Source organism: Streptomyces sp. JW3 (assembly GCF_052216785.1).
Taxonomy (GTDB): domain Bacteria; phylum Actinomycetota; class Actinomycetes; order Streptomycetales; family Streptomycetaceae; genus Streptomyces.
The window spans coordinates 1-50,567 of sequence record NZ_JBQOUX010000035.1; the positions used below are offsets into that span (position 1 = coordinate 1).

The following is a 50,567-nucleotide window of genomic DNA, read 5'->3' on the forward strand; positions in this document are numbered from 1 at the left end:
CCGGGCCCGGGCCCGGGCCGTCGGCGGGGCCGGCCGGCCGGGGCACCCGCGGGTCGGTTCCCTGCGGAGCCGGCCAGGCGGGCCGCTGCTCCTGGCCGGGGGCCGGGCCCGGCTGCCGGGCGGGGTCGGCGCCCCAGGCCGCGGCGGGCTCGGGGCGGCTGCCGTGCTGGTGGGCCGCCCGCGCGGACGCCGCCGGGGCGGGCTCGTCGGCGGGGTCCTCGTCGAAGAAGTGCGGGCCGGTCTCCTCCACCGAGGGGCCGGCCGGCCGGCCGGCGGGCGGCGGGGCGAGCGGCTCGCCGTCCCCGGGCGCCGGGCGGCTGGTGCCCGGTACCCAGGCGGCACCGTTCCAGTACCGGACATATCCAGGAATGGACGGGTCCGGGTAATACCCTTCGCGGGGCCTGTCGTCGCCCTGGGCCGGGGTTGGGGCGCTCATGTCCGTCGTCCCGTATCTGCTCGGTGGTGATGTGGAGGACTCCAGTATGGAGGCTCCACATCTATCAGACGGGTGCGTCCCGCACCGCCGGTCCCGCCGTACCCACCCCTTTCCGAGCGACCTCGCGCACGGGCCGCACACGGGGCTTCACACCTGCGGCGAAGATTTTTCCGTGAACCCGCGTAACGCTCGCCGCCGTGTCCCCTCTCCCTCGTGCGGGCCGCTTCCCGGCCCGCGCCGCACGAGGAAGGACACCCACCGATGCGTCACACCGTCGTTGAGCGGGAACTGGAACTGAAGCTCGTCCTGTCGTCCGAGCACAGCATCCCGGTCGCCGCCCGGCTCGCCTACCGCACCGACGACCCCTACGCCGTCCACATCGGCTTCCACATCGACTCCGCGCACCCCGTGCACTGGGCGTTCGCCCGGGAACTGCTGGTGGAGGGGGTGTTCCGGCCGTGCGGACACGGGGACGTGCGGGTGTGGCCGGCCAAGTCCCAGGGGCGCAGCGTGGTGCTGATCGGGCTGAGCAGTCCGGACGGCGACGCGCTCCTTGAGGCGCCGGCCGGACAGGTGTCGGCGTGGCTGGAGCGGACCCTGGTGGCCTGCCCCCCGGGCAGTGAGGGCGGGCGGCTCGGCCTGGACGACGGTCTGGCCGACCTGCTCACCCGGTGAGGTCAGAAGAGCTTGCCGGGGTTGAGGATGCCGAGCGGGTCGAAGGTCTGTTTGATCGCGCGCTGCATCTCGACGCCCACCGGGCCGAGTTCGCGGGCGAGCCACTCCTTCTTCAGGACGCCGACGCCGTGTTCGCCGGTGATGGTGCCGCCGAGTTCCAGCCCGAGGGCCATGATCTCGTCGAAGGACTCGCGGGCCCGCCGGGACTCGTCGGGGTCGGCGGCGTCGAAGCAGACCGTGGGGTGGGTGTTGCCGTCACCGGCGTGGGCGCAGACGCCGATGGTGAGCCGGTACTTCGCGGCGATCCGCTCGACGCCGGCCAGCAGGTCGCCGAGCCGGGAGCGGGGCACGCACACGTCGTCGATCATCGTGGTGCCCTTGACCGCTTCCAGCGCGGTGAGGGAGAGCCGGCGGGCCTGCAGGAGCAGTTCGGACTCGGCGGCGTCGTCGGCGGGGACCACCTCGGTGGCCCCGGCCGCCTCGCACAGCGCGCCGACGGCGGCGAGGTCGGCGGCCGGGTCGGGCGTGTCGAAGGCGGCGAGGAGCAGCGCCTCGGTGGTCTCCGGCAGTCCCATCCGGGCCAGGTCGTTGACCGCCTTGACGGTCGTACGGTCCATCAGTTCGAGGAGGGAGGGGGTGTGCCCGCGCTCCATGATCGCGCACACGGCCTCGCAGGCGGCGGTGGCCGAGCCGAACTCGGCGGCCAGCACGAGCTGCGCGGGCGGCTTCGGCCGCAGGGCGAGCACCGCCTTGACGACGATGCCGAGGGAGCCCTCGGAGCCGACGAAGAGGCGGGTGAGGTCGTAGCCGGCGACGCCCTTGGCGGTGCGCCGGCCGGTCGACAGCAGCCGGCCGTCGGCGAGCACGACGTCGAGGCCGAGGACGTACTCGGCGGTCACCCCGTACTTGACGCAGCACAGGCCGCCGGAGGCGGTGCCGATGTTGCCGCCGATGGTGCACGTCTCCCAGCTGGAGGGGTCCGGCGGGTAGGCGAGGCCGTGTTCGCCGACCGCGCGGGACAGGGCGGCGTTGACGACGCCGGGTTCGACGACGGCGACCCGGTCGACCGGGCTGATCTCCAGGATGCGGTCCATCCGGGTCAGGGAGAGCACGATCCAGCCGTCGTGCGCGTTGGCGCCGCCGGACAGGCCGGTGCGGGCGCCCTGCGGGACCACCGGGACGCGCAGCTCGGTGGCGACCCGCAGGACGTGCTGGACCTCTGCGGCGGTGCGCGGCAGGACCACGACGGCGGGGGTGCCGGCCGGGCAGAAGCTGGCCATGTCGTGCGCGTAGGAGGCGGTGACGTCGGGGTCGGTGAGGACGGCGTCGGCGGGCAGCGCGCCGCGCAGCCGGCCGACGAGGTCGCCGGTCGCCGCGGCGACTTCGGCGGCTTCGGCGGCTTCGGCGGCTTCGTCGCGAGGCGCTTCGATACGGCTCATGATCCTCAGGGTGGCACCGGGGGCCATCGGTGTGAACCCCGTCGGCGCCGCCCTTCGCCTGCCCGGGTGGTGTCGCCGGGCGCCGCACAGTGAGCGGTATGACAATCCGACTTCAGCGGCGTCCAGGTGGGTGGCGGCGGTGGCTGGTCGCCTCGGTGGCCGGGTCCGCCGTACTCGGTGGCGTACTGGTGCTGCTGCCCGGCGGGCCCGGTCAGCTGTGGGCGCGGGGCCCGGCGGCGGCGCCCGCGCCGGGGCCTGCGGCGATGGCGCACGACGCGGTGGCCGCCGGGGTGCCGGCCGCGCTGCCCGAGCTGGCGGTGCTGATCGGCGACCGGGAGGCGCGGGTGCGGGCCCGGCCGCTGGAGGCGCGGTCGTGGGCGGTGCTCGGGGCCGCCTACGTCGAGCAGGGGCGGCGGACCGCCGACCCCGCGCACTTCCCGAAGGCGGAGCGGGCGCTGCGTACCGCACTGCGCCTGAAGGAGTCGCCCGCCGCCCTGGAGGGGCTGGCCGCGCTGGCGGTGGCGCGGCGGGACTTCCCCGGGGCGAAGCGGTGGGGGGAGGCGGCGCGGCGGCTGGCGCCGAAGAGGTGGACCACCGAGGCGGTGCTGATCGACGCGTACACCGGGCTCGGCGACCACCGGGCGGTGGGGCGGGCGCTGGACCGGCTGGTGGCGCTGCGGCCGGGGACGGCGGCGGTACGGGCCCGCAAGGCCGCCGTGTACCGGGACCGGGGCTGGCGGGAGGACGCGGCCGCGCAGCTCGCGGACGCGGTGGCGGCGGCCGGGACGCCGGCCGAGCGGGCGGCGTATCTGGAGCAGGCCGGGCGGCTGGCGTTCGAGCGGGGGGACCGGGCGGCGGCGCTGCGGTACTTCCAGGAGGCGCTGCGCACCGATCCCGACCAGCGGGCCGCGCAGGCCGGGCAGGGGCGCGCGCTGGCGGCGCTGGGACGGACCTCGCAGGCGCTCACGGCGTACCAGGCGGCGCTCGACCGGCAGCCGCGCCCCGAGGACGCGCTGGAGCTGGGGGAACTGTACGAGTCACTGGGGCTCGGGCAGGCCGCGCGGGTGCAGTACGACCTGCTGCGCGAGCGGGCGCGGGCCGCCGCCGCGAGCGGGGCGGACGCGGAACTGGTGCTGGGGCGGTTCGAGGCGGAGCACGGGGACGCGGCGGCCGCGGTGCGGCGGCTGCGCGCCGAGTGGCGGCGGCAGCCGTCCACCGCCGTGGCGGACGCGCTGGGGTGGGCGCTGTACCGGGCCGGGCGGGCCGGGGAGGCGCTGCCCTACGCGGTGCGGGCGACGGACAGGGAGCGTGGGGGCGGGGTGCGCAGTGCGGCGTATGTGTATCACCGGGGGGTGATCGAGGGGGAGTTGGAGCGGTACGGGGCCGCGCGGCGGCATCTTCAGGAGGCGGTGCGGATCAATCCGTGGTTCTCGCCGTTGGACGCGCCTCGCCTGCGGCGGGCCTTGGCGGAGTTGGGCGAGCCCTCCGTTGAGGGCCCGCCCTCGGGGTAGGGGCCGTGCGCGGTTCCCCGCGCCCCTGAAGGGCGTTACAGGTTCCCGCGTTTTTCCTGTTCCCGCTCGATCGCCTCGAACAGGGCCTTGAAGTTGCCCTTGCCGAAGCCCATCGAGCCGTGGCGTTCGATGATCTCGAAGAAGACGGTCGGGCGGTCCTGGACCGGCTTGGTGAAGATCTGGAGCAGGTAGCCGTCCTCGTCGCGGTCGACCAGGATCTTCAGCTCGCGCAGGGTGTCGACGGGGACCCGGGTCTCGCCGGCCCACTCGCCGAGGGTGTCGTAGTAGGAGTCGGGCGTGTCCAGGAACCGGACGCCGTTCTCCTTCATGGTGCGCACGGTGCGCACGATGTCGTCGGTGCCCAGCGCGATGTGCTGGACGCCCGCGCCGCCGTAGAACTCCAGGTACTCGTCGATCTGCGACTTCTTCTTGGCGACGGCGGGCTCGTTGATCGGGAACTTGACCTTGAGGGTGCCGTCGGCGACCACCTTGGACATCAGGGCGCTGTACTCGGTGGCGATGTCGTCGCCGACGAACTCCTTCATGTTGGTGAAGCCCATGACCCGGTGGTAGAAGCCGACCCATTCGTTCATCCGGCCCAGCTCGACGTTGCCGACGCAGTGGTCGACGGCCTGGAAGGTGCGGTGCGCGGGCGGCTCGACGATCGGGTCGGCGGTGACGTAGCCGGGGAGGTAGGGGCCGTCGTAGCCGGTGCGTTCGACCAGGGTGTGGCGGGTCTCGCCGTAGGTGGCGATGGCGGCGAGGACGACCGTGCCGTGCTCGTCCTTGGCCTCGTGCGGCTCGGCGAGCGAGCGGGCGCCGTGCTGGACGGCGTAGGCGTACGCGGCGCGCGCGTCCGGCACCTCGATGGCGAGGTCGATCACGCCGTCGCCGTGCTCGGCCACGTGCGCCGCGAGGAAGCGGCCGTGGTCGGTGGCCGGCTTGATGACGGAGGTGAACACGAACCGGGCGGAGCCGTTCTCCAGGACGTAGCTCGCGGTCTCGCGGCTGCCGTTCTCCGGTCCGGAGTAGGCGACCAGCTTCATGCCGAAGGCGGTGGAGTAGTAGTGCGCGGCCTGTTTGGCGTTGCCCACGGCGAAGACGACCGCGTCCATTCCCTTGACCGGGAAGGGGTCGGCCTGCCGGGCGGTGTCGGGAGTGTGGTGTGTGGTCTGCGTCATAGCCGCAGGGTCCCCCGGGTCCGCAAGGTGCGCAATAGTTCTAGTTTCGGGTGGGCAATCTGACCAGTGGTACGGCGGTCAGGGCCGGCTTTGTGTACAGGGTGACCAGGTGGGAGGCGGGCGGATGGGGATCGACGGTCTGGACGGGCGGATCATCGTGCTGCTGGCGCGGGAGCCGCGGATCGGGGTGCTGGAGATGTCCCGGCGGCTGGGGGTGGCCCGGGGCACGGTGCAGGCGCGGCTGGAGCGGCTTCAGTCGAACGGAGTCATCCGCGGGTTCGGACCGGAGGTGGACCCGGCGGCGCTCGGCTACCCGGTCACGGCGTTCGCCACGCTCCAGATCCGGCAGGGTCAAGGGACCGATGTGCGGGCGCACTTGGCGTCCGTGCCGGAGGTGCTGGAGCTGCACACCACCACCGGCGGCAACGACATGCTGTGCCGGCTGGTGGCCCGCTCGAACGCCGATCTCCAGCGGGTGATCGACCGGGTTGTCAGTTTTGATGGCATCGTCCGGGCCGCCACGGCGATCGTCATGGAGAATCCCGTCCCCCTGCGGGTCATCCCGCTGGTGGAGCAGGCGGCCGAGGACTCGGAGGCGACCTGAGCGAGGGGCGGTGAGCGGCGGTGAACTTCTGGGAGTTTTTGGGCAGCCGCCACCAGCAGCTGCTGGCGGACGCCGGGCAGCACGCCAGCGCCGTCTTCCAGTGCATGATCGTGGCGACCGTCCTGGGCGTTCTGATCGGGGTGGTCACCTACCGGAGCGAGTGGGCCGGAAATCTGGCGACACTGGCCACTTCGACCGTCTTGACCATTCCGTCACTGGCGATGATCGGTCTGCTCATTCCGATCGTCGGGCTCGGGGTGCCGCCGACGGTGACCGCGCTGACCCTGTACGGGCTGCTGCCGATCGTGCGCAACGCGATCGTCGGGCTGCGCGGCGTCGACCCGGCGCTGGTGGACGCCGCCAAGGGCATCGGCATGTCCCGGGTGGCCCGGCTGCTGCGGGTGGAGCTGCCGCTGGCCTGGCCGCCGATCCTGACCGGCATCCGGGTCTCCACCCAGATGCTGATGGGCATCGCGGCGATCGCCGCGTACGCCTCCGGCCCCGGGCTCGGCAATGAGATCTTCCGCGGGATCGCCTCGCTGGGCAGCAAGAACGCGCTCAACCAGGTGCTCGCGGGCACGCTCGGGATCATCGTCCTGGCGCTGCTGTTCGACGCCGCGTACGTCCTGCTCGGACGGCTGACCATTCCCAGGGGGATCCGTGCCTGAGACGACGACCGGGACCGACGACCGCGAGGCCCCCGCCGGGGGCGCCGCCATCGAGCTGGAGAACCTCACCAAGCGCTACCCGGGCAGTGCGCAGCCCGCCGTGGACAACGTCTCGATGGAGATCGGGGCGGGCGAGACGGTGGTCTTCGTCGGCCCCTCGGGGTGCGGGAAGTCCACCACCCTGAAGATGATCAACCGGCTGATCGAGCCGTCCGGCGGCCGGATCCGGATCAACGGCGAGGACGTCACCGACATCGACCCGGTGAAGCTGCGCCGCAAGGTCGGCTACGCGATCCAGTCCTCCGGCCTGTTCCCGCACATGACGGTCGCGCAGAACATCGCACTCGTACCGCGGATGACCGGCTGGCCGAAGGCCCGGATCAAGGACCGGGTGGAGGAGATGCTCGACCTGGTCGGGCTCGATCCCGGCGAGTTCCACGGCCGCTATCCCCGCCAACTGTCCGGCGGCCAGCAGCAGCGGGTCGGCGTGGCGCGGGCACTGGCCGCCGATCCGCCGGTGCTGCTGATGGACGAGCCGTTCGGCGCGGTCGACCCGATCACCCGCGACCACCTCCAGGACGAACTGATCCGGCTCCAGCACGAACTGCACAAGACGATCGTCTTCGTCACCCACGACTTCGACGAGGCGATCAAGGTGGGCGACCGGATCGCGGTGCTGCGCGAACAGTCGCACATCGCGCAGTTCGACACCCCGGAGGCCATCCTCACCAACCCCGCCGACGACTTCGTCTCCGGTTTCGTCGGCGCCGGCGCGGCGCTGAAGCGGCTCAACCTCACCCGGGTCCGGGACGTCGGCATCACCGACTACCCCACCGTCACCATCGACGACCCGCTCCAGCACATCTTCGACCGGCTGCGGGACAGCGGCAGCAACGAGATCCTGCTCCTGGACAAGCGGCGCCGCCCCTACAAGTGGCTGCGGCGCGGCGACCTGATGCGGGCCAAGGGGTCCCTGGCGCGGGCCGGGGCGCTGGTGCACGACACGGTGACGGCGGACGCGACGCTGCGGGACGCGCTGGAGGCGGTGCTCACCGACAACGCGGGGCGGGTCGCGGTCACCGGGCGGCGCGGCCAGTACGAGGGCGTCGTCGACATGGAGACGCTGATGAACTCCGTGCACGAGCTGCTGGAGGCGGACCGGCTGGACGCGCTGGAGCACCAGCACGACCTGGCGGAGGCGCGGGCCGAGCGCACCCACTCCGAGCAGGAGGGGTTCCAAGGAGGGGCGGGACCGGCCCGATGACTCCCTCCTCCCGCTTCCCCGGCTCCGGCGACCCCGGCGGCCCCGGCGACCCCGGCGGCCCCGGCGACCCCGGCGGCCCCGGCGACCCCGACGGCCCCGGCGACCCCGACGGCCCTGGCGGCCGCCTCGTCACCGACGACGACGCGACCGAGCTGGACACCGCCGCTCCCCCGCCGTCCCCGGCCGCCACCCGCCGCCGGGTCGGCTGGCGCAAGCTCACCTTCCTGCCCGCCGTACTGGTCTGCGTACTGCTGGCGACCTGGCTGTGGTTCCGGCAGGCCGACCTGGACGCGCTGAGCGAGAACGCCCTGTCCGACGGCCAGGTCACCAAGGCGCTGTGGCAGCACGTGCAGCTGACGGTGATCTCCACCTTCTTCGTCCTGATCATCGCCATCCCGCTGGGCGTCCTGCTCACCCGCCGCGTGTTCCGCAAGGCCACCCCGGTGGCCCTCGCCTTCGCCAACATGGGCCAGGCCACCCCGGCGATCGGCCTGCTGGCGCTGCTGGTGATCTGGCTCGGCATCGGCCGCCGGGCCGCCCTGATCGGCATCATCATCTACGCGATCCTGCCGGTGCTGTCGAACACCATCGCGGGCCTGAAGGCCAACGACCCCACCCTGCTGGAGTCGGCCCGCGGCATCGGCATGTCCCCCTTCGGCGTCCTCACCCGCGTCGAACTCCCGCTCGCCGTCCCGCTGATCCTGGCCGGCGTACGCACCGCCCTGGTGCTGAACGTCGGTACGGCGACGCTGGCGACCTTCGGCGGCGGGGGCGGCCTCGGCGTACTGATCACCACCGGCATCACCAGCCAGCGGATGCCGGTGCTGGTGCTGGGCTCGGTGCTGACCGTCGCCCTGGCCCTGCTGGTGGACTGGCTGGCCTCGCTGGCCGAACTGCTGCTGCGGCCCCGGGGTCTGGAGGCGGGCACATGAGACGACCCCTCGTCCTGCTGCTCGCCGGGGCGCTGCTGGCCGGCTGCGGCCTGACCAGCGGCTCCCCGATGGTGGACGACGTCCGGCCGGGCTCGATCGGCCGCGGCGAGCCGCTCAAGGGCGCCGATCTGACCGTCGTGTCGAAGGAGTTCACCGAGCAGCTGATCCTCGGCGCGATCATGGGCATCGCCTTCGAGGCGGCCGGCGCGGAGGTACTGGACCGCACCGGCATCCAGGGCTCCGTGGGCACCCGCGCGGCCGTCGAGAACGGCGACGCGGACGCCACCTACGAGTACACCGGCACCGCCTGGATCACGTACCTGGGCAACAGCGACCCGGTCGCCGACCCGCACCAGCAGTGGGAGGCGGTGCGGAAGGCGGACGCCAAGCAGGGCCTGACCTGGCTGCCGCCGGCGTCGATGAACAACACGTACGCGCTGGCCATGAACCGGGCCAACTACCGGAAGTACGGCACGAGGACGCTGTCCCAGGTGGCCGCGCTGGCGAAGTCCGACCCGGGGGCGGTGACGCTGTGCGTGGAGGGCGAGTTCGCCAACCGCGCGGACGGGCTGCCGGGGCTGAAGAAGGCGTACGGGATGAGCGTCCCGGCGGGGAACGTCACACAGATGGACACCGGCATCATCTACACCCAGACCGCGAAGGGCGCCTGCACCTACGGCGAGGTGTACACCACCGACGGGCGGATCAAGTCCATGGACCTGGTGGTGATGGAGGACGACCGGAAGTTCTTCCCGAACTACAACGCGGCGCCCATGGTCCGCACCGCCACCATGAAGAAGTGGCCGGCCATCGCCGGCGTACTCGACCCGGTGACCAAGGCGCTGACCAACTCGGTGGCGCGGGAGCTGAACGCCAAGGTCGACGTGGACGGCGAGGACCCGCACCAGGTGGCGCTGGACTGGATGGTGGCGAAGGGGTTCGTGAAGGAAGGGTAGATCAGCAGCTGGGGACGTCGCCGCCGGCGTCCAGGGCGTGCAGCGCGGCGACCGCGCCCTTCAGGGACGTCACCGGGATCAGCCGCAGCCCCTTCGGCAGCTCGGCCCCCGCGTCCGCGCACTCGTCCTTCGGGACCAGGAACACGGTGGCGCCGTCCCGCCGGGCGGCCTTCGTCTTCAGCGGTACGCCGCCGACGGCGCCGACCCGCCCCTCGGTCGTGATCGTGCCGGTGCCGGCGATCGTCCGGCCGCCGGTGAGGTCGGAGCCGTCCAGTTTGTCGACGATGCCGAGGGAGAACAGCAGCCCGGCGCTGGGGCCGCCCACGTCGGCCAGCTTCAGGGTGACGTCGACGTCGGCGGGGTCGAGGTCCAGGTAGCTCAGCGCGGCGGCGGTGGCGGAGTCCTGGGACTCCTTCATCTGCTTCTCGTTGTACTGCTCGATCTCCTGCTCGTCGTCGCCGCTCGGGTACACCGCGTCGCGCGGCATGACCGCCCGGTCGGTGGCGAACCAGTTGCCGAGGACATCGCCGAGGGAGACGCTGGTGTCCGGGCCGGTCGCCTCGATGGTCGTCATCCGCAGCTGGCCGGTGGTGTCGTGGACCGGCGCGCCGGAGATGGTGATCACCGGGGTGCCCTGGTTCTTCCCGAGCACGTCGGCCGTCATCCCGGGCTGCGCCACGGAGAACGGCAGCGGCGCGAACACCGCCGTGGTGAACAGCGCCACGACGGGCAGCGCGCAGACGGCCAGGGCCTTTGGACGCGTGAGACGAGAGAGCACGGAGTCAATCTAACGCGGCGGTGATCGGCGCCCGGCATCCGTGTCGGCGCAGCGCCAGCGCGACGTCGTCAGCGCAGCGCTCCGCGGCGACGTCAGCGCAGCGCTCCGCGGCGTCGTCAGCGCAGCGCCTCCGCGACCTCCCGGGCCGCGTCCATCACGCGCGGGCCCACCCGCTCCGGGACCACGTCCGAGAGCATGACCACACCGACGCTGCCCTCGACACCGGACACCCCGACCAGCGGCGCGGCGGCCCCGCACGCCCCGGCCTCCAGCTCGCTCGCGGTGAGCGTGTAGCCGAGGTCGGTGGCCGGCTGCTGCCGGGCGGCGAGGATCGCCTTGCCGGCGGCGCCGCGCTCCAGCGGATGCCGGAAGCCGGGCCGGTAGGCGACGTGGTAGTCGGTCCAGGTCGGTTCGACGACGGCCACGGCCAGCGCCTCCGCCCCGTCCACCAGCGTCAGGTGGGCGGTGGCCCCGATGTCCTCGGCCAGCGCGCGCAGCGCCGGCATCGCCGCCTCCCGGACCAGGGGGTGCACCTGGCGGCCCAGGCCCAGCACCCCGAGCCCGACCCGGGCCCGGCCGCCCAGGTCACGACGGACCAGGGCGTGCTGTTCCAGGGTGGCCAGCAACCGGTACACGACGGTACGGTTCACCCCGAGCCGGTGGGACAGCTCGGTGACGGTCAGCCCGTGGTCGGTGTCGGCGAGCAGCTTGAGGACACGCAGTCCCCTGTCGAGCGTCTGAGAGGTCTCCGCGGTCACGACGCCCACTCCTTTTGTGGTGAGGTCTGCGGCCCCTTCGCGGCGGATGCGTCACCGAGTCCCGTCGGCGACGCGCTTCAGAGGCCGCCGATCGGCCGGCGGCCCGGTGAGTCCGGGCCCGAGTCGCTTCACGGCTGCGCTCCGCGGCGGCGCTGCCACGGGGCGTGTGCGTAGCGTGACAGTAGCGAGCCGGTCCGCTCAGCGGAAGGTTCCGTCCAGAATCCGGGCACCCGCAGGTACGGACTACCGGCGTTTGTCCGCATACGTACGGCACATGTCCGGTGACCGGCCGGTCACTTCATGCGGGTCGCCCACTCCTGCACCTTGGCGATGCGCTGCCGCAACTGCCCGGCGGTGGCCTCGGCGCTCGGCGGACCGCCGCACACCCGGCGCAGTTCGGTGTGGATGACGCCGTGCGGCTTGCCGCTCTGATGGACGTACGCCCCGACCATCGTATTGAGCTGCTTGCGCAGCTCCATCATCTCCTTGTGGGAGACCACCGGCCGCCGCTCGGCGGGCAGTTCGAGCAGGTCGGCCTCCTCGTCCGGCTTCTTGCGGCTGTGCGCGATCTGCCGGGCCTGCCGCTTCTGGAGCAGCATCTGCACCTGGTCGGGTTCGAGGAGGCCGGGGATGCCGAGGTAGTCCTGCTCCTCCTCGCTGCCCGGGTGGGCCTGCATGCCGAACTCGGCGCCGTTGTACATGACCCGGTCGAAGACGGCCTCGGACTCCAGCGCCTCGAAGGAGAACTGCTCCTGCTCGCCGGTGTCCTCGTCCTGCTCCCGGTTGGCCTCGTCCATCTCCTGCTCGGACTCGGCGTACGGGTCCTCCTCGCCGTCCTTCTTGGGCTTGTCGAGGACGTGGTCCCGCTCGCGCTCCATCTCGTTGGCGAAGGTGAGCAGGTCGGGCACGGTCGGCAGGAACACGGACGCGGTCTCGCCGCGCCGCCGGGACCGCACGAAACGCCCGACGGCCTGGGCGAAGAACAGCGGCGTCGAGATGGTGGTGGCGTACACCCCGACCGCGAGCCGCGGCACGTCGACGCCCTCGGACACCATGCGGACGGCGACCATCCACCGGTCGGTGCCGCCGCTGAAGGTGTCGATGTTCTTGGAGGCCCCGGCGTCGTCGGACAGCACGACGGTCGCCTTGCTGCCGGTGATCTCCCGGATCAGCTTGGCGTAGGCGCGGGCGGAGTCCTGGTCGGCGGCGATGACGAGGGCCCCGGCGTCCGGAATGGCCTTGCGTACTTCGGTCAGCCGCTGGTCGGCGGCGCGCAGCACGGACGGCATCCACTCGCCGCGCGGATCGAGCGCGGTGCGCCAGGCCTGGCTGATCGCGTCCTTGGTCATCGGCTCCCCGAGCCGGGCCGCGATCTCGTCACCCGCCTTCGTCCGCCACCGCATGTTCCCGCTGTAGCTCATGAAGATCACGGGCCGCACGACCCCGTCGGCCAGCGCGGACCCGTACCCGTACGTGTAGTCGGCGGCGGACCGCCGGATCCCGTCGTTGCCCTCCTCGTACACGACGAAGGGGATCGGGTTGGTGTCGGACCGGAACGGCGTACCGGTGAGGGCGAGCCTGCGGGTGGCCGGCTCGAACGCCTCCAGACACGCCTCGCCCCAGGACTTCGAGTCACCGGCGTGGTGGATCTCGTCGAGGATGACGAGGGTCTTGCGCTGCTCGACGCGGTTGCGGTGCAGCATGGGCCGGACGCCGACACCGGCGTAGGTGATGGCGATGCCCTGGTAGTCCTTGCCGAGCGGCCCCGCGCTGTACTCGGGGTCGAGCTTGATCCCGATCCGGGCCGCCGCCTCCGCCCACTGCTTCTTCAGGTGCTCGGTCGGCGCGACGACGGTGACCTGCTGCACCACGTGGTGGTGCAGCAGCCAGGACGCCAGGGTCAGCGCGAAGGTCGTCTTGCCGGCGCCGGGGGTGGCGACCGCCAGGAAGTCGCGGGGCTGCTCCTGGAGGTACTTCTCCATCGCCCCCTGCTGCCAGGCCCGCAGCTTGCCGGCGGTACCCCAGGGGGCACGGCCGGGGAAGGCCGGCGACAGGTGGTGCGAGGCGCTGGAACTGGCGGTGGTAGTCACGGTCTCCGAAGGGGGGTCGGTCGGCTCGGCCACGTATGACAACCGGGCCACCCTACCGGCGCCCCGACCCCACGGATGCCCGCCCGGCGCCGGGTCACCTGCGGGTGGGACGGACGTCACACGCCCTGCTGGGGTACGGCAAGGAGGAGCGCCCTTCGCTGCCGGAGGGCCGCCTTGGCCGCCTGATCGCGGCGGGCGAGGCTGGGGGCCGGCGGATCACGGTGCGGTGCGGCGGACGGGGGGCGGGCGATGTCGACGCGGGAAAGGGCCACGACGGGGAACGCCGGAAAACCCGCGCCGCCGCCGAGCCCCGCCCGGCACCGGCTGACGGGTGCGGCGCTGATCGTGCTGTCCGTGGCGGCGGCCCTGGCCTGTGGCTACGTCTTCACCACCTGGCTGCCCGCCGACCGCGCCCGGTACCGGGAGTACCGCGCGGCCGAGGTCTGCCCCGACCGTACGGTGGTCCCGGCGGCGGAGGACTGCCTGCGCGAGCTGGCCTTCACCGTCGAGGACGCCGAGGACCGGCCCAAGCACAGGACGGCGACGCTGCGCGGGGCGGCGCCCTTCCGGCACGTGGAGGTGGCGTTCGGCGACTCGGAACCCGTGCTGGCGGACCTCGGCCGGGGCGACCGGGTCACCGCCACCGTCTGGCGCGGCGTGGTGGTGGCGGTCGCCGAGCGGGACGCCCGCCAGGAGTCCTCCGACGCGCCCCGCGCCGAACTCCAGATGCACGCCGCCTTCGGCACCTTCGCGGGGCTGGGCGCGGCACTGGCGCTGGCCTTCGGCACGGTACGGCTGGCCCGGCCCCGCCGCCTCGGCGTCCTGACCTGGCGGCCGTACGGGAAGTGGCTGCTGATCACGGCGGGGACGGCCTGCGCCGCCGTCGGTCTGATCTCCGTATGGACGGGGCTGCCGTGGCCGCTGGTGCCGGCGGTCTGCGGGGCGGTGGTGGCGGCCACCGCCGTGTTCCTCCGCCGGGACCTGCGACGCGGAAACTGAGGCCGCTCACCGCTCCGTCCGCAGCCGGGTGGCCACCCATGCCCCCACGCTGACTGACCGTGCTGCGGGCAGCGCCCAGGGGCTTGGCTCGCGCCGTCGTCCGCGAGGGCCTTGACGACGCGATCGGTCGGCAGGTCGTCGCGTGCCGCGATCACAAGGACGGTGTCCATCGGCCTCAGTCCTTCGCACCCTCGTCGAGGGGCGGTGGATTCTTCACGTTGCCGTCGGGGACGGTCGGACTGTGCGTCGCCAGGTACGGCAGCGGCCCGTCGTACAGGCCGACCGACATCTGTAGTTCCTCGTCGTAGAGGGTGGGCGGCTTGACGATCGCTCCGGTGGAATCAGGGATTCGGGCGAACCGCAGTGCCCACGGCCTGCTGCTCGCGGTGGTCGGCGATTCGGCGCTGTGCGGGGCGCGTCCGCCTTCCGGGGTGAGAGGGAACGCCTCGCGAACGTCCGCAATCGTCATCGGGTGTCCTGCCTTTCCCTGCGCGGTGCTTGCTGTGTCCTGATCGACGCGACCCTGACCCTGCGGTCGCCTGGGGCGGCGCCGGTGCAGAAAGCAAGTCGCGGCGGCCCGCATCGCCACCGGGGCCGGTGCCGGCCGACCGGTTTCGCGGTCAGTGGTGCTCACGGGCTCGCCTGCCGTCCGGCCCGGTGCCGAGGACACCGGCAAGGCGGATAGCCCTTGTCGAACGACACCGGACCAGTGAACTCCGGGACACTCACGACGCCTCGGTCCTCGGTGACCGCACCGTCCCTGTTCACCCGGTAGACGTGCAGGGTCATTTTCACCACAGGCTGTTCACGGGCTGTGACTTCCATCCTGTCTGCGCTCCTTCTCACGTCGAGCGTTGACCGTGGTCCGGTCCGGACGCACGGCCATCGAGACAGCACCTCGTGTCCTAGGTCAGACATTAGCGTGTCCTAGGACACGAAACTACAAGCCAAGCCCCTTTCACCCGTAGGGATTACCCATGTCCTAGTACAGTCTTCTGTGCCCTAGGACGTAGCGCAGGGAGGCACCATGACAGAGACCGAACACCCGTACATGCGCGTCGCCGAGCGCATCCGCCGCCGCATCCTGGACGGCAAGCTGAAAGAGGGCGAGAAGCTGCCAGCGCAAAGGGAGTTGGCCAAGACGGAGGGAGTCTCCGTCGCCACCCTCGGCAGAGCACTGGACCAGCTGCAGGTCGAGGGATACATCACCACCTCGCGCCGGGGAACGTTCGTCGCCAACGCACCCGAGGTGGCGCCGTCCGGCTACGACCGCATCACGCGGGTCCTGCGGACCGGATCAGTGCTGGCCGAGGGCGAAACGATGATTGTGACAGCCGCCGAGCTGATCAAACCTCCGCAATATGTGACCGAGTTGTTCGATCTGGCGGAGGGCGATCAGGTGGTGCGACGCCAGTGGCACACCGGTAAGGGCCAGCAGCGCACAGGGCTGTACGTGACCTGGTATCCAGCTCACTTCGCCGCTGCGGTCCCGGAGTTGCTGTCGACCTCGGCGAAGTCTTCACCGGGGTTGCTGCTCAAGATCCAGCAAGCGACAGGCCGACGCCCCGCAGCGGGACGGGACGACATCCACGGCAGGGACGCGGACGCTCGTGAGGCAGGTTTCCTGGGCCTGCGCATCGGCTCGCCCATCCTCGCGGGTGCGTCGCGGCTGTGGGACAACGAGGGGGTCATCGAGTACGCCGAGTGGTGCCTGCCGTACCGGCTGACGGTCGGATACGAGTACAGCTTCGACGCCACGGCCGACGCATCGCCGTGACGTGGACCGCGGCACGCGGACGATCGCTTGAGCCCGCTCCCCGCCACGGCCTCTGATGCCTGACAAGGCAGACCGGAAGGGCGGTACACCTCCGGTGGGCCGCCCTTCCGGTCGTCCGTCTCAGGTGGCTTGAACCGCAGAAGACTCAACGGTGACAAGGACGTCCGCACCGACGGTCCTCGCCACGCAGCGCGTGCGCACGGGACCGAGGGTGAGCGCCGAGGTGAGGAAGTCGTAGCGCGACATGGTCAGTCCTCCTGGCCGCTGATCTCGGTCTTGGCCACCGCCTCCTTGATGGCGTCCTGGACGGCGGCGACGACGGTGGCGGTGTCGACGTTCTCGCCGAGCATGCTGACGAGCTTGTCGATGGTGGCCTGGAGGGCGTTGATCGCGACCTCGGAGCGGCGGGCCACGATCTCGATGTTGCGGGCGGACGTCGCCAGCGAGATGTACGGGTTCGTCTTGGCGGTCGCGCTGTTGGGGTTGGCTATCACCCCGTCCAGCTTGAGTGTCTTCTCCGCCGTCGCGGCGGCGATCTTCTTGATCTCGGCCTCGGTGAGCGCCACGTCTTCCTCTTCTCCGGCCGCCCACGCGGCCATTGCGGCGCGGCTCGCGAACTGAGCCACGTTGGTGTCCAGAGGGCTGGAGGTGTACTGGTGAATCAGCCAGTCGGCTTGGATGGAGGGCCGGCCGGGCTTGCCGTTGTACTGCGCGATCCACAGGCCGTCGCCGGCGTAGCTGGTGGTGTCGCGGGTGGTCCAGTACGACTGCGAGCAGTACAGGAGGACCTTCCGGCCGCCGGCCTTGCCGCGCAGGTACTTGATCGCCTGGTCCTTCTCGGCGTTCGAGACGCCGGACTCCTCCCAGTCCACGGCCAGGAACTCGGCGGCGCGCGGGCCGGCCTGGGCGAGGAAGTAGTCCATCTGCGCCGTCATCGAGGAGGACGCGGACAGGTAGTGGTAGTGGCCCACCACTCGGCCGTTGTCCCGGGCACGGGCGGTCTGCGCCGCGTGTTTGGGGTTGACGTAGGACGTGCCCTCGGTCGCCTTCACGACCACGAAGTCGTGACCGCTCAGCGAGTAGGTGGAGCTCTGGTAGTTCGATACGTCGATGCCGCTGATCGTCATGCCGCTCCTCAAGCGGTGAGTCGGAACTGGTACACGTCGGTCTGCGAGCGCGGCGCCTGGTACGTGGACCGGCGCGTCCGGAACCAGCCGCCGTCGCCCCAGGACGTGCCCCAGCTGTTCGGCAGGGCGAGCACCGTCTGCTCCGGGCCGATGCGCTCGCCGACCCGGACGACACGCTCCAGGACGGCGCCACCCACCTCATGCCCACCAGCCTCAGAGGAATACTCCCAGCCGTCCGTGTCGATGAAGCCGGCCCGGTCGGGGTCGAAGAACGTCTCCGTGCGCACGCAAGCGACTGCGGCGGACAGCCCGGCCCCGACCCGTTCATGAACGGCGTATGGCAGTCGCGTTGCGGCCCCGGACGATCCCTTGAGCCCGCTCCCCCGCCCCGCCTACGGTCGGATCACGAACGACGCACACGGCCGTGTGCCCGAGTGGTTCAGGGACTCGCCTGCAAAGCGAGTTACGCGGGTTCGATCCCCGCCACGGCCTCTGGTGCCTGACAAGGCAGAACGGAAGGGCGGCACGCCTCGGGTGTGCCGCCCTTCCGGTCGTCGTCCCCGTACGCCGGAACAAGAGATTCCGATTTTGAGATGAAAGATTAGTACAACTCGGTGACGTCCTCGCGAGTCTCTCCCACATCCGGACCATGATCCGGCCCCTCGTGCTCGGAGAATCATGCGCAAGCATTACGCGGCGGTCGTCAGCGTCGTCGCTCCCCTGGTCGTCCTTGCCGCCGTGGCGCCCGCCGCCCACGCCGACACGACCGTGGGAGACACCCGCATCACATCCATCACCTTCGGCAAGGCGACCACCGGCGTCGGCGCCACGCTCGGGGCATCGGTCAGCGTCACGCTGACCGCCACGGACAACTCCGGGATCGACAGCGTCATCGGCCCCAAGCTGGTGGGCCCCGACGGGCTGATCATCCGGCCCACCCGCAACGAGTGCACCGCGCAGAGCGCGACCACCGTGCGATGCGTCTACAGTCTCCCGCTCTCGCCGGACGGCACGGACGCGCAGGACCTGCGGAACAGTTCGGCGGGCGCCTGGCGCTTCAAGGCCAAGGCCGTGGCCAACGACGGCGGCTCCCACCACCTGTCGCCGGGCGCACCGCTCAGCGTCAAGCGGCACGCCAAACTGGAGGCCGCCCAGGCCACGCCCGAGCCGGTCGACAAGGGCGGCAAGCTCACCGTCACGGGCTGGCTCCGGCGAGCCAACTGGGACACCAACGTCTGGGACGACTACGCGGGCAAGTCCGTGGCCCTCCAGTTCCGCAAGTCCGGCACCGACACCTTCAAGACCGTCAAGACGGTCACCACCGACAGCGCGGGCAAGCTGCGCACCAAGGTCACCGCGAACACCACCGGCACTTGGCGCTGGCGGTTCACCGCCAACACGATCGCCACGGGTGCGACGTCGCAGGGCGACCGGGTCGTGGTGCGCTAGAGCCCGTCTTCGAACGGATCTTGCCGAAGACTCGATGCCCTTGCGGGCGAGGCGGTGCCGGATCCCTCGGGAAACGAGCCATCGGCGCAGGTGGCGATCGTCGTAGCCCTTGTCGCCGTGCAGTTTGCCGGGTCGCCGGGGCCGGTTCGGTCGGCCGGGGTGTAGGGCGCGGCGAAGAAGTGCGGGCGTTCGGTGAACGAGCCGGGGTTCATGCAGGCGTCGGCGACGCCCAGTTCCTTGGCGGCCTCGCGGCGGATCGCGGCGGGCGGGTCGTCCGCGTCGAGCAGGCCCGCCGCCGCCTCGATCAGCATGCCGTCGGGGTGGTCGTCGACGTCCTGCGAGAAGATCGGCGCCGCCTCCCGGTTCCGCGTGCTGCCCTGGGCGGGCGTGAGCGGACTGATCACCGACGCGGGCTCCGGCGATCCGGTGATCGAGCGGCTCACCGCACTCGGCGTGTGGATCCTCACGGCCGGCTGACGCACGCCGCCCGGTGCCGGGCCCACAGGGTGAGGGTGAAGGCGGGGAGGTCCGGGGCCAGCGGGGTCAGGGTGCCGGTGGGGCGGTGCCAGGTCAGGACGGCGCCCGTGCCGGCGTCCAGGACGACCGCGGCGCCGTCGGCCAGAGCGCCCAGGCGGACGAGGCGGTCCGCACCGGTGGGGAAGGCGGCGGGGCGGTCGTCGTCCGCCGCCCACTCGGCCAGGGTCGGCAGGGGCATGTCGCCGTCCTGGGCCAGCCGGAACGGGAACGCCTCGTCGGGCAGGCCGGTCTCGCGCAGGAAGCGGCGGGTGGGCTCGTGGGTGAGGCAGGAGGGGAAGTCGACCTCCTCGAACCGGGACACCCGGCCGCGGCCGAACTCCCGGTCCAGGAAGCGGTACGGCAGGTCCGCGGCCGGCGCCGTACGGCGGCTCGTGGCCAGCAGCAGGCAGCCGATCAGCACCGACGTCTTCCACAGCAGCGACATCTCGTTCCCGGCCGGCACCCGCCGCCCGGCGCCGCGGGCCCAGGACGGGTCCGCCACCGACGTCGCGTCCCGCACCAGGGTCAGCAGGGACACCGCCGGCCGGTCGGCCGTGGTGTTCGTGGTGTTCGTGATCGTCGTATCGCTCGTCGCCCCGCGCATGGTGTCCCCCGGTATGTCCGTGTGCCCGTAGGCGGGGCCGGCCGTGCCGCCCGTCCCCACCGCTTCGCACACTACGCGGCACCACTGACAACGCCCCTGCGCGCGAACCCCGTTCACCGTTCACCGGGTAGGACGCACCGGCCGCCCCGCGCGTTGCTCCGGGATGGTCCCGGAAACGGTGAACACTTCGGGCCCGAGTGTCATCGTTTTCCGGACCGGGGGTCAGCCCTCGGTGACCACGGCCGCCTGCGGCCGGATCGGCAGCCGGTTCACCGAACGCCCGGTCGCCGCGCGCACCGCCGACGCGACCGCCGCCGGGGACGCCACCACCGGCACCGCGCTGACCGCCTTCGCGCCGAACGGCGCGACCACGTCCCGCTCCTCCACCAGCTTCACGATCCGGATGTCCGGGGTGTCCAGGGAGGTCGGCAGGGCGTAACCGGTCAGGTCGGGGTGGCGGATCAGACCGCGCGGGGTGCGGAGGTTCTCGGTCAGCGCGATGCCCACGCCCTGGGTGACGCCCGCCTCGATCCGGGTGGTCAGCTGGGCGGGGTTGAGGATCCGGCCGACGTCCTGGGCCACCGCCAGCTCCACCACCCGTACCGACCCCAGTTCGACGTCCACGTCCACCACCGCGCGGATCGCGCAGAACGACATGCCGACGAAGGCGTCGCCCTGCCCGGACTCGTTCAGCGGCTCGGTGGGGTGCGGCCGGCACTGGGCGGTGGCCCACAGCTCCTTGCCGTCCAGCGCCTCGGTGACCGTCGTGGACAGCACCCCGTCGTACGAGGTGATCTTGCCGTCGGTGATCTGCAACAGCTCGGTGGACATCCCGAACTTGTGGGCCAGGGGCTGCAACAACTGGGTACGAACCATCTTGGCCGCCCGTTCCACCGCACCCCCCGACACCCAGGTGTGCCGGCCCCGGCAGCCCGGACCGGCCGGCGGCTGGTCGGTGTCGACGGGCGCCACGTGCACCTCGTCGATGCCGAGCGTCTCCTGCACGATCTGCCGGGCCAGCGTGGCGAACCCCTGCCCGGTCTCGACGGCGGCGCACAGCACCGTCGCCACCCCGTTCTGCACCTTCACCGTCGCCGTGGAGACCTCGTCCGCGCCCTCCGCGCCCAGCATGTGCACCATGCCGATGCCGTAGCCCACGCCCCGGCGCACCGCGCCCGGTTCGCCCGCGCCCTCGGGGCCGCCGGGCAGCAGCCACTCGTCGGCGGGGGTGTCCTTGGGCAGCGCGGGGAGCGGGAAGTCGCGTACCGCCGTCAGCAGTTCCGCGACCGGCGCCGGGCAGGTCACGGTCTGGCCGGTGGGCAGCACATCACCGGTGGCCAGGACGTTGCGCAGGCGCACCTCGGCCGGGTCCAGGCCCAGCTTCTTGGCGATCTTGTCCATCTGCGCCTCGTACGCGGCGCACACCTGCATGGCGCCCTCGCCGCGCACATGCCCGGACGGCGGGTTGTTGGTACGCACCGCCCAGCCCTCGATGAACGCGTTCGGCACGACGTACGGGCCGCAGGCGAAGGCGACGGCGGCGGCCAGCGCCTCGGCGGAGGTGTCGGCGTAGGCGCCGGCGTCGAGCAGGATCTGCGCCTCGACCTTGACCAGCCGGCCCTCGGCGTCCGCGTGGTGGCGGTAGCGCAGCAGGGTGGGGTGGCGGTGCACGTGGCCGAGGAAGGACTCCTCGCGGGTGGCGGTCAGCTTCACCGGGCAGCCGGTCTTCAGCGCCAGCAGGCCGAGCGGCAGTTGGAAGCCCTGGTCCTCGCGGTCGGCGGTGGCGCCGGGCACGCCGGTGACGACGACCTTGACCTGCTCGGGGGGCAGTCCGAAAGCGGCGGCGGCCGTGTCCCGGTCGGTGTGCGGGTCGGTGGAGGCCAGGTACAGCTCCACGCCGCCGTCCGGGCGCGGCACGGCGAGGCCCGCCTCGGCGCCGATCGGGGCCGGGTCCTGCCGGCCGATGCGGTACAGGCCCTCGGCGACGACCTCGCCGGCCGCCTCCGGGTCGCCGTGGCGCAGCGGGATGTGCCGGATCAGGTTGCCGTCGGGGTGCAGCGGCTCCGCCTCGAACGCCTGCTCGGGGTCGGTGACCGGGTCCAGCACCTCGTACTCGACGATGACGGCCGCCGCCGCCATCCGCGCGGTGTCCGGGTGGTCGGCGGCGACGGCGGCGATGGGCTCGCCGTGGTGGCGTACGACCTCGGCGGCGAAGACCGGCCGGTCGGCTCTGCCCCGTCCGTGCAGCGCGGCGCCCGGCACGTCCTCGTGCGTGACGACCGCCCGTACGCCGGGCATCTCGCGCGCGTGGCTGGTGTCGACGGAGACGATGCGGGCGTGCGGGTGCGGGGAGCGCAGTACGGCCGCCCAGAGCAGGCCCTCGGCCCACAGATCGGCGGCGTAGGGGAAGGTGCCCTCGGTCTTGGCGCGGGCGTCGGCCGGGTGCAGGGAGGCGCCGAGGCCGTGCGCGAGGGGCTCGGGGGCGGGGGCGGTCTCCGTGGTCGCCGCGGCCTGGGCGGTGGCTGCCTCGTTGCTCACGCCTGGCCTCCGTCGTCCTGGCCGTGGGGGTGGTCGTGGGGGTGGTCGTGCGGTTCCCGGGGGTGCGGGCCGGACGATCCCTGGGGGTCGAACGCCGACGGGTTGACGCCGCCGGCGCCGGGACCGGCCTGGTGCGGGATCCGGGCCTCGGCGGCGTCCGCGTCCGCGTCCGCCTCGGCACTCGCCTCGCGCTCGGCGACGACCTCGTCGACGGCGCGCAGGAAGCCGCGGTAGCCGGAGCAGCGGCACAGGTTGCCGCAGAGCGCCTGGCGGGTCTCCAGTTCGGTCGGGGCGGGGTTGCCCTCCAGCAGGTCGTGCATGGTCATCGCCATGCCCGGCACGCAGAACCCGCACTGCACCGCCCCGCACCGGGCCAGCGCGCGCTGTACGTCGGAGGGCTGCCCGTCGGCGGCCAGGCCCTCGACGGTACGGACCTCGCTGCCCGCCGCGGTCACCGCCGGGACCAGGCAGGAGGCCACCAGCCGGCCGTCGACCTGCACGTTGCAGGCGCCGCACTCGCCCTGCGAGCAGCCGTCCTTGGCGCCCGCGAGGCCGAGCCGCTCGCGCAGCACGTAGAGCAGCGACTCGCCGATCCAGGCGTCGGTGACGGGCCGGTCGGTGCCGTTGACGCGCAGCACGTAGGAGGCGAGGGGGTGTTCCTCGTGGCGGGCGGCGGGATCGGCGCTATCGACGGGCTCCTCGGGGGCGGGGTCCTGCGGGCCGTGCTCGGACTCGGACTCGGGCGCAGTATCGGGCACGGGCGCGGACTCGGGCGCGGGTTCGGGTTCGGCTCCCGCCGTCGCCTCCGCTTCCGTCGCCGCCTCGGTCCCCGCTTCGGCCTCTGCGCCCGTACCCGCGTCGGCTTCGGTCTCCGCCTCGGTCGCGTCCTGCGCGTCGGGGTCGGTGGCCGGCTCCGGGGACGGGGCCTCGCGCACCGGGGCGACGGGCGCCACGGGCTCCTCGGCGGCCTCCGGTCCGGCCTGGGCCTCGTCGGCCGGGGCCGGCGCCTCGGGCGGGTCAGCGGGGCCCTCGGCGGCCTCCTGGGCTCCGTGGGCTCCCTGCGCCTCGTCGGTCACCGTCTCGTCGGCCACCGGCCCGGCGGCGGGCTCGCCGCCGGCCTCGGCCGCGGGCCGCAGGTACGGGCGTACGTCCGGGAACTCCTGCCCCTGCGGGTACGTCCGCTCCTCCGGGCCCGGCTGCTCCTGCGCGAACCGCCGCCCGTCCGAGTACCGCTGCTGCTCCTCCGCGTACCGCTGCTGCTCCTGATACCGCTGCTCGTCCGCGAACCCCTGCTCGTCCGGGAACGACCGCGGCTCCGCCGCCGGGCCACCGCCCTGAACCGTTTCCGCGCCGGCCTCCGGGGCGGCCTCCTGGACGCCCTGCGCGCCGTACTCGGAACCGAAGTCCGCGCGAGCGTCGGAACCGCCGTACTCCGGGCCGAAGTCCGTCTCCGGCTCCCCGGCCCGCGCGCCCCACGGCGCGCCCGCCGCCTGGGTCGCCCACGGAGCGGGCGCGCCGCCCGGGAGGGTGGCCGGCGGGGTGCCGCCCCACTGCTCGACCAGGGACGACGTGGTGAACTCGCCGGACTCGTCCGGCAGGTCGCCGCCGGCCACCGGGATGGACCACTGCCCGGTCACGTCGTGGCCGGGCGCGGGCCCGGCCGTCTCCTCGGCGACGGCCTCGCCGAAGTCCCACTGGCTGGTGGCGCCCGGCTGGTAGGCGAACCGGTCGTCCTGCCCCGGGTGCGGGTCGTGCCCCCCGTACGGGGCGCCGCCGCCGTACTGCCCGTGCCCGGCCGTCCCGTACGGGTCCTGCCGTGCCGCGCCGTACACCTGCGCCGGGTCCGGACTCCCGTACTGCTGGGCGGCGTCCGGGCCGCCGTACGACGGCTGCTGCCCCGGCTCCGGCGCCTGCCACTGCGTGCCGTCCACCGGTGCCGACGGCATCGGCCAGGTGCCGGTGCCGGCGGGGTCGGTGCCGGCGGCGGGGGCGACCGTGATCTGCGGGGGCACGAAGCCGTGGCCGGGCGCCGCCAGCGGACTGCCGACGGCGTCCAGGAGGGCGTCGATGCCGCCCTCGGGGAGCTGGACGAAGGCGGTGGCGCCGTCGTCGTAGTCACCCTGGGGCAGCGGGTCCCAGCGGCTGCCGCCGCCCTGTCCGCCGCCCTGGGGCGTGCCCTCTCCGTGCTGGTCGTCGGTCACGACAGCGCCCTCCCCAGTGCTCGTCGGGCCAGCGCGGCGACGGTGCGCCGCAGGTGCAGTACGGCGGGCGGAAGCTGCGGTACGGACCCGTCCTCGGCGGGCGCGGGGTCCGGGATGCAGGCCGCGGCGACGTACTCGCCGAAGGCGGCCAGCGCCTCCGGGACGATCGCGCGGTTGTTGTCCCAGTCGATGAGCTGCGCCACCCACTGCTCGGCCTCCAGCGGGCGCAGCGGCATCGGCGCTATGGCACCGACCGCGCACCGCACCCCGCGCCGGGCCGGGTCCAGGACCAGCGCCACGGACGCGACCGCGCGCCCGGGGCCGGTGCGGCCGGTGGCCTTGAGGAAGACCTGCGGGGCGTGCAGCAGCGGGACACGGACGTAGCCGATGAGTTCGCCGGCGCGGAGCATCTCCACGCCGGCCAGCAGGTGGGAGACCGGGATCTCGCGGCGGGCGCCGCCCTGGCCCGCGATGATCAGGGTCGCCTCCAGGGCGGCCAGTACGGGCAGCGCGTCGCCGGTCGGGGCGGCCGAGGCGACGTTGCCGCCCAGCGTGCCCGCGTTGCGGATCTGCGGCGGCCCGGCGGCGCGCGCGGCGGCGGCCAGGGCCGGGATGAGGGCGGCGAAGTCGGGGCGGCCCATGCGGGCGTGGGTGAGTCCGGCGCCGAGCAGCGCGTGGCCGTCCTGGTACTGCCAGCCGCGGATCTCGCTGATCCGGCCGAGGCCGACCAGGGCGGCGGGCCTGAGCTGGCCGGAGTTGACGGCGGCCATCAGGTCGGTGCCGCCCGCGACCGGCACGGCGGCGGGGCGTTCGGCGAGCGCGCCGACGGCCTCGTCCAGTGTTGTGGGCAGCGTGACGGCCTGCGCCGCCTGCGGTGCGTGCGTGCTCAAACCGCTGCCCCTTCCCGCTGTCCCACTGGTCCCGCCCGTGCGCCGTACGGTACGTGCTGACAGGGCGGACGTGGCAACTCTGGCACATCATCGCAGCACCCGGACGCGGGGGTCCGCTAGGAGGCATTCGCCCACCTCGCGGGAGAGATGGGCGGTTTGGGTCACTTGTTCGGAGGCGGCCCGTCGAGCGGCCGGCCGAGGACGCCGGGGCGCCGCTGCCAGGGCCGGGGTCCGGTGGGCGGCCGGTAGCCGACGCCCAGGGCGTCAAGTCGCGCGTAGTGGCCGGTCATCCGGTGCTCGAAGGCCGTGAAGTCCCGGTCCGCCGGGGCCGGCAGCGCGCTCCAGGCGACCTCGGCGAAGGCGGCGAGCCGCGGGAAGGTCTGGTAGTCGACCCGGGCCGGGCTCTCCATCACCTCGGTCCAGACGTTGGCCTGGGTGCCGAGCACCCGCCCGACCTGTGCCGCCGTCAGCTCCGGTGGCACGGGATCGAACCGGTAGACGTCCTCCAGGGTGCGGACGAACCCGATCGGCACCGGTTCGTCGGCGCCGGCGTGCTGCCGGTGGTCCAGGTAGACGTGCTGTTCGGGGCACATGACGACGTCGTGTCCGGCGCGCGCGGCGGCGATGCCGCCCTGGTAGCCGCGCCAGGAGGAGACCGCCGCGCCGGGTGCGAGGCCGCCCTCCAGGATCTCGTCCCAGCCGATGAGCCGGCGTCCGCGCGCGGCCAGCCAGGTGCTGAAGTGCCCGATGAACCACGCCTGCAACGCGTCCTCGTCGGCCAGTCCCAGTTCCGCCATCCGCGCCTTCGCGGTCGCCGACCGGCGCCACTGTTCCTTGGGGCATTCGTCGCCGCCGACGTGAATGAACTCCGAGGGGAACAGACCGAGGAGTTCCTCGAACACACCCTCGTAGAAACGCAGGGTGTTCTCGGTGGGGGCGAGGACGTTCGGGGAGATCCCCCAGGTGTCCCAGACGCCGAGCGCGGCGGTGTCGACGACGTCGGTGTTGCCGAGTTCGGGATAGGCGGCGACGGCGGCCTGCGAGTGGCCGGGGACGTCGATTTCGGGGACGACGGTGATGTGCCGTTCGGCGGCGTAGGCGACGATCTCGCGGATGTCGTCCTGGGTGTAGAAACCGCCGTGCGGCTTGTCGTCCCACAGCGGTGAGGCGCGGTGGCCGAATTTGGTGCGGGAGCGCCAGGCGCCGGTCCCGGTGAGCCTCGGGTAGCGCTGGATCTCGATCCGCCAGCCCTGGTCGTCGGTGAGGTGGAAGTGGAAGACGTTGAGTTTGTGCGCGGCCATCAGGTCGAGATAGCGCAGCACGCCGTCCTTGGGCATGAAGTGCCGGGCCACGTCCAGCATCAGGCCGCGCCAGCGGAACCGGGGGGCGTCCTCGACGTCGACGGCGGGCAGTTCCCAGTCCCGGTCCGGCCGCAGCGGGGCCCGCCGGAAGGCGTCCGGCCCGAGCAGCTGCCGCAGGGTCTGGGCGCCCCAGAACACCCCGGCCGCGCTGCCGCCCCGGATCCGCACCGGATACTCGCCGGTGCCGAGGCGGTAGCCCTCGGGCGGCAGCGCCGGGTCGACGGCCAGCTCGATCCGTTCCGGCCCGTCCCCCGCCGCGAACGCCAGCCCGGTCGCCGCGCCGAGCGTCGCCCGCAGCCAGCGCGCGGCCCCCTCGGTACCCTCCCCGGCCACCAGCCGCGTCGCCGGCCCGAGCCGCACTCCGCTCCCGCCCCCGCTCCCGCCCCCGGCCGCGCCCGCGACCGCACTTCGCACCTGTGGCACAAACCCGAATTCACCTGACATACGCACCTCAATCCTTGACCGCTCCGCCGAGGCCGGAGACGAGCCGCCGTTGCACGAGTACGAAGAAGACCAGCACCGGAATCGTCATCACCGTGGACGCGGCCATCACGCCGCCCCAGTCGGGGTCGTCCGGTTTGTAGAAGACCAGCAGCGCCATCGGCAGCGTCGACTGCGAGGTGTCGCTGATGATGAACGACTTGGCGAACAGGAAGTCGTTCCAGGTGGAGATGAAGGAAAACACGCTGGTGGCCACCAGGCCCGGGAAGACCAGCGGAAAAAGGACCTGCCACAGGAATCGCGCCCGGCTCGCCCCGTCGAGGTACGCGGCCTCCTCCAGTGCCTCCGGCACGGCTTTCACGAAACCCCGCAGCATCCAGATCGCGAAGGGCAGCGAGAAGGCGATGTGCGGCAGGATCAGCGACCCCAGCGTGTTCAACTGGCCGAGGTCGCGCATGAGGAAGAACAGCGGGATGGTGAGCGCTTCCACGGGCACCATCTGGGCCACCAGGAACATGATCAGCAAGGTGGTCCGGAAACGGAACCGGAATCGCGTCACGGCGGTCGCCGCGAGAAACGCGATCAGCGCCGAGGCGATCACGACGACCCCCGCGACGAGCAGACTGTTGCCGAAGTAACGGCCGAATTCCTGCTGCCCGAACACCCGCCGGAACGAGTCGAGGGACGGCGCCAGGGTCCACGGCCGCGGCGAACTCGACTCGATCTCCCCGGCCGGTCTGAACGCGCTCAGCACCATCCAGTACAGCGGCAGCGCGACGACTGCCGCGATCAGCAGCGCCGACGCCTCGGCGGCGAACCTCCACGGACGTCTCACAGTTCCTCCCCCTGCCGCCGCAGCAGCCGCAGATACCCGAGGGTCACGGCGAGCAGGATCAGCAGCATCACGACGCCGATCGCCGAACCGAGGCTGTACTGCGAGGAGGCGAACGCCTTCTGGTAGGCGTAGACGTTCAGCACGAGGTTCTGCCCGGCGATCCCGCCGCCGCCGGTCATCACGTAGATCTGCGTGAAGACCTTGAAGTCCCAGATCACCGACTGGATGGTGACGACCGTCAGGATCGGCCGCAGCATCGGCGCCAGCACGGACCGCCAGATCCGCCACTGCGAGGCGCCGTCGAGGGCGGCGGCCTCCAGCACCTCGGCGGGCACGGCGCGGATGCCGGCGTAGACGGTGACCATCACGAACGGGAAGGAGCACCAGACCACTTCGAGCAGCACCAGCAGGAAGGCGCTGTACCGCCCGTACGTCCAGGAGTGGTCGCCGAGCCCGAGAAACCGGTTGACCGGCCCGAAATCCGGGTCGAACAGCAGCAGCCACACCGTCGACCCGGTCACCGCGGGCGTCGCCCACGCCCCCAGCGCGGCCAGCATCAGCACCAGCCGCGGCACGGCCCGCACCCGGGTCAGCAGCACGGCGAGCGCACACCCGACGGCAATCGTGCACACCACACAGGCGGCCGCGAAGACGACGGTGGCCAGCAGCACCCGCCAGAACTCCGGGTCCCCGAACAGTTCACGGTAGTTCCCGAGCCCGCGAAAGCTGGTGGGCTCCCCACCGCTCACCTGGGCCTGCGTGTATTCCAGGAAGGAGATCAGCCCGAGCTGATAGACGGGGTAGACGAGCAGCCCACCGAGGACGACAAGTGCCGGCGCGAGGTAGATCCAGGGGGTGAGGCTGCCCACCCAGGGGCGCGGGGCTGTATTGGATGTGCGGCTACCGCCGCGTGGGCGCGCCCAGCCCTCACGCAGCCGCACCCGAGGCTCAACCGTCACAGCGCAGAACCGATCTCCGCCGCCGCGTCATCCGCCGCCGCGGCAACCCCCTTCCGGCCACTCACGATCTCCTGGAACATGGTCGGCAGGACCGCCCCCGCGTCGATCTCCGCCCATCCGGGCGAGACCGGCACGAACTGCGCCCCCGCCTCCAAGGTCTCCACGAACGGCTTCACGAACGGCTCGGACGCCGCCGCCTCCGCCCGCACATCCGTGAACGTCGGCAGGAACCCCATCGCCTCGAACAGCTCCCGCTGCGTCGCCTTCGACGCCAGCCGCTTCATCAGGTCCACGGCCAGCGTGCGATGCGACGTGGACTTCAGCACACCGATGTTGTTGCCGCCCGCGAAGGCCGGCGCGATCGACCCCGGCGCCACCCCCGGCAGCGGCACGACCGCGTACGTGCCCTTGACCGCTCCCGCCTCCACGGCGGCATGGCTGAAGTCGCCGCCGATCGCCATCCCCGCCTTGCCGGCCGCGAACGCGGTCACCGTGTCGTTGCCGCCCATCCCGGCGCACTTCGCCGCCGGGCAGTTGTCGTCGCCGAAGAGGTCGGTGTACGCCTCGATGCCCGCGCGCGAGGCCGCGCTGTCCAGGTCGGTCAGCTCACCCCCGTGCGCCCACAGGAACGGCAGCGCGCCGTAGGTGTAGGCGCCGCCGACCACCAGGCCGTACAGGCCGGGTTCGGCGGCCCGGATCTTCCTCGCGGTGGCGGCCAGTTCCGCCAGCGACCTGGGCGGTTCCAGGCCCAGGTCATCGAAGAGATCCGTGCGGTAGTACAGGGCACGCGCGCCGACGAAGAACGGCGCGCCGTACACCTTGCCGGCCACCGTGACCGACCGGCGGGCCGTGGGGTCGGTGTCCTTCGCCTCGTCCCAGGCGCCGAACTCGGCGGTGACGTCGGCCAGTCCGCCGTCCGCGACATAGCCCGCGGTGTCGGTGTTGCCGTACTCGATGACGTCGGGCGCGGAGCCGGGGTCGTTGAAGGCGGCCTTGACGCGCTGGGCGCGGGTCTCGACGGGGATGTACTCGACGGTGACGTCGGTGCCGGCGTGGGCTTTCTCGAAGCCGGCCACGACCGCGTCGACGACCTTCTCCTTGGGCTGGTTGCCGACCTCCTGGAAGAGCCAGACCCGCAGGGTGCCGGACTTCTCGTCGCCACCGGAGGAGGAACCCCCGGAGGTCCCCGGCGCGCAGGCGGTGGCGGCGATGACGGTGAGCAGTAGAGCCAGTCGGACGGGGAGCTTCATACAGCGGTCCTCCGCAGCAGGCGTTGCAACATGCGCAATGGTGGTTTTGCTCTGCACAACACCATGGAGGCTAAGTACTACATGAACATGTCCACAAGAGGTCTGAACCATTTCCCGGACAGCGCGAAGGCCCCCGCAGTGCGCCGGAAACACGCACTTCGGGGGCCCGCGGGACAGGCGGTGAGCCTACTTCTTGTCGCCGCCCTTGCCCTTGCCCTCGTCCCCGCCGCCGCTCATGGACTCGTAGATCTCCTTGCACATGGGGCACACCGGGTACTTCTTCGGGTCGCGGCCCGGTACCCACACCTTGCCGCACAGCGCCACGACGGGCGTGCCGTCGAGGGCGCTCGCCATGATCTTGTCCTTCTGGACGTAGTGGGCGAAGCGCTCGTGGTCACCGTCGCCGTGGGACACCTGTGGCGTCGGCTCTACGAGGGTCCCCGTACCAGTCCCGCGCTCGGGCTCAAGAGTGCTCATAACCGCCAAGGGTACTGAAGCGGGCCCGCTTCAGTTGAGCGAAGGGTCGTCCGGGTACGTCGCCACCATCGCCAGTTCGCTGCGCTGGCGGCGCAGCACCTCGCGCCAGAGCCGCTCGGGCAGCGGCGCGGAGACGTCGCCGGGCTCGGACTCGACCACGTACCAGGCGCCCTCGGCCAGTTCGTCCTCCAGCTGACCGGGGCCCCAGCCGGCGTATCCGGCGAAGATCCGGAGCGAGCCGACCGCGCGGGCCAGCAGTTCCGGCGGTGCCTCCAGGTCGACCAGGCCGATCGCGCCGTGCACCCGGCGCCAGCCCAGCGGGTCGCCGCCGTCGCCGTCGCCGGGCACCACGGCCACGCCGAGCGCGGAGTCCAGCGAGACCGGGCCGCCCTGGAAGACGACGCCGGGGTCGCCGGCCAGCTCCGCCCAGCCGTCCAGGATGTCGCCCACCCCGACCGGGGTCGGGCGGTTGAGGACGACGCCGAGGGAGCCCTCCTCGTCGTGGTCGAGGAGCAGCACCACCGCACGCTCGAAGTTCGGGTCCGCCAGGGCGGGTGTGGCCACGAGCAGCCGCCCTGTGAGCGAGGACACCTCGGTCATGCCTGACATGATCCCGCATCCCGCGCCGCGGTGGGGAGGCAATCGGGGGCACCGGAGTGAACGCAGCTCAGGCGGCACCCCGGCGCGCCCCGTCGTACGCCCGTCCGCCGTGACCCCATGTGCCCGGCGGTGCACCGTTCGTGTTGTGACAGAACCATGAAGTGCCTGTGCGGTCCTGGGCTTACGGCCCCCGGCCGATGGACCATTACCCTTTCCCTTCTGGCCCCTGCCCCACCCCAACGGAACGCGAGATTCATGACCGTCAACGGCGCTGATGACGTACTGCTTGTCCACGGCGGGACCCCGCTGGAGGGCGAGATCCGTGTCCGCGGTGCGAAGAACCTCGTACCGAAGGCCATGGTGGCCGCGCTCCTCGGCAGCGCGCCGAGCCGGCTGCGCAATGTGCCGGACATCCGCGACGTACGGGTCGTACGCGGACTGCTCCAGCTGCACGGGGTGACGGTCCGTCCGGGCGACGAGCCGGGTGAGCTGGTGCTCGACCCGACCCATGTGGAGAGCGCCAACGTCGCCGACATCGACGCGCACGCGGGCTCCAGCCGGATCCCGATCCTGTTCTGCGGCCCGCTGCTGCACCGCCTGGGCCACGCCTTCATCCCGGGCCTGGGCGGCTGCGACATCGGCGGGCGGCCCATCGACTTCCACTTCGACGTGCTGCGGCAGTTCGGCGCGACCATCGAGAAGCGGGCCGACGGGCAGTACCTGGAGGCCCCGCAGCGGCTGCGCGGCACCAAGATCCGGCTGCCCTACCCGTCGGTCGGCGCCACCGAGCAGGTGCTGCTGACGGCGGTGCTCGCGGAGGGCGTCACGGAGCTGTCCAACGCGGCCGTCGAGCCGGAGATCGAGGACCTGATCTGCGTCCTGCAGAAAATGGGCGCGATCATCGCGATGGACACCGACCGGACCATCCGGGTCACCGGCGTGGACGAGCTGGGCGGCTACAACCACCACGCCCTCGCGGACCGCCTGGAGGCCGCCTCCTGGGCGTCGGCGGCGCTGGCGACCGAGGGCAACGTCTACGTCCGCGGCGCCCAGCAGCGCTCGATGATGACGTTCCTGAACACCTTCCGCAAGGTGGGCGGCGCCTTCGAGATCGACGACGAGGGCATCCGCTTCTGGCACCCGGGCGGCCGGCTGAAGTCCATCGCCCTGGAGACGGACGTGCACCCCGGCTTCCAGACCGACTGGCAGCAGCCGCTGGTGGTGGCGCTCACCCAGGCCACCGGCCTGTCCATCGTGCACGAGACGGTCTACGAGTCCCGGCTCGGCTTCACCTCGGCGCTCAACCAGATGGGCGCGCACATCCAGCTCTACCGGGAGTGCCTGGGCGGCTCCGACTGCCGCTTCGGCCAGCGCAACTTCCTGCACTCCGCGGTGGTCTCCGGACCGACCCGCCTCGAGGGCGCCGACCTGGTCATCCCCGACCTGCGCGGCGGCTTCTCGTACCTGATCGCGGCGCTGGCCGCCCAGGGCACCTCCCGGGTGCACGGCATCGACCTGATCAACCGGGGCTACGAGAACTTCATGGAGAAGCTCGTGGAACTGGGCGCGAAGGTGGAACTGCCGGGCAAGGCGCTCGGATAGCACGCGCGTACGCCGATGGGGCGGTCACCCGGACTCGGGTGACCGCCCCATCGGCGTTGACTGCCGCGCCCCGTCAGAGGCGCGGGGAACTGCGCGCCCAGCCACATCCGGCCCGCAGATTCCCCTGGCGTTCACAAGGGAACGCTTACTTGCCCTTGGCCGCTTCCTTCAGCTTGGAGCCCGCGGACACCTTCACGCTGTAACCGGCCGGGATCTGGATCGGCTCGCCGGTCTGCGGGTTGCGGGCGGTACGAGCGGCACGGTGGGTGCGCTCGAAGGTCAGGAAGCCGGGGACGGTGACCTTCTCGTCGCCCTTGGAGACGATGTCGCCGACGACCTCGGCGAAAGCGGCCAGTACGGCGTCGGCGTCCTTGCGGGTCACCTCGGCACGGTCGGCCAGCGCGGCCACCAGCTCACTGCGGTTCATGTTGTTACTCCCGTGTTCTTCTTGCCGTTGAGGCGTGGCACGCGGCGTAGCCGCATGTTGGGCAGGTCCGTCGCCGGACCCACGCGCCCAGGGAGGCATCCTGCCTCTACCTGCGGCGGTAAAGCCAATCCGGCACCCGCAGGAGTCAGGAGACCACCCGCGGGAGTCACACGAAGTGACTGCCCGGGCCCGGCCGCCCACCCTAAAGGGCCGCCGCGGGTGCCGGTCCAGCGACGCGCGGGTGAGGACCGCCCCGCCCGGCGTGGCGATCCTCACAGCCGTCGCCCTGTTACGGGGCGACGGCGGCGCCCACCGCCTTCGCCGCGTCCCGCACCGCGCCGGCGACGGCACCGGCGACCTTGTCGTTGAAGACGGAGGGGACGATGTAGTTCGGGTTCAGCTCGTCCTCGGTCACCACGTCCGCCAGCGCCGTCGCGGCGGCCAGCATCATCTCGGTGTTGACCGTGCGGGACTGGGCGTCCAGCAGGCCGCGGAAGACGCCCGGGAAGACCAGCACGTTGTTGATCTGGTTCGGGAAGTCGGAGCGGCCGGTGGCGACCACGGCGGCGCTCCGGCGGGCGACGGCGGGGTCGACCTCGGGGTCGGGGTTGGCCAGCGCGAAGACGATCGCGCCGTCCGCCATGGCGGCCACGTCGTCGCCGTCCAGGACGTTCGGGGCGGAGACGCCGATGAAGACGTCGGCGCCGCGCACGGCCTCCTTCAGGGTGCCGGTGAGGCCCTCGGGGTTGGTGTTGTCGGCGATCCAGCGCAGCGCCGAGCCGGGGGCGGCGTCGACCAGGTCCTCGCGGCCGGCGTGCACCACGCCGTGGATGTCGGCGACCACCGCGTTCTTCACCCCGGCGGCCAGCAGCAGCTTCAGGATGGCGGTGCCGGCCGCGCCCGCGCCGGACATCACCACCCGCACGTTCTCGATGCCCTTGTCGACCACGCGCAGGGCGTTGGTGAGGGCGGCGAGCACGACGATCGCGGTGCCGTGCTGGTCGTCGTGGAAGACCGGGATGTCCAGGGCCTCGCGCAGCCGGGCCTCGATCTCGAAGCAGCGCGGCGCGGAGATGTCCTCCAGGTTGATGCCGGCGAAGCCCGGGGCGATGGCCTTGACGATCTCCACGATCGCGTCGGTGTCCTGGGTGTCCAGGCAGATCGGCCAGGCGTCGATGCCGGCGAACCGCTTGAACAGGGCCGCCTTGCCCTCCATGACCGGCAGCGCGGCCTTCGGGCCGATGTTGCCTAGGCCGAGGACGGCGGAGCCGTCGGTGACGACCGCGACGGAGTTGCGCTTGATGGTCAGCCGGCGGGCGTCCTCGGGGTTCTCCGCGATCGCCATGCAGACCCGGGCGACGCCCGGGGTGTAGACCATGGAGAGGTCGTCACGGTTGCGGATGGGGTGCTTGGACGCCATCTCGATCTTGCCGCCGAGGTGCATCAGGAACGTACGGTCGGAGACCTTGCCCAGGGTGACGCCCTCGATGCCGCGCAGTTCCTGCACGATCTCGTCGGCGTGCGAGGTGGAGGAGGCGGCGATGGTGACGTCGATGCGGAGCTTCTCGTGGCCGGACGCGGTGACGTCGAGGCCGGTCACCGAGCCTCCGGAGGACTCCACGGCGGTGGTGAGCTGCGAGACGGCGGTTCCGCTCGCGGGCACCTCCAGCCTGATGGTCATCGAGTAGGAGACGCTGGGCGCCGTAGCCATGGCCGACTTCTTCCTCTGCTTAAACCGTTAACCGTGTTGCGTGGTCGTGCCGTCCGATGGTCGCACCTACCCCTGAGTACGTGGTAGCCGCCCCTATTTCGGAAAACGGCTTCCACCATACGAGAATTCACCGCGTCGGGAAAGAGATCCCGGAGACGGGAATGGTCTCGCGGGGATCGTTTGTTACCTTGGACGTGGCACCGGCCCGATCCAAGCCCCCGGGCCCAACCTTCGTCGCTACGAGCGACCACTTGCCGCGAGGCGAGCATGGCGGGTCGGTGTCACCCAAGCAGAGCGGCGAAGCCCGCACCGGATGTCCGGTGCGGGCCTCGCCTCGTTCTCCCGTTCAGTCGCGCAGCAGGTCCGGCACCCCGGCCGGGTCCGGCTCGTCCCGCTCCCCGGAGACCACCGTGAGCTGCTGGGTGGCCCGGGTCAGGGCGACGTAGAGCACCCGCAGCCCGGCCGGCGACTCGTCGGCGATCTCGGCCGGGGAGACCACCACCGTGGCGTCGTACTCCAGGCCCTTGGCCTCCAGGCTGCCGAGCGCCACCACCCGCTCCCCCAGGCCCGCCAGCCAGCGCCGGGCCTCCTCGCGGCGGTTCATGGCCACGACGACGCCGACCGTGCCGTCGACCCGCGCCAGGAGCCGGGCGGCCTCCTCGCGGACCGTCTCGGCGAGCGAGCCGCGGACGACCGCGAAGACCGGCTCGACGCCGGTGGAACGGACCGCCTTCGGGGACGCGGAGCCGGGCATGGCGAGGGCGAGCACCTTGGCCGCCAGCTCGGCGATCTCGGCCGGGTTGCGGTAGTTGACGGTCAGTTCGAAGCGGCGCCGGGGACGGGTGCCCAGCGCCTCGTCGCGGGCGGCGGCCGCCTCGTCCGGGTCGGACCAGGAGGACTGCGCGGGGTCGCCGACCACCGTCCAGGTGGCGTGCCGGCCGCGGCGGCCGACCATCCGCCACTGCATCGGCGTGACGTCCTGCGCCTCGTCGACGATGACGTGCGCGTACTCGGTGCGCTCCTCGGCCAGCCGCTCGGCCCGCTCGCGCCGGGTCTCCTCGCGCTGCGGCATCAGCTCCTCCAGGCCGCTGAGCTGGTCCAGCGGGTCCAGCTCGCGCCGCTTGCGGGGGCGGGCCGGGGCGCCCAGGATCGCCTGGAGCTCGTCCAGCAGCGCGATGTCGTGCACCGAGTAGCCCTCGCGCCGCAGCGAGCGGGCCACCTTGCGCACCTCGCCCGGGTTGAGCACCCGGCGCGCCCAGCGGCCAAGGCGTCGCTCGTCGGCCATCGCGGCCAGCACCGAGGCGGGCGTCAGCTCCGGCCACCAGGCGTCCAGGAAGGCGATGAAGGGGTCCTCCGCCGAGACGTCCTCGTCGAAGGAGGAGCGCAGTTCGGCGGCGAGTTCCGGGTCGGTGTGCCGGGTCGCGGCGCCGGACCGGGCCCACAGGGCGTCCAGGAGCAGCTTGCGGGCGCGCGGGCGCAGCAGGTTGACCGGCGCGGTGCCGCTAAGGGCGGTCTGCCGGATGCCGGCCAGCTCCGCGGCCTCCAGCTCCAGCCGGCGGCCGAAGGCGACGACCCGCAGCCGGGCCGCCGGATCGTTCTGCTCCAGGGCGCCGCGCGCGGCCCGGCGCAGCACCTTCAGCATCCGCGCGGAGCCCTTGGCGCGGGCGGTGGCCGGGGAGTCGTAGAGGGTGGCCTCGGCGCCGTCGAACAGGGAGCCGATGGCCCGGATGGCGACCTGGCCCTCCTCGCCGAGGGACGGCAGCACGCCCTCGGTGTAGGACACCAGCAGCGGGGTCGGGGAGACGATCAGGATGCCGCCCGCGTACCGGCGCCGGTCCTGGTAGAGCAGGTACGCCGCCCGGTGCAGGGCGACGGCGGTCTTGCCGGTGCCGGGGCCGCCCTCGACGTAGGTGACGGAGGCGGCGGGGGCGCGGATGACGAGGTCCTGCTCGGCCTGGATGGAGGCGACGATGTCCCGCATGGAGTGGGTCCGGGCCTGGCCGAGCGCGGCCATCAGGGCGCCGTCGCCGAGCACGGCCAGTTCCTCGCCGTCCAGGTACGCCTTGATCTCGGGGCGCATCAGATCGTCCTCGACGCCGAGCACCCGGCGCCCCTTGGACCGGATCACGCGCCGGCGCACGACCCGCCCCGGGTCCACCGGCGTGGACCGGTAGAACGGGGCGGCGGCCGGCGCCCGCCAGTCGATGACCAGCGGCGCGTAGTCGGCGTCCAGGACGCCGATCCGGCCGATGTGCAGGGTCTCGGCGATGTCGGCGGTCGCGTCGGGCCGTACGGCGCCCTCGGCGGGCTCCACGGCGGTGTACGCGCCGTCCGGGCCCTTCTTGCCGTCCTTGCCCCGCAGCAGGTCGACGCGGCCGAAGAGGAAGTCCTCGAACTCGTTGTTCAGCCGGTTGAGGTGGACGCCGGCCCGGAAGACCTGGGCGTCCCGCTCCGCCAGCGCGCCGGGCGTGCCGACCTGGCCGCGCTGGGCGGCGTCGTGCATGAGGAACTCGGCCTCGTGGATCTTCTCCTCAAGACGGCGGTACACCCGGTCCAGGTGCGCCTGCTCACCACTGATCTCCCGCTCTCGGACAGAATCCTGGATTCTGTCCGAGTCGACGGCCGAATCCTGTTGCGCCTGTGCGGCCACCGGGCCCCCTTCTGACGTGCTGGGCAGCCGTCAACCGTACGCGAAGGGGGCCGGTGAAGCTACGCGTCGACCTCGACCAGCCGTTCGCCGCCGAAGGTCATGACCTCGAAGTGGTCGATCTGGTTCGGTTCGAAGGCGGCGCCGCCGTGTACGTAGAGCGGCTGTTTGGCCTTGTCGGTGGTGGCGTCCGGGAGGCCGTAGCCCCACTTCGGGACCGACCAGGAGGTGACCGTCTCGCGCTCGCCGTTCTTGCCGACGGCGATCAGCGCGCACTTCTCCGGCCCCTTGACGTTCTTCAGCTCCAGGACCGCGTGCGTGCCCCACGCCTTCTTCTCCACCGCCACGGTCGCGCTGACCTCGGTGTCCGGGTCGGTGGCGCTGACCCGGTCGGTCATGTCGCCGAACGCCTCCTGGGCGGGGCTGGTGCTGCTGCGGACCTCGGCCGTCCGCCCGCCCTCGCCGCCGCTGGTGGTGGCCACGGCGGCGAACGGGCCGCCGACGATCAGCGCGGCGGCGGTGCCCACCAGGTACAGGTTGCGGCGCTTCTTGCGGGCGCGGCGCTCGGCGACCTCGTCGACGAGTTTCTCCGCCACCCGGGGCGCGGGCCGGGCGGAGAGCGACTCGCCGAGCGCCGGGGTGCCCACCCCGCCCGGCAGGCCGGCCAGCGCGGCCATCATCGGTTCCATGCCGGCCAGTTCGTCGAGCTGCTGGGCGCACCACTCGCAGCCGGCCAGATGCCGCTCGAAGGCGGACGCCTCGGCGTCGTCGAGAATCCCGAGGGCGTAGGCGCCCACGGTCTCGTGCTCGCTGGGCACCGGAGACTCCCGCATGGGGCCAGCCATACCCGGACCTCCCGCACCGAACCCCCGAGATCCCCCGTGAACCCCGTTCGTCACGCCGTCACCCCCCGCTCCTCCAGTGCCAGCTTCATCGATCGCAGGGCGTAGAACACCCGGGAGCGGACCGTGCCGCTCGGTATGCCCAGGGTCTCGGCCGCCTCATTGACGGTACGCCCTTTGAAGTACGTCTCGACGAGTACTTCCCGGTGGGCCGGGGTCAGGTCGTCGAGCGCGTCCGACAGCGTCATCAGCCACAGCGCCTTGTCGATCTCGTCCTCCGCGGGGATGACCTCCAGCGGCGACGGATCGACCTCCTGCGGCCGGGCCTGCCGGCTGCGATGGCCGTCGATGACGATGCGCCGGGCGACCGTCACCAGCCAGGGGCGTACCGATCCGGTCGCCCGATTGAGCGAACCGGCGTTCTTCCAGGCCCGGATGAGCGTCTCCTGCACGACGTCCTCGGCGCGCTGCCGGTCCCCCGCGACCAGCCGCAGCACATACGCCAGCAGCGGACCGGCGTGCTCCCGGTACAGCGCGCGCATCAGTTCCTCGTCGGGTTCCGAGGACGACCGGGCGGCGGACATCCGATGCCGGGCCCTCGTACCGCGTTCCTTGGCCACGACGGGATCCTTGCGCACGCCCACCTCCGGTGTCCGGGGGTTCCCCCGAGTCGGTCGCTCGTCCATTCGGTACGGATGGGGAGGGTGGGGTGTTCAAAGGCGGGGGACAGAATTCCGCCGGGCGGCCCACGGGGGTTGAGTACGGCTACTCATGCCGGGACGGGCACGCCGGGCCACCATGGGGACAGGCCAACTCCGGCCCCGCTCAAAGGACTCCGCCATGCCGAACGCCACCCGTCCACGCCGGTTCCTCGCGCTCGCCACGGGCAACTGGCCCGCCCGGGGCTACTTGGCACTGGTCGCCGCCTCCGCGCCGCTCACGCTGCTGTTCCCGGACGCCGCGCTCCCGGTGGACCCGGTGCTGCTGACGGCACCGCTGTCGTTCGCGGCGGTCGTCCTGCCCTTCGGGCCGGGGAGCGCGACGGAGGGACCCGGGGCGGTCCCGGCCGTCGCCCTCTGGCTGCTGTGGCTGACGCTGTGCGCCCTCGTGAACGCGGCGGCGGTCGGGGCCCTGGCCGAGGGGCGGGCGCCGGCCGCACGGACGCCCGGCGGCCGCGCGCTCCGGCCGCGCGCCCTGCTGACGGCCGCGGTGGACAACTGGCCGGCCCGGACCTACCTCGCCGTCGTGGCGGCGGCGCTGGGCTTCTTCCTGTACGCCGTACACCTGACGCCGGACCCGGGGATGGCGGGCATCTGGCCGCTGCTGGCGACGGCGCCGCTGAGCTTCGTGGCCGTCCTGGCGTTGATACCCGAGTCCGGCTGGCTCGGCACATGGGCCTTCTCGGCGGGGGTGGCCCTGTCCGGCCTGCTCAACGCGGCTCTGCTGGGCCTACTGGTCCGCCGGGCATCTATCAACGGCCCTCACCTGAGCGCCCCGTAAGGGACGCGGGGCTGTGCTCGATCTGCGGCTACCGCCGCGGGGCGCGACAAGCCGCAACGCACCCGCACCCGCACCCGCACCCGCACCCGACACCCGACCCAACCACCCGCACTCACGCCCGAGCCACCGAAGCAACCCGCCGCCGATGCCGGGCAACCCGCTCCCGATTACCGCACACCTCACTGGAGCACCACCGCCGACGCCGCCCCCGCGAGGTGTCCAGGTACACGACCGGACAACTGTCCCCCGCACACTGCCGCAGCCCGCCCCGCGCCACCGGATCGGTCAGCAGCTCCACCGCGTCCCGCGCGAGCGCCCCGAGCAGCGCCGCACACGACGGCGGCTCCGCCAACTCCCGCACCAGTACGCCCCCGTCGACAGCCACCGCCCGAGGCGCCGGCGGCGCGGCGCGTGCCAGGGCGTTGACGTGGGCGAGGGCCTGGGGGTCGGGACGGCCCCCCGGGGCGAGCCGGTCCCGGACCAGCCGCCCCGTGTGGGCGCGCAGTTCACGGAAGGCGCCGAGCCAGGAGGCGTTGGCGTGGTCCAGCCGGGTACCCGGCGGAACCACCCCGCAGGCACTGATCCAGGCACACAGGGCCGCGGCGGAGTCGAGATGTTCCGTCGGGTGGGCGGTGGTGAGGAGATCCAGGCAGGGTCGTCCGGTGTCGAAGCGTGCCATGTTCCTGTCACCACCAGGGCTCTACGACGGGAGGGAACCGTCCTCCCACAGTGCCCGCCCGCACCGGCAGCCGGAACCCCCCGTACCGGCTAGGCGTCGTACTTGGACTCGGCCGACGGGTCCAGAGCGAGCCGGTAGCCGCGCTTGACGACGGTCTGGATCAGCTTGGGCGCTCCCAGGGCGGTGCGCAGCCGGGCCATCGCCGTCTCGACGGCGTGCTCGTCGCGTCCGGCGCCGGGCAGCGCGCGCAGCAGCTCCGCGCGGGGCACCACCCAGCCCGGCCGCTTCGACAGGGTCCGCAGCAGCGACATCCCGGCGGGCGGTACGGGTTTCAGCGCGCCGTCCACCAGTACCGCGTGCCCGCGGATCTCCACCCGGTGCCCGGCCACCGGCAACGCCCGCGCCCGGGACGGCAGTTCGCGGCAGAGCAACTGCACCAGCGGTCCGAGCCGGAACCGCTCGGGCTGGATCGTGTCGATGCCGAGGCCCTGCAACGGCAGCGCGGTGACCGGGCCGACGCAGGCGAGGAGCACGTCGTGGCCGAAGGCGGTGAGCAGTTCGGGCAGCAGCCCGCGTTCGTCGGCGCGGGAGAGCAGGGAGGCGGCGGCGGGCGCGCTGGTGAAGGTGATCGCGTCCAGGCCGCGGGAGACGGCGGCGTCCAGCAGCCGGTCGACGGGGCCGATGTCCTCCGGCGGCATCCACCGGTACACCGGCACCCCGACCACCTCGGCGCCCCCGGCCCGCAGCGACTCCACGAACCCGGGCAGCGGCTCCCCGTGCAACTGCACGGCGATCCGCCGCCCGTCGACGCCTTCCTCCAGCAGCCGGTCCAGTACTTCCGCCATGGACTCGGACGACGGCGACCACTCCTCGGTCAGCCCGGCGGCCCGCACCGCGCCCTTGACCTTGGGCCCGCGGGCCAGCAGCTCAACCGTCCGCAGCCGTTCCAGCAGGGCCTCGCCGAGACCCCACCCCTCGGCGGCCTCGATCCACCCCCGGAACCCGATGGCGGTGGTGGCGATCACGACGTCGGGCGCCTGGTCGATCAGCTCCTTGGTGGCGGCCAGCAGCTCGCTGTCGTCGGCGAGCGGCACGATCCGGATCGCCGGGGCGTGCAGGACGGCCGCGCCACGCCGGGTCAGCAGCGCGCCCAGCTCGTCGGCGCGGCGGGCGGCGGTCACGCCGACGGTGAAGCCGGCCAGGGGTCCGTGGTCGTCGGTTTTTCGCTGTACGTCGTCCATGGCCTCGTCCCGCTTGTCAGTGCCGTGCCCATCGTGCCGAACGAGCCTGTCAACGGCTCGTGACAGACTCTGTCCGGATATATGTCACCAGTGTTACGTCACACCTTGGCGTAGCTGAGCTGCGCGTTCTCCTCCGTGGGGGCGGCGGTGTCCTTCGTACCGGCAGGCGTACGCCGAAGGTATACCGCCCAGGTGAGCCCGAAGCAGGCGGCGTAGAAGGCGAGGAAGGCGACGAAGGCGCCGGTGCCGGAGCCGTAGGAGAGGAACGACTGCCGGAAGGCGAGGTTGATCCCGACCCCGCCGAGCGCGCCCACGGCCCCGATCAGCCCCATCGAGGCCCCGGACAGCCGCCGCCCGTAGGAGGCGGCCGCCTCTCCTTCCAGCCCCTTGGCCTCGGCCTTGGCCTGGAAGATGCCGGGAATCATCTTGAACGTCGACCCGTTCCCGAGCCCGCTGAGCACGAACAGGAAGACGAACGCGGTGACGAACAGCCCCAGCGACTCGCCCATGCTGGCGACGATCAGCACGGCGGTGGCGGCGCCCATCGCCACGTAGTTCCACAGCGTGATCTTCGCGCCGCCGTACTTGTCGGCGAGCTTGCCGCCGACGGGCCGGATGAGGGAGCCGAGCAGCGGCCCGATGAAGGTGACGTACGCGGCCTCCAGCGGCGTCCGGCCGAACCCGCTCTGCAACACCTGCCCGAAGGCGAACGAGTACCCGATGAACGACCCGAAGGTCCCCACGTACAGGAAGGACATGATCCAGGTGTGCCGGTCCCGGGCGGCGTCCTTGGCGGCGCCGGTGTCGTTCTTCACGGACGCGATGTTGTCCATGAAGACCGCGGAGAGCACGGCGGCCACGACGATCAGCGGAATGTAGATGCCCAGCAGCACCCGCGGCCCGCCGCTCGCCCCGATGATGGCGAGCGCGGCCAGCTGGATGACCGGCACGCCGATGTTGCCGCCGCCGGCGTTCATGCCGAGCGCCCAGCCCTTCTTCCTGAGCGGGAAGAAGGCGTTGATGTTGGTCATGGAGGAGGCGAAGTTGCCGCCGCCGATACCGGCCAGCAGCCCGACGAGCAGGAACGTCGAGAACGACGTCCCGGGCTCCATCACCACGAACGCGGCGATGGTCGGGATGAGCAGCAGACTGGCCGAGATGATCGTCCAGTTCCGCCCGCCGAAGATCGCGACAGCGAAGGTGTAGGGCACCCGCACCACGGCCCCGACCAGCGTCACCACGGACGTCAGCAGGAACTTGTCGGCGGGGGTGAGCCCGTACTCCGGCCCCATGAAGAGGACGAGCACGGACCACAGGGTCCAGACCGAGAACCCGATGTGCTCGGAGAGCACGGAGAAGAACAGATTCCGGTTGGCGATCTTCGCACCGGTCCGCTCCCAGAACGACTCGTCCTCGGGATCCCAGTGCTCGATCCAGCGACCTCCTGCTGCCATGACGCCTCCACGCTCCTGCGGGCTTTGGATTTCCGAAGGTAGGGAGGCCGCGTTTCGGGACTGTGGCTGTGGGTGACCGGTGGGGAACGTTGCTCTCACCCTGCGGGGGGCGGGGGTGAGAGGTTCCGGCCGGACTCGGGACGCGGCAGCAGGCAGCGCCGAGCGTCCTGGGGACAAGCGTCGCCTGTGGGAGAAGCACGACAGCGGGGCCGCCGCGGACGGCCCCGCTGTCACACTGCTGTGTTGTTGTGCTGGTCGTCAGGCGGGAAGGTCGAACTCTCCCTTGGAGGCACCGTCGAGAAAGCAACGCCACTGATGGGCGCCGACCACGAACGGGGGGTTGCCGAGATCCTCGTTGTCCCGGAGGGCCACTCGACCGTCGGGCAGAAAGGCGACTTCCAGGCATCCGCCGCTTCCGCTGCTTGCCGAAGCCTTGAACCAGCTCAGGTTGTCGAGGTCGAGGTTGGCGTCGTTGCTCATGGTTTCTCCCTTACGGCCTTCTGCAGAAGGGCCGCCGTGTCGTCAGGGTCGAGCGCGTGCGCGCGGAGCAGGTCGAGGGAGCGCGAGAACTTGCGAACGTCGTAGGCCCGGTCGAAGTAGAGGTTCCCCGCGGGGCTGTCCACGTAGGCCACCGGCGACGCGTCCTCGAAATCCAGGATCGCGAAGGCGCCACCGAGGCCGGGGTGTGCTCCTTTGCTGACCGGCATCAACTGGACGGTGACGTTCTCCAGTCGGCTCATCTCCAGCAGGTGACCGATCTGTTCGCGTATCGCCTCAGCCGTCCCGATCGGCCGCCGGATCGCCGTCTCGTCGAGGACCGCCCACAGTTCGAGCGGAGCGGAATCCTTGGTCAGCAGTTCGGCCCGGCGGGCGCGGACGCGCACCAGGTCCTCGATGTCCAACGGCCTGTTGGCCGGCCAGGCCGCGAGGACCTCCCGGGCGTACGCCGACGTCTGCAAGAGACCGGGCACGAGCACCGGTTCCCAGGCCCGTTCAGCCGCCGCGTCCGTCTCGAAGGACAGCAACGTGTCCAGGCCACTGGGCAGGATCTCGCGGTATGCGTCCCACCAGGCCGAGCCGCTGACGGCGCCGCTCGCCAGGTTCCGGAGAGTCTGGATCTGCTGCTCGTCGGTGATCTCGTACAGCTCGCACAGCGAGCCCAGTTCACCGTCCTGCAGACGGGCTCGGCCCGTGCCGCTCTCGATACGGGACACCCGGGTCTCGCTGCACCCCAGGTGCTGGGCCACATCGGCGGCACGTAGGCCACGGCTTTTCCGGAGCCGTCGAAGCTCAGCCCCGAGTTGCCGTTTACCGGCCGCCGTCTGCGCCACGTCCCACCGCCTCCCCCTCCGCTTGCGCGGTTTCCCGCCGACTTGCGCACTTTCCTGCGCACAGTCTGCCTCACTGCACCTCTGCTCTGCACACACGGGGTTACGCCTCCGCCACATATGCCGCATGCGTCTGCGGACTTACCTCTTTGGTGCGCATACCTTGCTGCGCACTTGCGCATCCGATGCGCACCGGTTCACTGTAGAGCCGGACGCGCACGCCGTGTAGCGGACTACTTACCACCCGTAGTTCAGGCATGGCCTACACGGTCAGCGGCCTGAACAGCCAGGGACATACGGCCTGGCCGGTGCGTGTCTGCCCGCACCACCTACACACCGGAGGCACCCAGTGATCCCCCTTAGCAGCCGTAGGCCCCTCGACGAGGACTGGCGCCCCGGCATGGTGCCGAGTCCCCGGCTCGCCACCGCCTGGACCGTCCGCCGGGCACCGTTCATCAAGGTCGTCGGGGTCGACGTCGTACGCGTCACCAGCGCCTACGCCCCGACCGTCCTCGCCGTCCTCCGGGAACGCGGCGTTCCGCGCGGTCCGGTCCTGACCAACGTGCCTCGCCGGGCGGTGGAGTTCGTCGTGGCCCCTGGCACGGCGGACGCGTGGCCCGCGCTGCACCTGACGGTGGGTGTGGCCGGCGCCGTGATGCGCTGTCCCGCGCCGTCGGTGACCAGCAGCAGCGGACTGGCTCCGGTCGCCGGTCGTGTGTGGCTGACTCCGCCCGGCCCCGGCACTCCGGACGCCACCGACGCCGACCACCTCGCCGAGGCGGTGACCGTGGCCCTCGTCCGGCACACCAGGACGCGGGCCCGCGTCGAGCGTTGCCACGCCGAGGAGGCCGGACGGTGACCGCCGAAAGCCTCCCCAGCACCGATGACGGGCCCGCCGTCCGGTGGCGAGAACTCGCCGCCGTGCCCCCGCAGGACACACAGCCCCGCGCGCACGCCCAGCCACGCCACCTGCCCCAGCAGTCCATGACGTGGCAGCTGTCCGGCCGCTCTCTTCGCTGCCCCGCGCAGGCGCGGACCGCCGTCCGTGCCGCCTGCGAACGGTGGCAGGTGGTGAGTCCGGTCGTGGACGACGCGGCCGTGATCGTCTCGGAGTTGACGAGCAATGCCGTGCAGCACGCCCCGGCCGCCGAACTGACCCTGTCCCTGCGGCTGTCCACCGGGCACGTGTGGGTGTCTGTGTCGGACCACGGGCCGCGCACGCGTATCCAGCCACATGAGGCTGCCGACACCGACGAGCGCGGTCGAGGACTCGCGATCGTCGAGGCCCTGGCCACGAGGTACGGAGTCGACTCCAGCGCGGCCGGTACTACGGTCTGGGCCTGCCTGGAACTGCCGGCCCGCACGCCCCAGCAGATCGAAGAGACACCCGATGACGCCCGCGCCCACCCGTGACGAGCACCCCGAGACGTCCCTGGCTGCACTACGATCACAAGGTGTTCGAGTACCACGGTTGGGTGACGATCAGGGGAACCACCGCGGCTGACGACGAGTCCCATCTGCACCGGATCGTTGACGAGCTGCACCGCCACATCGACCTGGTGGACAGCCCGTACTTGCTCGACCTCAGGTGGATGAACGGCGAACCCTTCATCCACCTGGGCGGCTTCTCGAATCACCGCTCGCCGGATGCTGCCGAACTGTTCGAACACGTGGCCGTCGTGGCACCTGGATCCTACGGACTCCTTCACATCCACGATGCCGAGGACCCAGACCACGGAGGCGAGGTTCGCGTGCTGAGGCTCGTTCGAGGAACGGTCACGCAGCACACAGAATCTCTGCTGTCCCCGTATGTGCCGACAGTGGAGGACCCAGATCCCCTTCTCGGGTGAGGTCATTGCGGCGGATCGCGGGGCGCGACGGGGCAGCGGGTCGTCCCCCGCACAGGCCCCATCAGGTCAGCGTCGGCCTCCGCGACTCCGCGCGCCGGAAGGCTGGGCGAGGCGTCCGCCACGGTCACCCACACCGCCCCCGGCGACGGCCGCTCCAGCGTCAGCCAGCACCGCCCCGGGTCCTGTGCGCCCGCCCCAGCCGGTTACGTAGATCGTGAGTACGGCCCGGCAAGGCCGGCGAGATCCACATGAGCCGGCCTTCGGGATCGGTGACGACCTGCACGTTCACGCCGTGGCACCGGTGCTTGTAGGAGTAATCGGCGCGTCCGTCGCCCAGGCGGTCGCACTCGCTGAGGGTGCCGTCCAGGAGCACGTAGTCCGGGTCGTGCTCGCGCAGGGTCTTGAGCAGGCCCGGTGCCCGGTCGGCGAGGAGCTGCACGACGGCGGTGGTGTAGGCGTGGGCGGTGCCGACGGATATGCCAAACCCGGTGGCGATCTGGGCAAGGGTGTCGTGCTTGCGCAGGTAGGCGAGAGCGAGGAGGGCGCGCTGGTGCGGCGGGAGCTTGCAGCGGCGGTCACCCTCTCGGGTGACGATAAGCATCGTGACCCACTCGACCAGCGCATGAGGCAGGTCGAGTGCGGCAGGACAGGAAACCAACAGGGCTCCTAAACCGGCAGGTTGAGACTTCGAACACCTCGCCCAACGGCACGGGAGCCCTGTCCGTTGCGGGCGCCAAGGTCATCACCCGATCGGTGGCAACGCTGAAAAGGCTCACTGCACTTGGCACTGTCCTGAGTACGCGTACTCAGCCCGACCCGAGTCGTCCAGCGCTGTCGCGCACGGTCCGGGTTCCCCACACTGAGCCCCTGCCACGTCAAGAGGGGAACCCATGGGCCGCCAGCTGCAGTTACGCGTTGCCACTCCGGAGGATCTCGACTGGATCCATGAACTGCGGCACCGGGTGTACGCGGAGGAACTCCACCAGCACGCGCCCGATCCCAGCGGACGGCTCCAGGACGGGCTGGACGGTGACAACGTCTATCTGGTCGCCGCGCGGGAAGCGGACCGTATCGGTTTCGTCAGCCTGACTCCGCCGTGGCTCGGCCGGTACGCGCTGGACAAGTACCTGAGCCGCGACGAACTGCCGCTGCTGAACGACGAGGCGGTGTTCGAGGTACGCATCCTCACCGTCGAGCCACGCTGGCGTGCCACCGCGGCGGCACCCCTGCTGATGTACGCCGCGCTGCGCTGGATCGTCTCCCGGGGCGGTCGCCGGGTGGTGGCCATGGGGCGGACCGAGTTGCTGGACATGTACCTGGCCGCCGGACTGCGTCCGGTCGGGCACACCGTCCGCAGCGGCGCGGTGTCCTTCGAGGTACTGACGGCGGATGTGGCCGAGTTGACGGAAGCCGCCGCCGGTCGCCATCGCGGCACCCTGCGGCGGTTGGCGGCACGGGTCGACTGGCGGCTGGACATGGCGTTCCTGACCAGTCCGGACGGCTGCGAGCACGGTGGCGCCTCGTTCACCGCCATCGGTACCGACTTCCGCCGCCTGCAGCGACGCGCCCAGGTGGTCGCCGCCGATGTGCTGGACGCCTGGTTCCCGCCCGCTCCGGGGGTGCGGGCGGCGCTCACGCAGGACCCGGACTGGGCGGTGCGGACATCACCGCCGGCCGACGCCGAGGGTCTGGTGGCCGAGATCGCCGCCGCTCGTGCGCTGCCGCCCGAAACGCTCGCGGTCGGCGCCGGATCGTCCGACCTGATCTTCCGGGCGTTCGGCCGTTGGCTGACCCCGGACAGCCGGGTGCTCCTGACGGACCCGACCTACGGCGAGTACGCCCACGTCACGGAACGCGTGATCGGGTGCCGCGTGGACCGGTTCCCGTTGCGGCGGGCGGACGGCTGGCGGATCGACGTGGACCGGTTGTCCGCTGCCATCAGGGCCGGACGCTACGACTTCGTGGTGGTGGTCAATCCCAACAATCCGACGGGGCGGCATGTCCCGGCGGCCGACCTGTACTCCGCCGTCGCCGCCGCACCGGAGCGCACCCGCTGGTGGATCGACGAGGCGTACCTGGGATACGTCGGTCTCACCGAGTCGCTCGCGGGGGCGGCCACGACGGACCCGCGGGTCGTGGTGTGCAGTTCGCTGTCGAAGATGTACGCGCTCTCCGGCGCGCGGGCCGCCTTCCTGGTCGCGAACCCGGCCACCGTCCGCGACCTGCGCCGGTGGACTCCGCCCTGGCCGGTCAGTCTCCCGGCCCAACTGGCTGCGGTGGCCGCCCTGCGCGACCCCGCCCACTACCGCGACTGCTGGCGGCGCACGCACGCACTGCGGCGCGACCTGGCATCCGCTCTGGCCGGCCTGGACGGGAGCCTGAACGTCGAGGAAGGGGTGGCGAACTTCCTCAATGTGACCCTGCCGTCCGGCGGACCGAGCGCCGCGGAGTGGGTGCGGGAGTGCCGGCGTCATGGTGTCTTCCTCCGCGACCTCTCCCCGCTGACGCCGGCGTACCAGGGCCGCACGGTGCGCGTCGCGGTCCGGGACACCGCGGAGAACGCGCGCATCGTGGCCGCGTGCTGGACCGCCTGGCACGACCTGCGGGGGCCTGCCGTACCGGCTGTCGCCGGTGTGTCCGTCGCGGGCCCGGCCCGGTGATCAGCGCCGCTTCGCTGGCTCCCCAGCTCGGCGGGGCACTGCTGCTGAGCGGTGTCGCGGTGGCCGTGTCCGGGCGCCGCGAGCTGCTGATCCGGTGGTGCGCCTGGGCGGCCGGGGTGCCCCTGGTCACCGCCGCGTTCTGGTGGGGCCCGCCGGGTGCCGCGGTCGTCGCCGTACTGGCCGGGGTCGTCGCCGCGCTGGAGTTCGGCGGCCTGACGCGGCTCGGCCGGGCGGATCGGACGGTGCTGGCCGCCGGGGTGTCGGCCGTGGTGCTGAGCGCCTGGCTGCTGCCCGGGGAGGTCTTCCGGGTGGCCGCGGTCGCGGCCCTGGCGGTGGCTGCCGTGCCGCTGCTGGCCGGTGACGGCGACCGCGGCCTGCACCGGCTCGGCGCCGGGCTGCTCGGGCTGGTGTGGCTGAGTCCGCTGGCCGCCCTGGTGCCGCTCGGGGCCGGCGCGCTGGCCCTGTTCGTCGCGGTGTCGGTCGCCGACATCGTGGCGTACTTCGCCGGTCGGAGGCTCGGCGGTCCGCCGCTGTCACCCCTGTCGCCGGCCAAGCGCTGGAGCGGAACCCTGGCCGGAGCCGCGGCCGGCCTGGCTGCCCTCGCCTTGCTGACCGCCCTGAGCTGGCCGATGGTGATCGCGGTGGCGGTCGGCGGACCGGCCGGCGACCTCATCGAATCCATGGTCAAGCGAGGCGCGCAGGTGAAGGACGCCGGTCGCTGGCTGCCCGGGTCCGGCGGCCTGCTGGACAGGATCGACTCGCTGCTTATCGCCCTGGCACTCCTGCTCGTCCTGCGCTGATCTGCCAGGACGTGATCGGCGCGAGCGCTGCTGCGACCCCCGCGTGACAGCAGGGGCCGCAGAGCGAAGAGATGTCAGAACGTCATGGACCAGGTGTCGAGGGTGCCGGTGCCGCCCGCGGACCGGTCCTCGACCCGCAGCTTCCACGTTCCCGCGGCCACCGACGCACTCGCGTCCACCGTGTACGTCGTACTCAGCGTCCCGCCCGGATCCGACCCGTTCGTCGCCTTCAACGCGTACACCTTGCCCGCCGGATCCACCAGATCGATCTTCACCTCACCCAGCCACTCATGCGTGACATCCACGGCCACCCGCAGGGCCTCCGGCGCGTTGCCGGAGACACCGTCCACCGTGATCGACGACTCGGCCGTTCCCGGATCAGGGACGGCGTAGGAGGCTTGATTCTCCAACGACGGGAAGGTCAAGGACCACTTGTCGAGGGTGCCGGTGCCGCCCGCGGACCGGTCCTCGACCCGCAGCTTCCACGTTCCCGCGGCCACCGACGCACTC

48 protein-coding genes, 1 tRNA gene and 4 pseudogenes are annotated in these 50,567 nt (G+C 72.1%); 19 read left to right on the forward strand and 34 right to left on the reverse strand.

Annotated elements, in window-relative coordinates:
- Positions 1 to 436 (reverse strand): DUF2510 domain-containing protein (locus ACTT8P_RS16370; RefSeq protein ID WP_442832376.1); only part of this gene is annotated, 436 nt, incomplete at its 3' end.
- Between the two features lie 261 nt (positions 437 to 697).
- Between ACTT8P_RS16370 and ACTT8P_RS16375 the strand changes: the two genes are divergently transcribed.
- The gene (locus ACTT8P_RS16375) at positions 698 to 1,111 is read left to right on the forward strand and encodes an SsgA family sporulation/cell division regulator (RefSeq protein WP_442832377.1); all 414 of its coding nucleotides are present in this window, start codon (positions 698 to 700) and stop codon (positions 1,109 to 1,111) included.
- A gap of 2 nt (positions 1,112 to 1,113) precedes the next feature.
- Here the strand turns inward: ACTT8P_RS16375 and ACTT8P_RS16380 are convergent, their stop codons facing one another.
- Positions 1,114 to 2,550 carry an FAD-binding oxidoreductase gene (locus ACTT8P_RS16380; RefSeq protein WP_442832378.1) on the reverse strand — a complete coding sequence of 479 codons (1,437 nt, stop codon included), beginning with the start codon at positions 2,548 to 2,550 and terminating at the stop codon, positions 1,114 to 1,116.
- 98 nt (positions 2,551 to 2,648) lie between these two features.
- Between ACTT8P_RS16380 and ACTT8P_RS16385 the strand changes: the two genes are divergently transcribed.
- On the forward strand, positions 2,649 to 4,061 hold the full coding sequence (locus ACTT8P_RS16385; RefSeq protein WP_442832379.1) for a tetratricopeptide repeat protein: 1,413 nt from the start codon (positions 2,649 to 2,651) through the stop codon (positions 4,059 to 4,061).
- Between the two features lie 35 nt (positions 4,062 to 4,096).
- On the opposite strand, the gene hppD is transcribed toward ACTT8P_RS16385, so the two are convergent.
- Positions 4,097 to 5,242 (reverse strand): 4-hydroxyphenylpyruvate dioxygenase, encoded by a 1,146-nt coding sequence (hppD, locus tag ACTT8P_RS16390; protein WP_442832380.1) that lies wholly within the window; start codon positions 5,240 to 5,242, stop codon positions 4,097 to 4,099.
- Between the two features lie 124 nt (positions 5,243 to 5,366).
- Here hppD and ACTT8P_RS16395 point away from each other — a divergent pair, with 124 nt between their 5' ends.
- The 5 genes from ACTT8P_RS16395 to ACTT8P_RS16415 are packed head-to-tail and all read left to right on the forward strand — an operon-like array spanning position 5,367 to position 9,666.
- The gene (locus ACTT8P_RS16395; protein ID WP_442832381.1) at positions 5,367 to 5,846 is read left to right on the forward strand and encodes an Lrp/AsnC family transcriptional regulator; all 480 of its coding nucleotides are present in this window, start codon (positions 5,367 to 5,369) and stop codon (positions 5,844 to 5,846) included.
- Positions 5,847 to 5,866: 20 nt separating this feature from the next.
- Positions 5,867 to 6,514, forward strand: a complete 648-nt coding sequence (locus ACTT8P_RS16400; RefSeq protein ID WP_361159695.1) for an ABC transporter permease — start codon at positions 5,867 to 5,869, stop codon at positions 6,512 to 6,514.
- Positions 6,507 to 7,778, forward strand: coding sequence for a betaine/proline/choline family ABC transporter ATP-binding protein (locus tag ACTT8P_RS16405; protein ID WP_442832382.1), 1,272 nt, complete (start codon positions 6,507 to 6,509; stop codon positions 7,776 to 7,778). The genes ACTT8P_RS16400 and ACTT8P_RS16405 overlap by 8 nt, the downstream gene beginning before the upstream one ends.
- Entirely contained in the window at positions 7,775 to 8,710 is a 936-nt protein-coding gene (locus tag ACTT8P_RS16410) for an ABC transporter permease (protein ID WP_442832383.1), read from the forward strand. The genes ACTT8P_RS16405 and ACTT8P_RS16410 overlap by 4 nt, the downstream gene beginning before the upstream one ends.
- Positions 8,707 to 9,666: a glycine betaine ABC transporter substrate-binding protein gene (locus ACTT8P_RS16415; protein ID WP_442832384.1), complete on the forward strand. Its 960-nt coding sequence runs from the start codon at positions 8,707 to 8,709 to the stop codon at positions 9,664 to 9,666. The genes ACTT8P_RS16410 and ACTT8P_RS16415 overlap by 4 nt, the downstream gene beginning before the upstream one ends.
- Before the next feature lies 1 nt (position 9,667).
- Here the strand turns inward: ACTT8P_RS16415 and ACTT8P_RS16420 are convergent, their stop codons facing one another.
- The 3 genes from ACTT8P_RS16420 to ACTT8P_RS16430 form a co-directional block, all read right to left on the reverse strand.
- Positions 9,668 to 10,444: a S16 family serine protease gene (locus ACTT8P_RS16420; protein WP_442832385.1), complete on the reverse strand. Its 777-nt coding sequence runs from the start codon at positions 10,442 to 10,444 to the stop codon at positions 9,668 to 9,670.
- A gap of 116 nt (positions 10,445 to 10,560) precedes the next feature.
- Positions 10,561 to 11,202, reverse strand: a complete 642-nt coding sequence (locus ACTT8P_RS16425) for an IclR family transcriptional regulator (RefSeq protein WP_442832386.1) — start codon at positions 11,200 to 11,202, stop codon at positions 10,561 to 10,563.
- 293 nt (positions 11,203 to 11,495) lie between these two features.
- A complete protein-coding gene (locus tag ACTT8P_RS16430) occupies positions 11,496 to 13,292 on the reverse strand; it encodes a DEAD/DEAH box helicase (protein WP_442832387.1) in 1,797 nt (598 codons plus the stop codon).
- 249 nt (positions 13,293 to 13,541) lie between these two features.
- Between ACTT8P_RS16430 and ACTT8P_RS16435 the strand changes: the two genes are divergently transcribed.
- The gene (locus ACTT8P_RS16435; RefSeq protein ID WP_442832388.1) at positions 13,542 to 14,291 is read left to right on the forward strand and encodes a hypothetical protein; all 750 of its coding nucleotides are present in this window, start codon (positions 13,542 to 13,544) and stop codon (positions 14,289 to 14,291) included.
- A 175-nt stretch (positions 14,292 to 14,466) separates the two neighbouring features.
- Here ACTT8P_RS16435 and ACTT8P_RS16440 read toward each other — a convergent pair whose 3' ends face one another.
- Positions 14,467 to 14,760: a putative ATP-grasp-modified RiPP gene (locus tag ACTT8P_RS16440; RefSeq protein ID WP_442832389.1), complete on the reverse strand. Its 294-nt coding sequence runs from the start codon at positions 14,758 to 14,760 to the stop codon at positions 14,467 to 14,469.
- Positions 14,761 to 15,318: 558 nt separating this feature from the next.
- Here ACTT8P_RS16440 and ACTT8P_RS16445 point away from each other — a divergent pair.
- On the forward strand, positions 15,319 to 16,068 hold the full coding sequence (locus tag ACTT8P_RS16445; RefSeq protein ID WP_442832390.1) for a GntR family transcriptional regulator: 750 nt from the start codon (positions 15,319 to 15,321) through the stop codon (positions 16,066 to 16,068).
- Between the two features lie 120 nt (positions 16,069 to 16,188).
- Here ACTT8P_RS16445 and ACTT8P_RS16450 read toward each other — a convergent pair whose 3' ends face one another.
- From ACTT8P_RS16450 to ACTT8P_RS16460, 3 genes are read right to left on the reverse strand one after another with little or no spacing between them, the layout of a single operon-like run.
- Positions 16,189 to 16,314, reverse strand: coding sequence for a hypothetical protein (locus ACTT8P_RS16450; protein WP_442832391.1), 126 nt, complete (start codon positions 16,312 to 16,314; stop codon positions 16,189 to 16,191).
- 2 nt (positions 16,315 to 16,316) lie between these two features.
- Positions 16,317 to 17,195, reverse strand: coding sequence for a glycoside hydrolase family 25 protein (locus tag ACTT8P_RS16455; RefSeq protein WP_442832392.1), 879 nt, complete (start codon positions 17,193 to 17,195; stop codon positions 16,317 to 16,319).
- Positions 17,196 to 17,203: 8 nt separating this feature from the next.
- Positions 17,204 to 17,482, reverse strand: coding sequence for a C1 family peptidase (locus ACTT8P_RS16460; RefSeq protein ID WP_442832393.1), 279 nt, complete (start codon positions 17,480 to 17,482; stop codon positions 17,204 to 17,206).
- A 133-nt stretch (positions 17,483 to 17,615) separates the two neighbouring features.
- Here ACTT8P_RS16460 and ACTT8P_RS16465 point away from each other — a divergent pair.
- Together ACTT8P_RS16465 and ACTT8P_RS16470 are read left to right on the forward strand one after the other, a co-directional pair.
- Positions 17,616 to 17,687 (forward strand) — tRNA-Cys (locus tag ACTT8P_RS16465).
- 186 nt (positions 17,688 to 17,873) lie between these two features.
- Positions 17,874 to 18,644 carry a calcium-binding protein gene (locus ACTT8P_RS16470; protein WP_442832394.1) on the forward strand — a complete coding sequence of 257 codons (771 nt, stop codon included), beginning with the start codon at positions 17,874 to 17,876 and terminating at the stop codon, positions 18,642 to 18,644.
- Between the two features lie 3 nt (positions 18,645 to 18,647).
- Here the strand turns inward: ACTT8P_RS16470 and ACTT8P_RS16475 are convergent.
- Positions 18,648 to 18,797 (reverse strand): annotated as a pseudogene (locus tag ACTT8P_RS16475) (IS5/IS1182 family transposase); the annotation flags it as partial.
- Positions 18,779 to 18,976, reverse strand: a pseudogene (locus tag ACTT8P_RS16480) (NUDIX domain-containing protein); the annotation flags it as partial. The pseudogenes ACTT8P_RS16480 and ACTT8P_RS16475, both read right to left, overlap by 19 nt.
- A gap of 1 nt (position 18,977) precedes the next feature.
- Between ACTT8P_RS16480 and ACTT8P_RS16485 the strand changes: the two are divergent.
- Positions 18,978 to 19,121, forward strand: a pseudogene (locus ACTT8P_RS16485) (DeoR/GlpR transcriptional regulator); the annotation flags it as partial.
- On the opposite strand, the gene ACTT8P_RS16490 reads toward ACTT8P_RS16485, so the two are convergent.
- The 10 genes from ACTT8P_RS16490 to ACTT8P_RS16535 form a co-directional block, all read right to left on the reverse strand.
- Positions 19,108 to 19,824 (reverse strand): SUKH-4 family immunity protein, encoded by a 717-nt coding sequence (locus ACTT8P_RS16490; protein ID WP_442832395.1) that lies wholly within the window; start codon positions 19,822 to 19,824, stop codon positions 19,108 to 19,110. The pseudogene ACTT8P_RS16485 and the gene ACTT8P_RS16490 overlap by 14 nt on opposite strands.
- 162 nt (positions 19,825 to 19,986) lie before the next feature.
- A complete protein-coding gene (locus ACTT8P_RS16495; RefSeq protein WP_442832396.1) occupies positions 19,987 to 22,302 on the reverse strand; it encodes a xanthine dehydrogenase family protein molybdopterin-binding subunit in 2,316 nt (771 codons plus the stop codon).
- Positions 22,299 to 24,503 (reverse strand): 2Fe-2S iron-sulfur cluster-binding protein, encoded by a 2,205-nt coding sequence (locus tag ACTT8P_RS16500; protein WP_442832397.1) that lies wholly within the window; start codon positions 24,501 to 24,503, stop codon positions 22,299 to 22,301. The genes ACTT8P_RS16495 and ACTT8P_RS16500 overlap by 4 nt, the downstream gene beginning before the upstream one ends.
- On the reverse strand, positions 24,500 to 25,393 hold the full coding sequence (locus tag ACTT8P_RS16505; RefSeq protein WP_361159808.1) for an FAD binding domain-containing protein: 894 nt from the start codon (positions 25,391 to 25,393) through the stop codon (positions 24,500 to 24,502). The genes ACTT8P_RS16500 and ACTT8P_RS16505 overlap by 4 nt, the downstream gene beginning before the upstream one ends.
- A gap of 161 nt (positions 25,394 to 25,554) precedes the next feature.
- Positions 25,555 to 27,198 (reverse strand): beta-N-acetylhexosaminidase, encoded by a 1,644-nt coding sequence (locus ACTT8P_RS16510; RefSeq protein WP_442832398.1) that lies wholly within the window; start codon positions 27,196 to 27,198, stop codon positions 25,555 to 25,557.
- 7 nt (positions 27,199 to 27,205) lie between these two features.
- Entirely contained in the window at positions 27,206 to 28,030 is an 825-nt protein-coding gene (locus ACTT8P_RS16515) for a carbohydrate ABC transporter permease (protein WP_442832399.1), read from the reverse strand.
- Positions 28,027 to 28,971: a carbohydrate ABC transporter permease gene (locus tag ACTT8P_RS16520; protein WP_442832427.1), complete on the reverse strand. Its 945-nt coding sequence runs from the start codon at positions 28,969 to 28,971 to the stop codon at positions 28,027 to 28,029. The genes ACTT8P_RS16515 and ACTT8P_RS16520 overlap by 4 nt, the downstream gene beginning before the upstream one ends.
- 14 nt (positions 28,972 to 28,985) lie before the next feature.
- The gene (locus ACTT8P_RS16525) at positions 28,986 to 30,239 is read right to left on the reverse strand and encodes an extracellular solute-binding protein (protein WP_442832400.1); all 1,254 of its coding nucleotides are present in this window, start codon (positions 30,237 to 30,239) and stop codon (positions 28,986 to 28,988) included.
- A 186-nt stretch (positions 30,240 to 30,425) separates the two neighbouring features.
- Positions 30,426 to 30,716, reverse strand: a complete 291-nt coding sequence (locus ACTT8P_RS16530) for a DUF3039 domain-containing protein (protein ID WP_361159822.1) — start codon at positions 30,714 to 30,716, stop codon at positions 30,426 to 30,428.
- 30 nt (positions 30,717 to 30,746) lie between these two features.
- The gene (locus ACTT8P_RS16535) at positions 30,747 to 31,316 is read right to left on the reverse strand and encodes a YqgE/AlgH family protein (RefSeq protein WP_361159825.1); all 570 of its coding nucleotides are present in this window, start codon (positions 31,314 to 31,316) and stop codon (positions 30,747 to 30,749) included.
- Between the two features lie 255 nt (positions 31,317 to 31,571).
- Between ACTT8P_RS16535 and murA the strand changes: the two genes are divergently transcribed.
- The gene (gene murA / locus ACTT8P_RS16540; protein WP_442832401.1) at positions 31,572 to 32,918 is read left to right on the forward strand and encodes a UDP-N-acetylglucosamine 1-carboxyvinyltransferase; all 1,347 of its coding nucleotides are present in this window, start codon (positions 31,572 to 31,574) and stop codon (positions 32,916 to 32,918) included.
- 145 nt (positions 32,919 to 33,063) lie between these two features.
- Here the strand turns inward: murA and ACTT8P_RS16545 are convergent, their stop codons facing one another.
- From ACTT8P_RS16545 to ACTT8P_RS16565, 5 genes are all read right to left on the reverse strand, one after another.
- Positions 33,064 to 33,345 (reverse strand): HU family DNA-binding protein, encoded by a 282-nt coding sequence (locus tag ACTT8P_RS16545; protein ID WP_004987462.1) that lies wholly within the window; start codon positions 33,343 to 33,345, stop codon positions 33,064 to 33,066.
- Between the two features lie 289 nt (positions 33,346 to 33,634).
- Positions 33,635 to 35,056: an NAD-dependent malic enzyme gene (locus tag ACTT8P_RS16550; RefSeq protein WP_442832402.1), complete on the reverse strand. Its 1,422-nt coding sequence runs from the start codon at positions 35,054 to 35,056 to the stop codon at positions 33,635 to 33,637.
- Positions 35,057 to 35,402: 346 nt separating this feature from the next.
- Entirely contained in the window at positions 35,403 to 37,706 is a 2,304-nt protein-coding gene (locus ACTT8P_RS16555; protein ID WP_442832403.1) for a HelD family protein, read from the reverse strand.
- Between the two features lie 59 nt (positions 37,707 to 37,765).
- Positions 37,766 to 38,536 (reverse strand): anti-sigma factor family protein, encoded by a 771-nt coding sequence (locus ACTT8P_RS16560; protein ID WP_442832404.1) that lies wholly within the window; start codon positions 38,534 to 38,536, stop codon positions 37,766 to 37,768.
- A gap of 62 nt (positions 38,537 to 38,598) precedes the next feature.
- Positions 38,599 to 39,189 carry a sigma-70 family RNA polymerase sigma factor gene (locus ACTT8P_RS16565; RefSeq protein WP_442832405.1) on the reverse strand — a complete coding sequence of 197 codons (591 nt, stop codon included), beginning with the start codon at positions 39,187 to 39,189 and terminating at the stop codon, positions 38,599 to 38,601.
- Between the two features lie 196 nt (positions 39,190 to 39,385).
- Here ACTT8P_RS16565 and ACTT8P_RS16570 point away from each other — a divergent pair, with 196 nt between their 5' ends.
- On the forward strand, positions 39,386 to 40,045 hold the full coding sequence (locus ACTT8P_RS16570; RefSeq protein WP_442832406.1) for an SCO4225 family membrane protein: 660 nt from the start codon (positions 39,386 to 39,388) through the stop codon (positions 40,043 to 40,045).
- A 112-nt stretch (positions 40,046 to 40,157) separates the two neighbouring features.
- On the opposite strand, the gene ACTT8P_RS16575 is transcribed toward ACTT8P_RS16570, so the two are convergent.
- The 5 genes from ACTT8P_RS16575 to ACTT8P_RS16595 form a co-directional block, all read right to left on the reverse strand.
- Positions 40,158 to 40,724 (reverse strand): CGNR zinc finger domain-containing protein, encoded by a 567-nt coding sequence (locus ACTT8P_RS16575; protein ID WP_442832407.1) that lies wholly within the window; start codon positions 40,722 to 40,724, stop codon positions 40,158 to 40,160.
- 89 nt (positions 40,725 to 40,813) lie between these two features.
- A complete protein-coding gene (locus ACTT8P_RS16580; protein WP_442832408.1) occupies positions 40,814 to 41,965 on the reverse strand; it encodes a uroporphyrinogen-III synthase in 1,152 nt (383 codons plus the stop codon).
- Positions 41,966 to 42,063: 98 nt separating this feature from the next.
- Positions 42,064 to 43,419, reverse strand: coding sequence for a nitrate/nitrite transporter (locus ACTT8P_RS16585; RefSeq protein WP_442832409.1), 1,356 nt, complete (start codon positions 43,417 to 43,419; stop codon positions 42,064 to 42,066).
- A gap of 258 nt (positions 43,420 to 43,677) precedes the next feature.
- Positions 43,678 to 43,899 carry a DUF397 domain-containing protein gene (locus tag ACTT8P_RS16590; RefSeq protein WP_442832410.1) on the reverse strand — a complete coding sequence of 74 codons (222 nt, stop codon included), beginning with the start codon at positions 43,897 to 43,899 and terminating at the stop codon, positions 43,678 to 43,680.
- On the reverse strand, positions 43,896 to 44,750 hold the full coding sequence (locus ACTT8P_RS16595; RefSeq protein WP_442832411.1) for a helix-turn-helix domain-containing protein: 855 nt from the start codon (positions 44,748 to 44,750) through the stop codon (positions 43,896 to 43,898). The genes ACTT8P_RS16590 and ACTT8P_RS16595 overlap by 4 nt, the downstream gene beginning before the upstream one ends.
- 397 nt (positions 44,751 to 45,147) lie before the next feature.
- Between ACTT8P_RS16595 and ACTT8P_RS16600 the strand changes: the two genes are divergently transcribed.
- From ACTT8P_RS16600 to ACTT8P_RS16610, 3 genes are read left to right on the forward strand one after another with little or no spacing between them, the layout of a single operon-like run.
- Positions 45,148 to 45,606, forward strand: coding sequence for a hypothetical protein (locus ACTT8P_RS16600; RefSeq protein WP_442832412.1), 459 nt, complete (start codon positions 45,148 to 45,150; stop codon positions 45,604 to 45,606).
- Positions 45,603 to 46,160 carry an ATP-binding protein gene (locus ACTT8P_RS16605; RefSeq protein ID WP_442832413.1) on the forward strand — a complete coding sequence of 186 codons (558 nt, stop codon included), beginning with the start codon at positions 45,603 to 45,605 and terminating at the stop codon, positions 46,158 to 46,160. The genes ACTT8P_RS16600 and ACTT8P_RS16605 overlap by 4 nt, the downstream gene beginning before the upstream one ends.
- 41 nt (positions 46,161 to 46,201) lie before the next feature.
- Positions 46,202 to 46,597: an Imm7 family immunity protein gene (locus tag ACTT8P_RS16610; protein ID WP_442832414.1), complete on the forward strand. Its 396-nt coding sequence runs from the start codon at positions 46,202 to 46,204 to the stop codon at positions 46,595 to 46,597.
- A 181-nt stretch (positions 46,598 to 46,778) separates the two neighbouring features.
- On the opposite strand, the pseudogene ACTT8P_RS16615 reads toward ACTT8P_RS16610, so the two are convergent.
- Positions 46,779 to 47,255 (reverse strand): annotated as a pseudogene (locus tag ACTT8P_RS16615) (transposase family protein); the annotation flags it as partial.
- 232 nt (positions 47,256 to 47,487) lie between these two features.
- Between ACTT8P_RS16615 and ACTT8P_RS16620 the strand changes: the two are divergent.
- Entirely contained in the window at positions 47,488 to 49,257 is a 1,770-nt protein-coding gene (locus ACTT8P_RS16620; RefSeq protein WP_442832415.1) for an aminotransferase class I/II-fold pyridoxal phosphate-dependent enzyme, read from the forward strand.
- Positions 49,257 to 50,057 carry a phosphatidate cytidylyltransferase gene (locus ACTT8P_RS16625; protein ID WP_442832428.1) on the forward strand — a complete coding sequence of 267 codons (801 nt, stop codon included), beginning with the start codon at positions 49,257 to 49,259 and terminating at the stop codon, positions 50,055 to 50,057. The genes ACTT8P_RS16620 and ACTT8P_RS16625 overlap by 1 nt, the downstream gene beginning before the upstream one ends.
- 74 nt (positions 50,058 to 50,131) lie before the next feature.
- Here ACTT8P_RS16625 and ACTT8P_RS16630 read toward each other — a convergent pair.
- On the reverse strand, positions 50,132 to 50,567 hold a 436-nt coding region (locus ACTT8P_RS16630), incomplete at its 5' end, for a proprotein convertase P-domain-containing protein (protein WP_442832416.1).

Coding starts and splice junctions, on each gene's coding strand:
- ACTT8P_RS16410 (WP_442832383.1), top strand. CDS start 7,775: ATGACTCCCTCCTCCCGCTTCCCCGGCTCCGGCGACCCCGGCGGCCCC.
- ACTT8P_RS16385 (WP_442832379.1), top strand. CDS start 2,649: ATGACAATCCGACTTCAGCGGCGTCCAGGTGGGTGGCGGCGGTGGCTG.
- ACTT8P_RS16440 (WP_442832389.1), bottom strand. CDS start 14,760: ATGACGATTGCGGACGTTCGCGAGGCGTTCCCTCTCACCCCGGAAGGC.
- murA (WP_442832401.1), top strand. CDS start 31,572: ATGACCGTCAACGGCGCTGATGACGTACTGCTTGTCCACGGCGGGACC.
- ACTT8P_RS16585 (WP_442832409.1), bottom strand. CDS start 43,419: ATGGCAGCAGGAGGTCGCTGGATCGAGCACTGGGATCCCGAGGACGAG.
- ACTT8P_RS16445 (WP_442832390.1), top strand. CDS start 15,319: ATGACAGAGACCGAACACCCGTACATGCGCGTCGCCGAGCGCATCCGC.
- ACTT8P_RS16580 (WP_442832408.1), bottom strand. CDS start 41,965: ATGGACGACGTACAGCGAAAAACCGACGACCACGGACCCCTGGCCGGC.
- ACTT8P_RS16575 (WP_442832407.1), bottom strand. CDS start 40,724: ATGGCACGCTTCGACACCGGACGACCCTGCCTGGATCTCCTCACCACC.
- hppD (WP_442832380.1), bottom strand. CDS start 5,242: ATGACGCAGACCACACACCACACTCCCGACACCGCCCGGCAGGCCGAC.
- ACTT8P_RS16590 (WP_442832410.1), bottom strand. CDS start 43,899: ATGAGCAACGACGCCAACCTCGACCTCGACAACCTGAGCTGGTTCAAG.
- ACTT8P_RS16380 (WP_442832378.1), bottom strand. CDS start 2,550: ATGAGCCGTATCGAAGCGCCTCGCGACGAAGCCGCCGAAGCCGCCGAA.
- ACTT8P_RS16375 (WP_442832377.1), top strand. CDS start 698: ATGCGTCACACCGTCGTTGAGCGGGAACTGGAACTGAAGCTCGTCCTG.
- ACTT8P_RS16550 (WP_442832402.1), bottom strand. CDS start 35,056: ATGGCTACGGCGCCCAGCGTCTCCTACTCGATGACCATCAGGCTGGAG.
- ACTT8P_RS16455 (WP_442832392.1), bottom strand. CDS start 17,195: ATGACGATCAGCGGCATCGACGTATCGAACTACCAGAGCTCCACCTAC.
- ACTT8P_RS16435 (WP_442832388.1), top strand. CDS start 13,542: ATGTCGACGCGGGAAAGGGCCACGACGGGGAACGCCGGAAAACCCGCG.
- ACTT8P_RS16530 (WP_361159822.1), bottom strand. CDS start 30,716: ATGAGCACTCTTGAGCCCGAGCGCGGGACTGGTACGGGGACCCTCGTA.
- ACTT8P_RS16395 (WP_442832381.1), top strand. CDS start 5,367: ATGGGGATCGACGGTCTGGACGGGCGGATCATCGTGCTGCTGGCGCGG.
- ACTT8P_RS16525 (WP_442832400.1), bottom strand. CDS start 30,239: ATGAAGCTCCCCGTCCGACTGGCTCTACTGCTCACCGTCATCGCCGCC.
- ACTT8P_RS16535 (WP_361159825.1), bottom strand. CDS start 31,316: ATGACCGAGGTGTCCTCGCTCACAGGGCGGCTGCTCGTGGCCACACCC.
- ACTT8P_RS16570 (WP_442832406.1), top strand. CDS start 39,386: ATGCCGAACGCCACCCGTCCACGCCGGTTCCTCGCGCTCGCCACGGGC.
- ACTT8P_RS16545 (WP_004987462.1), bottom strand. CDS start 33,345: ATGAACCGCAGTGAGCTGGTGGCCGCGCTGGCCGACCGTGCCGAGGTG.
- ACTT8P_RS16470 (WP_442832394.1), top strand. CDS start 17,874: ATGCGCAAGCATTACGCGGCGGTCGTCAGCGTCGTCGCTCCCCTGGTC.
- ACTT8P_RS16620 (WP_442832415.1), top strand. CDS start 47,488: ATGGGCCGCCAGCTGCAGTTACGCGTTGCCACTCCGGAGGATCTCGAC.
- ACTT8P_RS16560 (WP_442832404.1), bottom strand. CDS start 38,536: ATGCGGGAGTCTCCGGTGCCCAGCGAGCACGAGACCGTGGGCGCCTAC.
- ACTT8P_RS16450 (WP_442832391.1), bottom strand. CDS start 16,314: ATGTCGCGCTACGACTTCCTCACCTCGGCGCTCACCCTCGGTCCCGTG.
- ACTT8P_RS16415 (WP_442832384.1), top strand. CDS start 8,707: ATGAGACGACCCCTCGTCCTGCTGCTCGCCGGGGCGCTGCTGGCCGGC.
- ACTT8P_RS16600 (WP_442832412.1), top strand. CDS start 45,148: ATGGTGCCGAGTCCCCGGCTCGCCACCGCCTGGACCGTCCGCCGGGCA.
- ACTT8P_RS16510 (WP_442832398.1), bottom strand. CDS start 27,198: ATGTCAGGTGAATTCGGGTTTGTGCCACAGGTGCGAAGTGCGGTCGCG.